Genomic DNA, 56,109 nt, shown 5'->3' on the forward strand with positions numbered 1-56,109 from the left:
GTTTTTGGCATTTGACATTGTGCACGCTGTTGAGTTCTCAAGGATCGGACGCTCCCACCATCCCGCATCACACGGTCAAAATGGGGCAACCTGTCAACCTTACCACTTTCAATCTGAATGTCAACTCGGCCGATTCGCGATCCTCAGTGCATCATGACGATGCGACCGAACACGCGAGCCGAGCAACAAAACCAGCTCGAAGAGTGAGGGGTTACCATCCTAAGCCGAATGGGCACGCTTGAACAAGTTCAAGTTACCGATAAGTTTAGGAGTTGGTCCCGCTTGAGGCCGGGGAGCAGTTCCGCTCTCCCGCACCTTTGGGGTGACAAGTAAGTACTTTACGGACGTCTCGGTGGCGTCGCAAATCGCGCCTGCATCTCGGGCGTGTCGCTCGTTCGGCAGCGCGCGTGCCCTCCCTCGGAGACGCAGAACACCCCGCGAGCCGGACCGTCGCGCGGGGCGGACGGTCGGATCAGCGGGGTGTTCGCAGATGGTGCAGAGGCGCGAAGTGGCCTAGAGACCCGAGTATGCGTGGAGTCCCTTGAAGAAGACGTTGACGATGCCGAAGTTGAAGAGAACGGCGGCGAAGCCGATGATCGCGAGCCACGCAGAACGCGAGCCGCGCCATCCGCGGGTCGCTCGGGCGTGGATGTAGCCGGCGTAGATCACCCAGATGATGAACGTCCAGACTTCCTTGGTGTCCCAGCCCCAGTACCGACCCCAGGCCTTCTCGGCCCAGATCGCTCCGGCGATCAGCGTGAACGTCCAGGCGATGAAGCCGACGATGTTCACCCGGTATGCGAGGTTCTCCAGAGCTGTCGACGTGGGAAGAGTCGCCAGGAACTTGAACTGCTGCGGTTGGGACTCTGCAACCTGCCGCTCGCGCCTGACCTGCAACAGCTGCAGGCCGGACAGGGCGAAGCCGAGAGCGAAGAACGCCGTGCCGAGCACGGCGACGATGATGTGGATGACCAGCCAGTACGACTGGAGCGCCGGCTGCAACGGCACGACGGGAACGTAGTACCGCAGCAGCGCGATCCCCTGCAGGACGAGCACCAGACCCATCACGAAGGTGCCGAGATACTTGATGTCCCACTTGAGGTTGACCGCGAGGAAGACCCCGACGATGACGAGGGTCCCCGTCATCGAGAACTCCCACATGTTGGCCCACGGCACCCTGTCGGCCGCGATGCCGCGGAGGACGGTCGCCACGAGGTGGAAAGCGAATCCGATGATGGTGAGCACGAATGCCCAGCGGATCGACGCAGACGAGTCGGAGCCGTAGAGCAGGTCGTCCTCGACCCTGTCGCTGATCCTCGCCGAGATCCTGCCGAGGGTGGAGGTTCCTCCTCGTCCGCCTGATCCGCCCGATCCCTCAGCCGTGATCGTCGCGGTCGTCGACCTGGCTGGAGCAGCGGCCTGCGTTCGACGTGCGACCGCACTCGGGACGGTGGACGCCTCGACGGCCGTCGCCCGCGCGCCTCTTCGCGACAAATCGAGGGCGAACGCGATGAACGCCGCCGCATACATTCCCATGGCCGCGTAGATGAACACGGTCGATAGCTGAGCGAGGGTTTCGGTCACGATGCAAGCCTAAGTGTTTCGGGGGCGGGTGAGGGCGTCGGCGTGATCGTCGGCGATGGACTGCACGGCGGCGGCGAGGTTCGGGTCCTCGCCTCGTGCGAGGCCGGCGTACTCGAGGGTGAGCGAGCCGTCCTCGTTCTCGATGGCTTTCACCCAGAGCCTACGCCGCGGCACGAAGAGCGCCACAAGCAGGCCGGCGAAGATCAGCACCGCGAAGGTCAGGACCCAGCCCTGTGCCGGGTCGTGGTGCACGTCGAGAGATGCATAGCGCTTCACACCGTCGAGGCTGACGGTGCCGAGGCCGTTCGGGAGCTCCACCGTCTCGCCAGGACGGAGCTGCAGCGCCTTGGTCTTGGTCGGCGGCCCGGCGAGCTGCTTGAGCGTGTCGGTGTTGAGGCTGTAGACCGACTGCGGAACGCCGCTGTCGACCCCGAGGTCACCGACATAGACGTTGAGGCTGAGCAGCGGGTCGTTCAAGCCGGGGAAGGTAGAGGTGAGTGCGCCCTTCGCCGTCGAGCTGTCTCCGACGGTCGGGTAGAAGAAGCCGATCATCCCGACCTGCTGCTTCAGGCCGTCCGGGACCTTCACGAAGCCGAGCGACGTGAGCCGCGCATCCTGAGGGAGGAACGGGATGGTGTCGGTGAAGGCGACCTTGCCGTCGGGGTCGCGCACGGTGATGGTCGGCGCATAGCCGTTGCCGAGGAGATAGACGTTCGTGCCCCCGATGGCGAGAGGTTCGTTGACCTTGATCGTGGTCGAGCTGGAGGTGTCGCCTGGGCCAGTGGTCGTGACGTGGGCCGTGTAGTCGAGCGGCTGGCCGATGGCGTTGTCGTTCTTGGTCTCGTACGCGACGTCGAGCTTGTCGACCTTGATCGAGAACGGCTGCAGCGTGGAGTCGCTGAAGAACCGGCCTGGGTTGAACGAGTTGTACGACGGCAGGCTGTTCACGAAGCTCTGACCCTCGACGACGACCTTCTGGCCGGTGAAGCCGAACCCGCCGCCGAGGCCGATCGCGAGGAGCACGCCGACGAGCGCCGTGTGGAAGACGAGGTTGCCTGTCTCGCGGAGGTAGCCGCGCTCGGCCGAGACCGACGTGGAGCGTGCATCCTGATAGACGGCGACGCGATAGCCGGACTTCTTGAGGAGGTCGCGCGCAGCGGCGATCGGCTCAGGACCGTTCTCGCGCAGGTCGGCCGGAAGCGTTCGCGCCTGGAAGCCCGCCATCCTGGTGAGACGCACCGGCGTCTTCGGCGGCTTGGCCCGCAGTGCGTCGAAGTGGTGCTTGGTGCGCGGGATGATGCAGCCGATGAGGGATGCGAAGAGCAGGAGGTAGATCGCGGAGAACCACACCGACGTATAGACGTCGAACGCCTGGATCTTGTCGAGGAACGGCGCGATGTCCGGGTGGTCGGTGAAGTACTTGGTGACGCCGTTCGGGTCGGAGCTCCGCTGCGGGACGAGCGAACCAGGTACGGCGGCGATGGCGAGCAGCAGCAGGAGGAACAGCGCTGTGCGCATGCTCGTGAGCTGTCGCCAGAACCACCGCAGCCAGCCGACGAAACCGAGCTTGGGCTGCTCGATCTCAGGCTGGTGCCGCGGAGGCGCCGAATCGATGTGGTCAGAGGGCCGGCTCAAAACCTTGTATCACCGCCAGGAATTGGGACATGAGCTGGCTCCAGATGCCGGAGGCCATGAGGATGCCGATGATGACGAGCAGAACGCCGCCGATGATGTTGATGACACGGATGTGCCGCTTGAGGAAGGCGACGGACCCGGCGACCCAGTCGAAGCCGAGGGCGACGAGAAGGAACGGGATGCCGAGGCCGATGCAGTAGAAGAGGCCGAGCAGGGCGCCGCGCCACGGCGACCCGCTGCCCACGCTGAGAGCGCTGATCGCGGCGAGGGTCGGGCCGATGCACGGCGTCCAGCCGAGGCCGAAGACGATGCCGAGCAGCGGCGCGCCGATGAGGCCGGTCGCAGGACGCCAGGTGGGCTTGATGGTGCGCTGCAGGAACGAGAACTGGCCGATGAAGACGAGGCCCATCGCGATGACGAGGACGCCCAGGATGCGGATGACGACCTCCTGCCACCGGACGAGCCACAGTCCCAGAGCGCCGAACGCCGCTCCGTACGCGATGAACACGATGGCGAAGCCGAGGATGAAGAGGGAGACGCCGGTGAGCAGGCGCGAGCGGTCGCGCTTGGCGCCCAGGTCGGTGAATCCGCCGACGTATGCGAGGTAGCCCGGCACGAGCGGCAGCACGCACGGCGACGCGAACGAGACGAGACCGGCGAGGACGGCGACCGGCAGCGCGAAAAGCAGCTGGCCGCTGAAGACGATCTCTCCGACTCCGCCCACGTCAGTGTGTCTCGGCGACGGCGTCGGAGATGAGCGAGTTCAGCGTGCTGGCGTCGGGAAGGGCACCGAGGATGCGCGCGGCGACCCTGCCCTTCTTGTCGATGACGAGCGTGGTCGGCGTCGCCTTCGGCGGAACGGTCTTGCTGAAGGCGAGCAGCACGGAGCCGGTGTCGCGATCGAGGACGGACGGGTATGTGACGCCCTTGTCCTTCTCGAAGCTCGCTGCGGTGCTCTCGGTGTCGTAGAGGTTCACCCCGAGGAAGTCGACGCCCTTGCCCTTGTACTTCTGGTACAGCGACTCGAGGAACGGAGCCTCGACCCGGCACGGCGGGCATCCCGCGTACCAGAAGTTGACGACGAGCACGTCTCCCGCGTAGTCCTTCGAGGAGACAGGGGTGCCGTCTGCGAGCGTGCCGCTGAAGTCGACCGCCGCCCCGCGGTTGTCCGCCGCGAACTCGCTGACGGTGCCGTCGCCAGCGATGTAGTTCTGGCCTGTACCGGCGCGGTACTGCTCGGCGAGGCCGTCGGAGGACGTGCATCCGCTGAGGACCAGAGCGGCGGACGCCGCGACGGCCGCGAGCGGGAGGAGGAAGCGGGAACGGCGGTTCACACGGCCCCCACATCGGTCGCGGTGGAATTCAGCTCGGCCGCCGGTTCGACGTAGCCGACCTCGATGATGCGCACGACGGGCGCTCCGTTCTCGGGGTGAGCAGATTCGGGGTGCGCCTGCTCGGGGTGCGCAGAATCAGGGTGCGCCCGCTCGGGATGTGCCTGCTCGGGAGGCGCCTGCTCGGCTCGGGGAGACGCGGCGGGCTGTTCCTCCGGCTCCACGATGGTCCGCTCGAACGTTGTGATGCTCGACAGGGCGCAGCGCCGCTTGCGCGGGTCGTGCCAGAAGCGCTCGCCGGCGACGGACAGATGCATGACCCAGATCGGAAGCTGATGACTGACCAGGACCACATCGCCGGACTCGACGGAGTCGAACGCGTCGTCGATGGCCGCGAGCATCCGCTTCTCGATGCGCGAATACGCTTCGCCCCAGCTCGGCCGGGCCGGGTTGATGAGGAACGGCCAGTTGACGGGCTTCTTCAGCGCCCTGGACATGACGGTGCCCTCGAAGTGGTTGGTCGGCTCGATGATGCGGTCTTCGATCCGTGCATCCAGGTCGAATGCCGATGCGATCGGCGCCGCCGATTCGCGCGTGCGCTGGAGAGGGGACGCCAGAAGCGCGGAGATCGGGCGTTCGCGCCCGATCAGTTCGTCCGCTGCCGCAGCGGCCATTCTGTGACCGAGTTTGGAGAGGCCGAAACCCGGCAGCCTGCCGTACAGGATGCCGTCGGGGTTGAACACCTCTCCGTGACGGACGAGGTGAACCTGGCTTGCTACCACGCGACCAGTCTACGGAGGCGTTTCCCTTGAATTCACTGAGCGCTGGCACGGGAGGCTCCTGGACGGGCCGCCCGGCCTGTAGTGGCGGACGGTAGGCTTGTGGCTCGTGACCGCACGAGTATTGATCAAGGACCTGGCCGCTTCCCCCGACGGCCCCGTGAGCGTAGCCGGCTGGGTGGAGACGGTACGCGACCAGAAGAAGGTGCAGTTCGTCGTCCTCCGCGACGAGAGCGGCGCCGTTCAGCTCGTGAATCCGCGCAACGTCGACGCAGACGGCGCGGTGATCGCCGACGAGCCGGCCACCACCATCTCCGGACTCTCCCAGGGCACCTTCGTGCGCGCCACCGGCGAGCTCAAGCACGACGAGCGGGTGAAGCTCGGCGGCATCGAGATCAAGCTGTCGACCCTCGAGGTTGAGACGGCGGCGGTCCCCGAGACGCCGATCGCGGCGGACAGCGGCATCGACAAGCGCATGGACTGGCGCTTCCTCGACCTGCGCGAGCCGAAGAACAACCTGATCTTCCGCATCCAGACCACCTTCGAGCACGCGCTGCGTCAGTACTGGATCGACAACGACTTCGTCGAGATCCACACCCCGAAGCTGATGGCCAGCCCGAGCGAATCGCGCGCCGAGCTCTTCGAGGTCGAGTACTTCGACACCACGGCATACCTGTCGCAGAGCCCCCAGTTCTTCAAGCAGATGGCGCAGTCGGCCGGATTCGGCAAGGTCTTCGAGATCGGCCCTGCGTTCCGCGCAGACCCCAGCTTCACCAGCCGTCACGCCACCGAGTTCACCAGCGTGGACGCGGAGGTGAGCTGGATCGACAGCCACGAAGACGTGATGCAGCTGCACGAGAACCTCATCGTCGCCGGCTTCACCGCCGTGAAGGAGAAGCACGGCGAGCAGATCAAGGAGCTGTTCGACGTGGAGGTGACGGTTCCCACCACGCCGTTCCCGCGCATCCCGTTGGCCGAGGCGAAGCGGATCGTTGCCGAGCGCGGCTACGAGGTGCCGCGTCACGACGACGACATGGACCCGGAGGGCGAGCGCCAGATCTCGGCGTACGTGAAGGAGACGTACGGGCACGAGTTCGTGTTCCTGACGGACTACGCGTCGAGCATCCGGCCGTTCTACCACATGCGCCACGAGGGCGACGCGTCGCTCACCAACAGCTACGACCTCATCTTCAACGGTGTGGAGATCTCGACGGGCGCACAGCGCGAGCACCGCATCGAGGTGCTCGAGGAGCAGGCGCGCGACAAGGGCCTCGACCCGGAGGAGCTCGGCTTCTACCTCGACTTCTTCCGCTACGGCGTGCCGCCGCACGGCGGGTTCGGGATGGGCCTCGCTCGCGTGCTGATGCTCATGCTGCACCTGTCGAACCTGCGCGAGACGACCTACCTCTTCCGCGGCCCGACGCGCCTCCTGCCGTAGCGCCTGGCGCGGGCATGGCCATCCAGTGGTCGCCCGCGACCAGGATGTGCCCGAGGAAGCGCAGACCGATGGTGGCCGCCGCCTGATCGAGGCGCCGAGTGAGCATGAGGTCGGCGACGCTCGGCTCGAGCGTGCCGCCAGGGTGGTTGTGGGCGACGGCGAACGACCGGCCGCCTCTCGTGAGGACGGCCTGCAGGACATCTGCGGGCTGGACGGAGACGTCGTCGACTCCTCCATCGCGGACGAGCACGAGTTCGAGCGGGCGCGAGGCGCGATCCGCGACAACGACGACGAAGCGTTCGCCGTCTCTGTGCAGCAGTTCGGGGCGGACGAGGCGAGCAACGGCCTCGTGGTCGACCAGCCTGGTCCACGACGACGACGCTCCGGCGCGCCGCCAGATCTCGGTGATGGCCACGAGCCTGCCCGCCGTGGCCGGCCCGACCCCTGGCAGGTTCTCGAGCCGCGCGAAGTCCATCGTCGCGAGGCCGGGGAAACCTCCCGTGCGCCGGAGGATCGAACGGGAGAGCGCGAGCACGCTCCGGCCGGACTGGCCGGAGCCGAGCACCAGGGCGAGCACTTCGTCGTCGGTGAGGGACCCGACGCCGATGCGCCGCATTCGCTCGCGCGGTCTGTCGTGGTGGGGAACATTCGCTAGTGACTCCTCGTCTTCCTCGTCGGACATGAGCCAAAGGTAGAAGCGCGCAGGGACCCCCACCGGTCCCCTCCCGAATCTGTGGATAACCGAAGGATGTGGACAACAGCGAGACGTCGACCCGGCGCGCCGGTGTGACAATGGGAGGGAATCCGGCCACAAGCCGGACAGCGCCGCGGCCATGCCGCGGCAGAGAAGCCACACGAAGGCAACGAAGGAGTCGCCATGACCAGTCCGCAGGACGTCGTCATCCTGTCCGCCGCCCGCACTCCGCAGGGCAAGATCCTGGGGGCTCTCGCCACCCAGTCCGCGGTGCAATTGGGCGCCGTCGCGCTGCGCAAGGCGCTGGACGAGTCCGGCGTCGGCGCGGATGCGGTGGACGCGGTGATCTTCGGACAGGTGCTGCAGGCGGGGGCCGGCCAGAACCCGGCGCGACAGACGGCCATCGCTGCCGGCATCGGCTGGAACGTGCCAGCGGTGACGATCAACAAGGTGTGCCTCTCCGGGCTGGCGGCGGTGATCGACGCGGCACGGCTGATCCGCGCGGGCGAGGCGACAGTGGTGGTCGCGGGCGGCCAGGAGTCGATGACGAACGCGCCGCACGTGCTCCCCGGTTCGCGGAAAGGCTGGACGTACGGGTCGATCGCAGCGCTCGACTCTGCCGCGCACGACGGGCTGACGGATGCGTTCGACGGGATCTCGATGGGCGCATCCACCGAGGGATACACCTCGAAGCTCGGACTCACGCGCGAGGCGCAGGACGCGTTCGCCGCGTCATCGCACCAGCGTGCCGGTGCGGCAGCCGCCTCCGGAGTGTTCGACGACGAGATCGCGCCGGTGAGCATCCCGCAGCGGAAGGGCGATCCTGTCGTCGTGAGCGCGGACGAAGGGGTGCGACCGAACTCGACGGCGGAGACGCTGGCCGGGCTGCGCCCGAGCTTCGCGGAGGGAGGCACGCTCACGGCGGGCAACTCGTCGCCCCTGAGCGACGGCGCCGCGGCGCTGGTGCTGACCAGCCGCGAGAACGCGGAACGGCTCGGGCTGGAGTGGCTGGCGGTGGTCGGTGCGTCCGGTCAGGTGGCCGGGCCGGACAACTCGCTGCACTCTCAGCCGTCGAACGCCATCGCTGCCGCCCTCGGCCGCGCAGAGTGGTCGGTCGACGAGCTGGACTTCGTGGAGATCAACGAGGCGTTCGCCGCTGTCGCGCTGCAGTCGATGGCCGACCTGGGGCTGGATGCGGTGCGGGTGAACATCCACGGTGGCGCGATCGCGCTCGGACACCCGATCGGCGCATCCGGAGCCCGGCTGGCCGGGACGGCCGCGCACGAGTTGGCGCGGCGCGGGAGCGGCAAGGCGGCGGTGGCCCTGTGCGGAGGCGGCGGGCAGGGCGAAGCGCTGCTGCTGTGGCGCTAGCGCGGCCGTGCCCGACGAACGTCAGTCGTTGGGGAGGTGACGCTCCTCCGCCCCGTTGTAGAGGGAGAGCGGACGGATGAGGGAGTTGGACGCGTACTGCTCGAAGACGTGCGCAGTCCAGCCGGTGACGCGGGCCGCCGCGAAGAGCGGGGTGAACGTCGCGGTGTCGAAGCCCATCAGGTTGTATGCGGGGCCCGACGGGTAGTCGAGGTTCGGCTTGATGTTCTTGCGCTCGTTCATCGCAGTCTCGAGGGCGTTGTAGAGGTCGAGCATGTCCTTGCGGTCGTAGTGCTCCGCCAGCTTCTCCAGCGCGGCCTTCATGGTGGGCACGCGGGAGTCGCCGTTCTTGTACACGCGGTGCCCGAAGCCCATGATCTTGCGCTTGGCGGAGAGGGCGTCGTCCAGCCACTCCTCCGCGCGGTCGGCCACCTCGATCTCGTCGAAGGCGTGCATCACGGCCTCGTTCGCGCCACCGTGCAGCGGGCCCTTGAGCGCGCCGATCGCACCTGTGACGGCTGAGTACACGTCCGACAGTGTGGATGCGATCACCCGCGCCGTGAACGTCGAGGCGTTGAACGAGTGCTCGGCGTACAGCACCAGCGAGACGCGGAACGCATCCACCACCACGTCGTCCGGGAGCTCGCCGAACGTCATCCAGAGGAAGTTGCTGGAATAGTCGAGGTCATCGCGCGGCTCGACGGGCTCCAGGCCGCGGCGGCGGCGCTGGTCGTAGGCGACGATGGTCGGCAGCTGGGCCAGCAGGTACACGGCGCGCCCGAGGTTCAGGTCGGGGTCGAGGATGCCGTCCGTCTGCCCGAGCGTGTCGTCGAGGCTGCCGAGGTGGCTGACCGCCGTGCGCACCACATCCATCGGGTGCGCGGCCACCGGGATGTCGTCGATGGCGCGCTTGGTGCGCTCGTCGAGCGCTCTCATCGAGCGCTCAAGGGTCGCGAACGTGGCGAGCTCGTCGTCGGCGGGCAGTTCGCCGTGCCAGAGAAGGAAGGCGACCTCCTCGAACGAGCAGTTCGCGGCGAGCTCCTGCACCGGATATCCCCGGTAGAGCAGCGAATTCGTCTCGGGGTTGACGCTCGAAATTGCGGTGGTGTCGACCACCACACCGGCGAGGCCCTTGTGGATCTCGGGGTCGGTCATTGCTGCTCCTTCGCTGCTGCCGGTCGCGCGCTCTTAGCGCTTGACCTCGAAATTGAACACGGACGTGTCGAACGCGTTGTAGCCCTCGTAGTCAATCAGTTCGTAGAGGTCGGCGCGATGCTGCATTTCGCCGAGCTTGGGTTCGAGGCTGCCGGTGTCGAGCAGCTGGTCGAGGCCGCGCTCGGCGGCGCCCATCGCCAGGCGCAGCAGCGAGACCGGCCAGATGACGATGTTCACGCCGACGTCGCGGAGCTGGTCGACCGTGAACAGGTCGCTCTTTCCGAACTCGGTCATGTTCGCGAGCATCGGGACGTCGATCGCGTTGCGGACGGCCTCGAACTCACCGAGGTCGCGCATCGCCTCGGGGAAGATCGCATCGGCGCCCGCATCCACCAGGGCCTTCGCGCGGTCGATCGCCGCATCCAGGCCCTCGACCGCGCGGATGTCGGTGCGCGCCATGATGAGCAGGTTCGGGTCGCGGCGGGCGTCCGCTGCGGCCCGGATGCGCTTGAGCGCGGTGTTCTCGTCGACGACCTGCTTGCCGTCGAGGTGCCCGCAGCGCTTCGGGTTGACCTGATCCTCGATGTGGAGCCCCGCGACACCGGCGTCCTCCAGGGTCTGCACGGTGCGGGCGACGTTCATCGGTTCGCCGAAACCGGTGTCTGCGTCGACCAGCGCCGGCAGATCGGTCATGCGCGCGATCTGGGCCGAGCGGCCGGCGACCTCGGTCAGCGTGGTGAGGCCGATGTCGGGAAGGCCGAGATCGGCGCTGAGCACGGCGCCGGAGATGTAGACGCCCTCGAAGCCCTTGCGCTCGATCAGCCTGGCGCTCAGCGGGTTGAACGCGCCGGGCATCCTGACAAGCTCACCGGATGCGAGGCGGGCACGGAAGGCGGCGCGCTTCTCGTGCGCCGGGACGGAGGAGTACAGCATCAGAAGAGTCCCTTCGGGGTCGGAACGCTCGCGAGCAGGCCCGGCTTGGCGGTGATGGTGAGGCCGCCGAGCTCGGCGGCCGTCAGCGACGGAAGCCGCTCTGCGACATCGAGGAAACGGTCGATCTCGGCCGGTTCGAGGACGTCGGCGGCGAGCATCCGGAATTTGGCGACGTAGTCGGCGCGTGCGAACGGCCGCGCGCCGAGTGGATGCGCGTCGGCGACGGCGATCTCGTCGGTGATGACGCTGCCGTCCGCCATGCGGATCTCCACGCGACCGCCGAACGCCTTCTCCGCCGGGTCGATGGAGTGGTACCTGCGGGTCCACTCCGGGTCTTCGGTCGTGGTCACCTTGCCCCACAGCTCGACAGTCTCCGGACGCTGGGCGCGCGACGGACGGTAGGAGTCGACGTGGTGCCAGCCGCCGTCCTGCAGCGCGACCGTGAAGATGTACGGGATGGAGTGGTCGAGGGTCTCGCGCGAGGCCGTCGGGTCGTACTTCTGCGGGTCGTTCGCGCCGGAGCCGATCACGAAGTGCGTGTGGTGCGACGTGTGGATGACGATGCTGTCCACCCGCGAAGGGTCGGCCGCCTCCGGGTGCTCACGGTGCAGCTTGCGGGCGAGGTCGATCCACGCCTGCGCCTGATACTCGGCCGAGTGCTCCTTGGTGTACGAGTCCAGGATGGCGCGCTTGGCCTCCCCCTGCTCGGGCAGCGGGACGTCGTATCGTGCATCCTTACCGTCGAGCAGCCAGGCGATCACGCCGTCCTCGCCCTCGTAGATCGGGGTGGGGCTGGTCTCTCCGCGCATCGCCCTGTCGATCGCCTCGACGGCCATCTTGCCGGCGAACGCGGGAGCGTGCGCCTTCCAGCTGGAGATCTCGCCCTTGCGCGACTGGCGGGTGGCCGTGGTGGTGTGCAGCGCCTGGCCGACGGCCTGGAAGATCACCTCCGGCGAGAGGCCGAGGAGAGTGCCGATGCCCGCGGCGGCGGACGGGCCGAGGTGCGCGACGTGGTCGATCTTGTGCGCGTGCAGGCTGATCGCCTTGGCGAGGTCGATCTGGATCTCGTAGCCTGTGGCGATGCCCCGGACCAGCTCGCGGCCAGAGAGTCCGAACGCGCGGGCTGCGTGCTGGGCGACCGCGGTGATCGGTGGGATGTTGTCGCCCGGGTGCGAGTACTCGGCGGCGAGGAAGGTGTCGTGGTAGTCGAGCTCGCGCACGGCGACGCCGTTCGCCCACGCCGCCCACTCCGGGCTGACGCGGAGGGAGGCAGGCTCGCCGAAAACGGTCGCCCCGTCCTGCGTGTGGCCGCCGGTCAGCTCCTCCAGCTCCCGGACGGGCAGTGGATGCGCCAGTGCCTGCGACCGCGCGGACACCACCGGACGGCGGGTGAGCGACGCGGCGGCTACGGCTGCATTGTCGATCACGCGGTTGATCACCATCTCGGTGACCTCCGCTGAGACGTCGACGGGGTCGGCCGCGACCTCCGCGATCTTCCAGGCGAGCTGATCCTGACGGGCGAGATTCTCTTCGCTTCTGTGCACACGAACGTTGTGGAGCTTCACGTATCGAACCTACCTCCCCGGAGCGGGGGACGCGGCGCTACGCTGTGCGCATGGTTCCTGGACCCTCGCTGCTCGCGTTCTCGATCGCATCCATTGCCCTGATCGTCATTCCGGGGCCGAGCGTGCTGTTCGTCATCGGGCGGTCGCTGTCGCTCGGGCGCGCCGGCGGGCTGCTGAGCGTGCTCGGCAACGCGCTCGGGATGCTGCCGCTGGTGATCGCCGTGGCGCTCGGGGTCGGAGCGGTGGTGGCGCAATCGGTGGTGGTGTTCACGATCATCAAGTTCGCCGGCGCCGCTTACCTGGTCTACCTCGGCATCCAGGCGATCAGGCACCGCAGGCACACGGCCGTGACGCACGAGGCGACACCGCCGGCACGGTCCCGGATGCGCATCCTGTCGGAAGGGTTCGTGGTGGGGCTGACCAACCCGAAGACGCTGGTGTTCTTCGTGGCGGTGCTCCCCCAGTTCGTCGACTACGGCGTGGGGAGCATCCCGCTGCAGATGTTCGAACTCGGTGCGGTGTTCCTGGTTCTCGCGCTCGCGTGCGACAGCGTGTGGGCGCTGATCGCTGGGACCGCGCGCGCCTGGTTCGGGCGGTCGCCGAAGCGCGTCGAGCGGCTGGGCGCCGCCGGCGGCGTGATGATGATCGGGCTGGGCGGGGTGCTGGCACTGACGGGGAGCAAGCGCTGAGGCTCGCGTCCGGCGCCGGATCGTGCGAAACGCGCGGTCGCGACGCGGCTGACCGCGCGCTTCGCACGACTCGTGCGCGCTAGATGTCGCCTGCGGTCGCGACGGGGGTGACGACGGCGCGGGCGAGCGAGTGGAAGTGCGCGTTGAAGCCGAGGACGGCGGGGGTCGACTCCGGGTCGAGGTCGAGGTGGTCGACGTCCAGGGCGTGCACGATCACGTTGTAGTGATGGGTGCCGGTTCCGGGAGGCGGCCCAGCGCCGGTGAAGCTCTTCGAGCCCAGCTCGTTCGAGAGCATCGCAGCGCCCTGCGGCAGGTTCGCGCCGCCCTCCGCTCCCGCGTTCGCCTCGAGCGACGTGACGTCAGCGGGGATGTTGTACACGGCCCAGTGCCAGAAGCCGGAGCCGGTCGGCGCATCCGGATCGTGGATGGTGACGGCGAAACTCTTGGTCTCCGCGGGGAAGCCGGACCAGGACAGCTGCGGGGAGATGTCCCCTCCCCCTCCGCCGGCGCCCCACTGGGCCGCGGCCAACGGGGTGTCCTGGGCGACGTCGTCGCTGGTGACGGTGAACTGAGGAACAGCGCCGAAGCGCTCCAGAGGATCTACGACGGTCATGCGGACAACGCTACGCCCGTCAGCCCGCGTGCGACTTGACCGGCACGGGAATCGGGGTGCGGCGGAAGCGCTGCGGGAGGCCGGTGACGCCCCAGACGGTCACGCGCCACATGGCTTCGCGGACGATGCCGCCGCTCATCTTGGATGCGCCGTGCTCGCGCTCCACGAACGTGATCGGCACCTCGGCGATGCTCAGGCCTGCGCGGTACGCCCTGCGCAGCATGTCGATTTGGAAGCAGTAGCCCTGGCTCTCCACGTCGGCGAAATGGATGCTGCGGAGAGCATCCGCGGTGAACGCGCGATAGCCGCCGGTGACGTCCTTGGCAGGAACACCGAGAGCGATGCGCGAGTACGCGCTGCCGCCGCGGGACAGGAAACGACGGCGGGCCGGCCAGTTCACGACACCGCCGCCAGGAACCCACCGGGAGCCGAGGACCACGTCGGCGCCGCGTGCCGGGGCGGAGGCGTTGGGGCTGCCTGTCGTGTCGCGCAGGGCTTCCAGCAGGCGGTGCAGCTGCTCCGGCTGGTGCGAGCCGTCCGCATCCATCTCGACGATGCGGTCGTACCCGGCGTCCAGCGCCCACCGCATCCCGTCGCGGTATGCGGCCCCGAGGCCCTCCTTGCCCGCCCTGTGCATCACGTGGATGCGCGGATCGGATGCGGCGAGCGCGTCGGCGAGCGCCCCCGTGCCGTCCGGGGAGTTGTCGTCGACGACGAGCACATCCACCTCGGGGGTGGCCGCGCGGACGCGTCCGACGATCGACTCGACGTTCTCTCGCTCGTCGTAGGTCGGGATGATGACCAGGGTGCTCACCCCACAAGCATCGCCGATGTTGGTGAATGAAAGGAAACCGATCGGCCGGGAGAACTGAGAGAGCGCACAGGCGGCGCGGCCTAGCATGGTGCGGTGCCCGTGCCGAAAGTCCTCCTCTACTACGTGTTCACGCCCCTCGCCGACCCCGACGCCGTGCGGCTGTGGCAGCGCGACCTCTGCGAGTCGCTCGGGCTGCGCGGGCGCATCCTGCTGTCGGGCGACGGGATGAACGGCACGCTCGGCGGGGAACTCGATGCGTTGAAGAAGTACCTGAGGAAGACCAAGGACTACCCGGCATTCAAGAACCTCGACGTGAAGTGGAGCGAGGGCACCGGCTTCGACGAGGACGGGCTGAGCCTCGACTTCCCTCGGCTGTCTGTGAAGGTGCGCGACGAGATCGTGAGCTTCGGAGCCCCTTCCGAGCTGGTGGTGGACGGATCGGGGGTGGTCGGCGGCGGAGAGCGTCTCGACCCTGCGTCGCTGCACGCGCTGATCGAGGCCAGGGACGACGTGGTGTTCTTCGACGGACGCAATCGATTCGAGGCGGAGATCGGGCGCTTCAAAGACGCCGTGGTGCCGGATGTGTCGACCACGCGCGACTTCGTGGCGGAACTCGACAGCGGGAAGTACGACCACCTCAAAGACAAGCCGGTCGTGACCTATTGCACGGGCGGCGTGCGCTGCGAGGTGCTTTCCGGGCTGATGCGGTCCCGCGGGTTCGGCGAGGTGTACCAGCTCGACGGCGGCGTGGTGCGGTACGGGGAGACGTTCGGGGACGACGGGCTGTGGGAAGGGTCGCTCTACGTGTTCGATCAGCGGCAGTCGGTGCAGTTCAGCGACCACACGGCGGTGATCGGGCACTGCGTGGTGTGCGGCGACGCGACGGAGCGGATGCGGAACTGCGCGGATGCGTCGTGCAGGGAGCAACTCGTGGTGTGCGAGGCGGAGCGTGCGGTGTACTGCGCGGTGCACGGCGAGGGTGCGGCTTGGGCGGTGTGACGGCGAGGGGTGCGACGGCGGGTTGATGCGGGTTCTGCCCTGGCCGATCCCTCCACTTCGCTCCTAGCGGACGAGTTCTCCACAGCCTTCCGGGAACCATTGCCGCCCCGCGCGCGTTGCGGCCATCATGAACAGCATGGATCCGGTGGCAACAATCGTCTGGATCGTGTCGTTCGTTCTCGTCACGGTCACGGTCACGGGTCTGTCGCGCCGTGTCGGCTGGTCGGCGCCGGTGGTGCTGGTGGTCGTCGGGGCTGTGGTGTCGTTCATCCCCGGCATTCCGCACATCGAACTGGAACCGGAGCTCGTGCTGTACGGGCTGCTGCCGCCGCTGCTGTTCGCCGCGTCCATCCAGACGTCCTTCGTGGATGTGCGTGCCAGGCGAGACGGCATCCTGCTGCTCTCGGTGGGGCTGGTGGTGTTCACGGTGATCGTGGTCGGGTTCGCCACCTGGTGGGTCGTGCCATCGCTCACGCTCGCGGCGGCATTCGCGTTCGGGGCGGTGGTGGCGCCGACGGACACGGTGGCGGTGACGGCGATCGCCGGGCGGCTGCACCTCCCCAGACGTCTCGTCACTGTGCTCGAGGGCGAGAGCCTGCTCAACGACGCCACCGCACTCGTGGCGCTGAACGCGACCATCGCCGCGATCGTGAGCGTCGTGAATCCGTGGGCCATCGCGGGCGACTTCGTGCTCGCGGTGGTGGTGGGCGTCGCGGTCGGGCTCGGGGTGGGCTGGGTGCTGGCCATCATCCGCAAGCAGCTCCGCGCGCCGGTGCTGGACACGTCGCTCGGGCTCATCACCCCGTACCTCGCGTTCATCCCCGCGCAGTTCCTGCACGGGTCCGGCATCCTGGCTGTCGTGGTGTCCGGGCTGTACCTCGGCTACCGGTCGCCGACCATCCAGACGGCCGAGGCGCGGATCGCGGAGTCGATCAACTGGCGCACGATCCAGTTCCTGCTGGAGAACGCGGTGTTCCTGTTCATCGGGCTGGAACTGTCCGGCATCCTCGCTGGAGCGTTCAAGTCCGGGATCACCGTGGGGCAGACGGTGGTCATCAGCGTGGTCGTGCTGCTCGCGATCTCGCTCGCGCGGTTCGTCTGGATGGTGCTCACGACGGCGCTGTACCGCTACGGGCCCCAGCGTCTCAGGGAACGCGGCTGGAACTGGCCGACCGGGATCGCGGTGTCGTTCGCGGGCATCCGCGGGGTGGTGACGCTCGCGGCCGTGTTCCTGCTTCCTGACGCGACACCGCACAAGGAGTTCCTGCAGTTCCTGGCGTTCGTGGTCGTGGTCGGCACGCTGCTGGAGGGGCTCGCGCTGCCCTGGGTGATCCGCCGGCTGAAGCTCCCGCCTCCCGACTTCGCGCAGGAGGCGAGCGAAATGCAGCGACTCCTCGCCGAAGCCCAGACGGCCGGGCTGGAACACCTCGACTCACAGGTGACGGGCGACGAAGACGAGCGGGTGGTGCAGCGCCTGCGGGTCAACGCGGTCTTCCTCGCCGACGCGCTCGAGAACCCGTCGCCGAAGGAGGACGAGGACGTTCCCGTCGAGTACCAGAAGCTGCGCCGCTCGATGATCAGGGCCGAGCGGCAGGCGGTGTTGGAGGCGCGGGCGGAAGGGCGGTATCAGGAGCTGGCGGTGCGTTCGGTGCTGGCGTTCCTGGATGCGGAGGAGTCTGCGCTGAAGTCGTCCGGACCGAAGAAGGGGCTTATGTAGGAGGGGCTGAGGTCGGTGGCGCTGATGTAGGAGGGGGCGACGACCGGCCTGGGGCTTCCGTGGCGTCCGCGGCGACACTCTCGTCGTCAGTGGGGGCGCCGCCGGCGGCGGTGGCGGGACCGGTTGCGCCGGTGGCAGCGGTTGCCGACGCGACCGCCACGCGATCGCTCGGCCGGGTGCGCCGGCGCGGGCGGCGGGCCCAGAGTCGGGAGCGCTGGGAGGACAGGGCGAGGACGACCAGGATGTCGAGAGGGAGACCGAGCAGATTGTTGTGGAGGGTGACCTGGGGGCCGCCGTTGAAGAAGTCGATGGCGGCCACGATGACGAGGAGGGAGCTGTAGGACATCGACGCGATGCGGGCCCAGTTGCTGCCACGGAAGACCAGGACCGCAAGGAGCAGGTAGAACAGCAGGCCGATGGCGAACAGGATCATCACCACCGCAAGAGCCACCTGCACGATCGACTTCTCGGCAGGGGTGAGGGCGATGGTGGGGTCATCCACCTGCGCCTGGACGAAAGCCCGCCAGTCGATCACGGTCAGCGCGACGAACACGGCGCCCGCCACAGTGCGCAGCAGCATGAGCAGGAAGCCGAGCGAGGTCGGCACGGGCCGCAGCTGAGCCCTGGCCGCGCGGCGCGCATCCGCCTGGTCGGCGACGGCGATCGCAGCCGCATCCACGGCCACCGGGCGAACGTCGATCACCGGCAGGTTTCCGTCTGTCTCGATGCTGTCGCCTCCGCCGTTGCGGGAGTGGTAGCCGGTGGAGAAGTCCTCGATGACGTCGACGTCCACGCCGATCCGCGCATCCATCAGGGTCGAGACGATGTGGTCGCGTTCGATGTCGGTGTTCGCGTCGATCTTGTGCGTGATCTGCAGTGTGAACAGGGAGAAGCCGACGGAACGGTCGAACGTGCCGGCGGCCATCCAGTCGGCGTCGTGTCCTCCGGGGAGCAGCCACCCCTCCGGGCAGCGCCAGAACCGCACGTGGTGGCGTTTCGACGGGTTGCCGCGGACCTCCTGTTGGTACGCGACGTCCTGCTGGTGGCCGAACAGGAACAGCGGGCTCACGGGGGCCTCGTCGTAGCTGCGGCGCAACAGCGTGGATGCGATGATCCCCCAGCTCGTGCGCAGGGTCACCTCGTCGGCTCTAGTCCAGCCTGCCTCTGTCATCGCCCTGTCGAGCTGCGCCTCGGTGCCGAGCACGGCCAGGTTGATCGGGTCGCCGAGCAGGCCGTCGCTGGTGCGCGCCCTGCCGATGAAGTAGTCGGGCACGTAGATCGACGTGAGGATGCGGTGCAGGCGCGGAAGCACCAGATACGCGACCACCACCCAGAACAGCACGAAGAACGCGATGAGGAACCAGCCCCAGGAGAAGCTCTCGGTCAAGACGATCCACGCCAGCCAGACCGCGGCGGCACCGCCGAACACGAAGAACAGGTTGTCGACGACGACATTGACCGATCGGCGACGGGCCGTCGTCGACCTGGTCTTGGTCACCGTCGTCTCGGCCATGCGCTCATCCTAGAACCGCCGCGCGAGGGCGTCAGGGGTAGACGCGACCGGAGTTGGGGCGTGGGTGGATGGTCGAGGTGGACGCTCCCGGGCGGGCGGCGGAAGCGGGCGGGGCGGCAGAGGCGGGAACGAACGATTGGGCGGGGTCGATTGCCGCGGGGGTCGGTCGTATGGTGACAGGGTGACTGGAATCGAGGAACGCGGCACCGAACTGCGGCGGCTGCACGAAGAACCAGAGCTGTTGCAGGTCGTCAACGTGTGGGATGCGGTGAGCGCGCGCACGATCGCCGCGCTTCCCGAGACACGCGCCCTTGCGACGGCGAGCCACTCGATCGCGGCGTCGCACGGGTACGAGGACGGCGAGCGGATCCCGCTCGAGCTGATGATCGCGGCCATCGGTCGCATCGTCGAGGCGACCGACCTGCCCGTCAGCGCCGACCTGGAAAGCGGGTACGGCGACCCGGGCAGCACGATTCGGCGGGCGATCGGGGTCGGGGCGGTCGGGGCGAACCTCGAAGACGCGCACCGGCCGTTCGACCAGGCGGTCGCCGCCGTGCGCGCGGCGGTCGCGGGGGCGGAAGCCGAGGGCGTGCCGTTCGCGCTGAATGCGCGCACGGACGTGTTCCTCGGAGACGACCCGCGACCCATCGCAGAGAAGGCGCGGGAGGCGATCGAACGAGGACGGGCGTTCCTCGACGAAGGAGCCACCTGCGTCTTCGTGCCCGGGCTGCTGGACGAGACGGTGATCGAGCAGCTCGTCGGCGGGCTCGGGCCGCGGAAGCTGAGCGTGATCGGGGTGCCGGGGTCTGTCGCCCCTGGCCGGCTGCAGGAGCTGGAGGTGGCGCACGTTTCGTACGGTCCGTGGACGCAGCGCCTCGCACTGACGGCGCTGCAGGATGCGGCGAGCGCGCTGTACGCGGGCGGGGTGCTTCCCGACGGGGTACGGGTGCTGAACTAGCGCGCGAGGGCGAGCCGGGCAGGGCATCCGCGTGGCGGCGTATGGTGAAGCGCATGACTGACTTCCGGGCCATCGTGATCGAGCAGGAGACCGAGTCGGGGCGGATCGTCGCGCACACCGCGGAGGTTCGGCGGGTGACGGACGCCTTTCTGATGGCGGGGGACGTGACGGTCGCCGTCGAGTACTCCGACCTCAACTTCAAGGATGCGCTCGCCATCGGCGGGCGGCCGGGGGTTGCGAGAACCACTCCGCTGATTCCGGGCATCGACCTGGTCGGGGTGGTCGAGGAGTCGGAGGACGAACGGTGGCGGCCGGGAGACCGGGTGGTGCTGAACGGCGACGGCATCGGCGAGTCGCATCACGGCGGGCTGGCGGAGCGTGCGCGGGTGCGCGGAGATGCGCTGGTGCGGGTGCCCGACGTGCTGAGCAGCGAGCAGGCCGCCGCCATCGGGACGGCCGGATTCACCGCGATGCTGTCGGTGCTCGCGCTGGAACGGAACGGGCTCGACCCGCAGGCGGTCGCCGATGCAGGGTCGAGCGTGCTCGTGACAGGGGCGGCGGGCGGGGTCGGGTCTGTGGCCGTCGCGCTGCTGGCGAAACTGGGCTACCCGGTTACCGCATCCACCGGGCGGCCGGAGGAACAGGCAGAGTACCTGACCGATCTCGGGGCGAGCGCGATCATCGACAGGGCGGAGCTCAGCGACCCCGGCAAGCCGTTGCAGCGGCAGCGCTGGGCGGGGGTGGTGGATGCGGTCGGCAGCCACACGCTCGCCAACGCGCTCGCGCAGACGACCTACGGCGGCACGGTCACGGCCTGCGGGCTCGCCCAGGGCTCAGACCTGCCCGCCACAGTGATGCCGTTCATCCTGCGCGGCGTGACGCTCGTCGGCATCAACTCCGTCGAGGCGCCGATCGCGCTGCGGGAGACGGCGTGGCGGAGGCTGGCGACCGACCTCGACACCGAGGCGCTGGCGGCGATGACGGCGTTCATCCCGCTGGCAGAGACCATCGGCGCGGCAGACGAGCTGCTAGCAGGGCGGCTGCACGGCCGGACAGTGGTGGATGTGCGCGCCTGACCAGGCCGGAACCAAGCCGCCCGTTATGCTGACCGCATGATCGTCCTCGCGACCGTGGTCGTCACCCTTGCGGCAGCACTGCACATCGCCATCTTCGTGATGGAGAGCGTGGGCTGGACGCGGCCGGCGGTGTGGAAGCGGTTCGGCGTCGCGTCGCAGGAGGCAGCGGACACCACCAGGCCGATGGCGTACAACCAGGGGTTCTACAACCTGTTCCTCGCCATCGGGGCCATCGTCGGGCTGATCCTCTACGGGGTCGGGATGCACGACGCAGGGCTCGCGCTCATCCTGTTCAGCACCGCGAGCATGTTCGCGGCGTCTGTCGTGCTCGTCACCACCGGGCGCGGCTACATCCGGCCGGCGCTCATCCAGGGCGTCCTTCCGCTGCTCGGGTTCATCCTGATGCTGCTGTCCTAGCCGCAGCGGACACGAACAGCAGCCGCAGCCGTCACCGCAGCTCCGGCGCCACGTGCTCCGGCAGGAAGCCGCGGCCGATCACCCGCGCGCTGACCCTGCGCGCGACGGGCATCGCCGCCGCGAGCAGCCCGCGCAACGGGGCGGGAAGCGGGTCCGGCAGCCGCGCGGCCCCGCCCGGGCGTCCGATGAACTCGTGCGCAGACAGCTGCAGCCGCTGCATCCGCGCCACCGGAGGGAGGCGTCGCTCCTGCACGGCGGCGAGCACGCGCAGGTCCACCTGCCCGGAGCGGAGGGGCGCCGCGACGGCGTTCGCGGTCGCGACCGCATCCTGCACCGCGTAGTTCACACCGACCCCGAACGCGGGCGACATCGCGTGGGCGGCATCGCCGATCGCGAGGAACCCCGAGCGGAACCAGCGGTCGAGGCGGTTGATCTGCACGGAGAGCAGCTTGACGTCGTCCCAGGAGGCGATGGCGTCTGCCACGGGCGCGAGCACGGGCGCCACCTCGCCGAGCACCCGGTGGAAGTGCGGCAGCCCGGCCTGCTTCAGGGCGTCGAATCCACCCTTCTCGATGATCATGCCGGTCTGGAAGTACTCGCCCCTGTCGATCGTGATCACCATCGAGCGCTGGTCGATGTACGCGAGCGTGCTCGGCGGCACCACCGCGGGCTTGGGCACGCGGAACCAGAGCACGTCGATCGGTACGCCGAAGCGCCGCGGGCGCAGGCCTGCCGCATCCCGGAGGATCGAATCGCGGCCGTCCGCCGCCACGGTCAGGGAGGCTCGGAGCTCGACGTCTCCGTCAGGGCCGCGTGCGATCACGCCGCGCACCACGCCGCCCTCCTGGATGAGGCCGACCGCCTCTGTCTGCATCCGCAGCTGGAAGCCGGGCAGCGCAGCCGCCTCCTCCGCGAGGAAGTCGAGGAAGTCCCACTGCGGCGCCATGACCAGGAAGTCGTCCGGCGGGGGCAGCATCCCGAAGTCGATGGGATGCAGCCTGGTGCCGTTGATCACCGCATCCAGGGTGTGGATGGTCGTGTGCGGAAGGCCGAGGAATCGATCGCGCAGCCCGAGCTCGCCGAGGACGGTGATCGTGGACGGGTGGATGGTGTCGCCGCGGAAGTCGCGGAAGAAGTCGGCATGCTTCTCCAGCACCACCACGTCGAGCCCGGCCCTCGCGAGGATGAGGCCGAGCATCATGCCGGCTGGACCGCCTCCGGCGATCACACAGGAACTCTGGACGGCTTGCATAGTGCTCAGCGTATGCTCACTCGCATGGCCATCATCGGTTCCATACTGATCGCCGCGGCTGCCATCGTGCACCTGGTGTTCTTCGCGATGGAGAGCGTGCTCTGGTCGTCGCCAGGGGTGTGGCGCCGATTCGGCGTCGCGAACCAGCGGGATGCGGACACTGTGCGGGCGATGGCGTACAACCAGGGGTTCTACAACCTGTTCCTGGCCGGCGGCGCTGCGGTCGGTCTGGTGCTCTACTGGACGACGCTGCGCGAGGTGGGGTTCGGGATCGTGTTCTTCTGCGCGGTGTGCATGGTGCTGGCCGCCGTTGTCCTCGTCACGACAGGGCGCGCCTACGTGCGGGCCGCCCTCGTCCAGGGCGTGCTGCCGCTTGCCGGGCTGATTCTGCTCGTGATCGCGTAGCGAGGCCGCCGCACCGTGTGCGGCTAGAGCGTGGTCTCGCCGGGGGCGGGCGTGCCGGTGGCGTCGACCCGCAGCGCCTCGACGAGCTTCGTGGCGTGCGGGGTGGAGACGATGATGCGCGAGTACTCCTCGCCCTCGAGATCGATCACGACCGCCGCGCGCTGCTTGCCCTTGATGAGCAGGAAGTCCTTGCCGCCGTGGAACTTCCAGGTTCCGACGGAGAGCGTCAGCGGCACGGCCGCACCTGGCGCGCGGATGCCGCGAATCCAGATCCACGGGTCTTCCGTGATCGCCACCGACCGGATGCTCTCCCTCGGGACGACGAGGTCGTCGCGCTTGAGCGCAAGCACCCTCTCCGCCGGCGTGAGGTGGATCTCAAGTCGGTCGGGGTGAACGTGCATATCGGCCATGCTTCTATCCTGCCAGCGGGCACCGGATCGTGCGGGCGGAATCCTCACAAAGAGATAACCCTTCGGTCGGTGGTTTCCACACACCATCACCCCTCGTCCACGGGCCATGTATTCTGCTCATCGTGGCAACGCAGCGGCGGACACCGGGTTCGCAGACTTCACTTCGTGAAGCCAACCGGGCGCGGATCGTCGACGCCATCAAGAAGCACGGCGGGCTGACGCAGGTCGAGCTGGCCGGCGCGACCGGGCTCTCCCCCGCGACCGTTTCGAACATCGTCAAGGAACTGTCGACCTCCGGCGTCCTGCATACCGCCCAGAGCATCCGCAGCGGCCGCCGCGCCCAGCACGTCACTCTGGCGCACGCGCTCGGCCTGGTGGTCGGCGTGCACTTCTCCACCAGACACATGCGGATCGCACTCGCGGACGTGGCGCACACGGTCGTCGCGGAGAACCACATGCCGCTCGCCAAGGACCACCGCGCCGACAACGAGCTCGACAAGGTCTCCCTCCTGCTCACCGACATGCTCGAATCCGTGGATGCGGGCCGCGACGAGGTGCTCGCCGTCGGCATCGCGCTCCCCGCGCCCCTCGACAGGGCGAGCGGGACGATCGCGCGCAGCGGCATCATGCGTGGCTGGGACGGCGTTCAGGTGGCCGAAGTGATGGAGCGCAGGCTCAAGCGCCCCGTCTTCATCGACAACGCCGCCAATCTCACCGCGCTCGCGGAGTCCAGGCTGGGCGCCGGCCGAGGCAAGCGCAACACGATCACGCTCGATCTCGGCGACGGGATCGGCGCCGGCCTCATTCTGAACGGGCAGGTGTACCGCGGGTTCAACGGCGTCGCGGGCGAGTTCGGGCACACGACGATCCGCGAGAACGGACCGCTCTGCCGGTGCGGCAACCGCGGCTGCCTGGAGGCCATCGCGGGCGGACCGGCGATCCTCGACGAGCTGCGCGACCACCTGGGCAGCCTCAAACTGGGCGATGTGGTCATCCAGGCGATGGCAGGGGATGCACGATGCATCCGGGCCATCGCCGACGCGGGCAAGCACATCGGCATCGCGACCGCCAACCTGTGCAACCTGGTCGATCCGGAACGGGTGATCGTCGGCGGCGAGCTGGCCAGAGCAGGCGAACTGCTGCTCGGCCCGATGCGGCACGCGGTGGAGCGGTCGATCATCGTGAACGAGGATCTGATGCCGGACATCGTGCAGGGTCAGCTCGGCACCCGCGCCGCCACGCTCGGGGCCGTGGCATATGCCGTCGACTGCGTGAACATCACCCCGACGGACGCCGCCGTCTGAACGCGCCCTCAGACACGCTCGCCCCCTCCCCCGAATGCGTGTCTATTCGTTATCGAATCCATTGGCTTCAACTCTTGACGACAAGTCACCCACCTGCAACACTCAACCCAGCCGCCAACGATGGCGGTCTCGAATCGGAGGTTTTTCAATGAAGATCGCCACCACGAGAGCGGTCATCGCGACGGCCGCGATCCTGCTCACAGCCGGAACACTCACGGCGTGTTCCAACGGGTCTGGCAGCTCCTCCAGCTCAACCGCGGGAGCCAGCACAGCCCAGATCGGCCTCCTCCTCCCCGACTCCGTCACCGCGAGGTACGAAGCGGCGGACAAGCCATTCTTCGAAGCGAAGATCAAGGACCTCTGCTCCGGCTGCAAGGTGCTCTACGCGAACGCCGACGGCGACGCGAGCAAGCAGCAGCAGCAGGCGGAGTCGATGCTGACCCAGGGCGTCAAGGTCCTCGTCCTCGACCCGTTCGACGGTGAGGCAGCAGCATCCATCGTCGGAGAGGCCAAGGCGAAGAACGTGCCCGTCATCTCCTACGACCGCCTGATCAACAGCCCGGACAGCAGCTACTACATCTCGTTCGACAACGAGAAGGTCGGGCAGCTGCAGGCCACCGCGCTGGTCGACAAGCTCAAGAAGGACGGCGTCGCATCGGGCGCAGGCATCCTGATGGTCAACGGCTCGCCTACCGACAACAACGCGACCCTCTTCAAGAAGGGCGCGCACAGCGTCATCGACTCCAGCGGCTACAAGGTGCTCGCCGAATACGACACACCAGGATGGGACCCTGCACAGGCCCAGAACTGGGTGTCAGGTCAGATCACGCAGTTCGGCAGCCAGATCAAGGGCGTCTACGCCGCCAATGACGGAACGGGCGGTGGCGCCATCGCCGCCCTCAAGGCCGCCAACGTGAGTCCGATCCCGCCGGTCACCGGTCAGGATGCAGAGCTCGCGGGCATCCAGCGCATCCTCGCCGGCGACCAGTACATGACGGTCTACAAGGCGATCCAGCCCGAGGCGGAGAAGGCGGCCCAGCTGGCCATCGACCTCGTCAACGGCAAGAAGCCGAAGGGTGACACCACGGTCAACACGGCGGGTGGCGCAGCCATCCAGTCGTTCCTGCTGACCCCGGTCGCCGTCACGACGGACAACATCGAGAGCACGGTCGTCAAGGACGAGTTCTACGGTTCCGACTCCGCCGCGAAGATCTGCACCGCCGACTACAAGGCAGCGTGCGACAAGTACGGCATCAAGTAACCTCCTGGGCCTGGCCGGGGGATGCGCACCTCGCATCCCCCGGCCAGGCCGATTCCGCTCTACCCTTTTCACAGACGAATACACGCAGTACAAGCACCGCCTTCCAGCTCAAAGGAGAACGCCGTGACGATGGAATCCGCCGTCGCTGAACCCGAACGGTCGACGCGCCAACCCGTCCTCTCCCTCCGTGGGATCTCGAAAGGCTTCGGCGCCGTCCAAGCCCTCACCGACATCGACCTCGATGTCTACCCAGGTGAGGTCGTCGCGATCGTCGGCGACAACGGCGCAGGCAAGTCGACGCTCGTCAAGATCCTCGCCGGCGTGCATCCACAGGATGCGGGAACCGTGACGTTCGACGGCGACAGGGTCAGCATCCCGTCGCCGTCGGCGTCGCGGGAGCTCGGCATCGCGACCGTGTTCCAGGACCTCGCGCTCTGCGACAACCTGGATGTGGTCTCCAACCTCTTCCTCGGCCGCGAGATCACCCACGGCACGCTCGACGAGGAAGAGATGGAGAAGCGCTCGTGGAGCCTGCTCCGGCAGCTCTCCGCGCGCATCCCGTCGGTGCGGATCGCCGTTGCATCCCTCTCCGGCGGCCAGCGGCAGACCGTCGCCATCGCGCGCTCCCTGATCGGCGAGCCGCGCGTGGTCATCCTCGACGAGCCGACGGCCGCCCTCGGCGTCGCCCAGACCGCCGAGGTGCTCAACCTGATCGAGCGGCTGCGCGAGCGCGGGCTCGGCGTGGTGCTGATCAGCCACAACATGGCGGACGTGCAGGCGGTGGCCGACCGCGTCGCCGTGCTGCGCCTCGGCCGCAACAACGGCACCTTCCGCGTGCCGGACGTCAGCTACGAGGAGATCATCTCGGCCATCACGGGCGCGACGGACAACGTCGTCGCGCGCCGCGCCGAGCGCCTCAACGAAGAAGTAGAGCAGCTCACCGAACGGAGTGCGGACGCATGACCAAGACAGAGACGCCCGCGGAGGTCGCTGCCGACCTGCAGGACGAACGCCTCATCCGCAACGAGGGACTGGGCGGCGCTGTCAAGTCGTTCGGGCTGCGCGTGCGCGGCGGCGACCTCGGCTCGCTCCCTGTGGTGGTCGGCCTCATCGTGATCTGGGCAGTGTTCCAGATCCTGAACCCGAACTTCCTCTCCGCGAACAACCTGGTGAACCTCACGCTGCAGTGCGCGGCGGTGGGCACCATCTCCATCGGCATCGTGCTGGTGCTGCTGCTCGGCCAGATCGACCTGTCCGTCGGATCGGTCAGCGGTCTGGCTGCCGCGATCATGGGCGTCGGGCTGACGCAGCTGCACTGGCCGCTCATCGTGGCCGTGATCGGCGCGATCCTCGCCGGCGTCCTGGTCGGATTCCTCTACGGCATCCTCTTCACCCGGTTCGGGGTGCCGTCGTTCGTCATCACGCTCGCCGGCCTGCTCGGCTTCCTCGGGCTTCAGCTCTGGGTGCTCGGGCCGAACAGTTCCATCAACATCCCGTTCGACTCCTGGATCGTGCAGTTCGCGCAACAGACCTTCCTTCCGCCGTGGGCCGCGTACGCCCTGGTCGTGATCGCCGCGGTCGGGATGTTCCTCTCCGACTGGCGTCGTTCAGAGCGCCGCCGCAAGGCCGGGCTCTCGCAGGGGTCCATGACGGTCATGCTCGTGAAGGCCGTGCTCCTGCTGCTGGCCCTCGGGATCAGCGTCTGGTACCTGTCCACCGACCGAGGAACGGGCGCGATGTTCCTGTTCTTCGTGATCCTGGTCGTCGTGATGAACTTCTTCCTCACCCGCACCCGCTGGGGCCGCTCGGTCTTCGCGGTCGGCGGCTCGGTCGAGGCGGCTCGCCGCGCCGGTATCAAGGTCAACAGGGTCTACATCTCGGTGTTCATCCTGTGCTCCACGTTCGCCGCGGTCGGCGGGCTGCTCGCCGCTGCCAGGCTGGCGTCGGTGAGCGCGGGCAGCGGAGGGACGGACACCAACCTGAACGCGATCGCCGCGGCGGTCATCGGCGGGACCAGCCTCTTCGGCGGGCGCGGAAGCGCGTGGTCAGCCCTGCTCGGCATCCTGGTCATCCAGTCGATCTCCAGCGGCCTCACGCTCCTGAACCTGGACTCGTCGATCCGCTTCATGATCACCGGCGCGGTGCTGTTGCTCGCGGTCATCATCGACTCGCTGTCGCGGCGCTCTCGCGCCTCGCACGGCCAGGCCTAGCGGGGCACGAGTCGTGCGAAACGTGTGGTCGCAGCGCTCGCGACCGCACGTTTCGCACGAGGGCTGACCGCGCGGCGCGGTGTGTGAGATGGTGGAGCTTGTGACCCGCACGACCACCTTCCACGCCAGACTGCTGCGACGGAATGCCCCGCCGCAGACGGTCACGGTGCGTGCGGCCTCCGACGCCCCGCCGCGCACGCTGCGGCGACCGGCCGGTGGCGGAGGCCAGCTCACCTTCGACGTGTTCGCGCTGGTGGATGCGGACGGCTGGCCGGACGAGGCGACGTACTCGTTCGTCGAGTCCGTGCAGAGAGCGGCGGCGGACGCCGACGTGTGACAGCGGCCGCGGGAGGACGTCGCCGCCGTGCGACACCGGTCCCGCAGCGAGGATGCGGAGGAGAAGCGGATGAGCACCACGAGTTCTGCGGACGGGACCACCATCGGATATGAAGCTGTCGGCAGCGGGCCGACGCTTCTCCTGGTGGACGGAGCGACCGCATCCCGCGCTGGAGGATCGGCGAGCAGGCTGGCGGACGCGCTGTCGGGCGACGTCACCGCTGTCGCGTACGACAGACGCGGGCGCGGCGAGAGCACGGACACTCTGCCGTTCGCCGTCGAGCGCGAGATCGAGGACATCGACGCGCTGATCGCGGCCGTCGGCGCTCCGGCATACGCGTTCGGGATGTCGTCCGGCGCGATGCTGCTGCTCCGCGCCGCTGCGGCGCTCGGCCCGGAACGGATCGCGGGCATCGTGCTCTACGAGCCGCCGCTCATGCCGGAGGGTGCGCGGGACGGCGCACGGCAGTACACGGCCGACCTGGCCGCTGCGCTCGCGGAGGGGCGACGCGGAGACGCCGTCGCACTGTTCCTTGCGCGGGTCGGAATGCCGCCGGCGGCCATCGACGGGATGCGCGGCTCACCCGCCTGGGCAGGGCTCGAGGCGATCGCGCCGACGCTCGCCTACGACGACGCGGCGATGGGTGACAGCGCTGTGCCATCCGAGGTGGTGGCCGAGGTGCGCATCCCGGTTCTGACGCTGGCGGGCGGGGCGAGCCCCGGCTTCATGCAGTACGGCGCCAGAGAGCTGGCGGCAGCCATCCCCGGGGCGATCTTCGAGGTGGCGGAGGGCCAGACGCACGATGTTGCTCCGGACGTGGCCGCCGCCCACATCACCCGGTTCCTCCACAGCGTGTGAGCCCCGAGGTGCCGGGCTAGTCCGGCTAGGCCGGCTAGCCCGGCTAGGCGGGGCGTGCGGCAGCGGCCGCCGCGGCAGCAGCCGGGAGCGCCGACAGGATGCGGTCGACCGCCGCGTCGTCGTGGGCCGCGGTCACGAACCACGCCTCGAAGACGCTCGGCGGCAACGAGACGCCGGCGTCGAGCATGGCGTGGAAGAAGTCGCGATAGCGGTACGCCTCCTGGCGCTGCACCTCAGCGTAGGTGCGCGGGGCCTCGGCGAAGTCGCCGAAGACGAAGCTGAACAGATTGCCTGCGCGCTGCACCCGGTGCGCGACGCCGGCGGAGCCGAGCGCATCCGACACCGCGGACGACACCGTCTCTGCGACACGGTCGAGCCTGTCGTAGACCGCGTCGTCGGCCAGCGACAGCGTGGCGAGCCCCGCGGCCACCGCCACCGGGTTCCCGGACAGCGTTCCCGCCTGATACACCGGGCCGGTCGGCGCGAGGAAGTCCATCAGCTCCGCGCGTCCGCCAAGAGCCGCGAGGGGCATCCCGCCGCCGATGACCTTGCCGAACGTCACGAGGTCGGGCGTGTAGCCGCGGTCGAGGCCCCAGAAGCCCGCCTCGCTCACGCGGAAGCCGGTCAGCACCTCGTCCAGGATGAGCAGAGCGCCGAACTCGTGGGCCAGGTCGGTCAGGGCGGCGTTGAAGCCGGGGTCCGGGGCGACGACGCCCATGTTCGCGGCGGCCGCTTCGGTGATGACGGCGGCGATGTCCGGGCCGTGCGTCTCGAAGACGGCGCGGACCGCATCCAGATCGTTGTACGGGAGCACGAGCGTCTGCGCGGCGGTCGCCTCCGTGACACCGGCGGAGCCTGGCAGGGCGAGCGTCGCGAGGCCGGAGCCCGCCTCGGCGAGCAGGCTGTCCGAGTGGCCGTGGTAGTGCCCGGCGAACTTGATCAGCAGCGGGCGGCCGGTGAAGCCGCGGGCGAGGCGGATGGCGGTCATGGTCGCCTCTGTGCCCGTCGAGACGAGTCGCAGCTTCTCGACGAACGGCACGCGGGCCAGCACGGCCTCGGCCAGCTCGGTCTCCGCTGGCGTCGACGCTCCGAACGAGAGCCCGCGCGCTGCGGCGGCCTGCACCGCTGCGACGACCTGTGGATGCGCGTGCCCCAGAATCGCAGGACCCCAGGACGCCACGAGGTCCACGTACTCCCTGCCCTGCGCATCCGTGATGTACGGACCGCTGGCGGACACCATGAACCGGGGCGTGCCTCCCACGGAGCGGAAGGCGCGGACCGGGGAGTTGACGCCGCCGGGGATCACGCGCTGGGCGCGCTCGAACTGGGCGAGGTTCACGTCGCCGATCGCCGCGCCGTCCGCCAGCGCCTGTGCGTCGCTCATCGCAGCCACCTCGCGACCTCGGTCGCCCAGTAGGTCATGACGGCGTCTGCTCCCGCCCTGCGTGCGCCGATCAGCGTCTCCTCGACGATGCGACGGCGGTCGACCCAGCCGTTCGCCGCTGCTGCCTCGACCATCGCGTACTCGCCGGACACCTGGTACGCCCAGACCGGCACGTCGCTGATCGCGGCGACGTCGCTCAGCACATCCAGGTAGCTGAGGGCGGGTTTGACCATGAGGATGTCCGCGCCCTCCTCCAGGTCGAGGCGCGCCTCGCGCAGCCCCTCGCGGCGGTTGGCCGGGTCCTGCTGGTACGCGCGGCGGTCGCCGGAGAGCTGGGAGTCGACGGCCTCGCGGAACGGGCCGTAGAAGGCGGAGGCGTACTTGGCCGCGTACGCGAGGATGACGGTCTCGGTGTGGCCTGCGGTGTCGAGCGCGTCGCGCACGGCGGCGACCTGGCCGTCCATCATCCCGCTCAGACCAAGGAGGTGCGAGCCCGCTTCCGCCTGGGCGACGGCCATGTCTCGGTAGCGGAGGAGGGTGGCGTCGTTGTCGACGTGACCGTGCGCATCCAGGACGCCGCAGTGGCCGTGGTCGGTGAACTCGTCGAGGCACAGGTCGGTCTGCACGACGAGCGCGTCGCCGACCTCGGCGGCCAGTGCGGTGGTGGCCACGTTGAGGATCCCGTCAGGGTCGGTCGCGGCGGAGCCTGTCGCGTCCCTGGTCTCCGGAACGCCGAAGAGCATGACGCCGCCGACACCGGCCTCAGCGGCCTCGGTCGCAGCGCGCTTCAGCGAGTCGATGCTGTGCTGGACGACGCCAGGCATCGACTGGATGGGCAGCGCCTCACTGAGGCCTTCCCGCACGAACATCGGGAGGATGAGCTCACCGGGGTGCAACCGAGTCTCGGCGGTCAGACGGCGCAGGGCAGGAGACTGCCGGAGGCGTCGTGGTCGGACAACAGGATGCGTCACGTCACTCACCCCACAAGCCTACGCGCCCGCGACTGAGCCCCTTCCCAGCTTCCGATCGCCCGAAATCATCGAGCCCGGAGTTGTTCAGTGGCGGAGTCGGCGTGTCGCCTGAAGAAGTCCGGACTCGATTATTCGGGGTCGGAGGCGGAGGCGGCGACGAGGGAGTCGATGAGGGAGGCGGCGGTGCGCTCGGCGGCGATCACGTCGACGCGGAGGCCGAACTCGCGTGCGTCGCGGGCGGTCTGCGGGCCGATCGCGGCCACCAGCGTCGACTCCGGGATGGGGCCGAGCTGCTTCTGGACCTGCTCTGCCACAGAGCCGGACGTGACGAGGATGGCCTGCACGAGGCCGTCCGCAACATCCCGCACCACGTTCTCCGGCACGGCGACGCCGATGGTCCGGTATGCGACGACCGACTCGACATCGTGGCCGATGCGCTTCAGGCCCTCGGTGAGGAGCGGCTTCGCGATCTCGGAGCGCAGCGTCAGCACGCGGAGCGGAACGACCCCTGCGGTCGCTGCCTCCCACTCGGCGAGCAGGCCGCGGGCGGAGTTGTCCTCGGACGGCACCAGGTCGACCTTGTAGCCGGCGGCGACCAGAGCGGCCGCGGTGGTCTCACCGACGGCGGCGACCCTGGTGGTCGGCGGGACGACGACCCGCTGCGCGCTCAGCACATCCACGGTGGTCGCGCTCGTCACGGTCATCCAGTCGAACTCACCGGCGGCCAGGCGGGTGAGCGCGGCCTCGAGGGCGGGCGCATCCGCTGTCGGCGCGAAGTTGATCATCGCGGCGACGATCGGAGATGCGCCCTTCGACCGCAGGTCGGCAGCGACGGAGTCGCCCCACGGCCCGCCACGCGGCACGAGGACGCGCCAGCCGGCGAGCGGTTTCGCAGAAGCGGAAGGGGTGGTCATCGCGTGCTCCCGAGCGGTGCAAGGTCGGCGGCCCCCGCGCCGAGCAGTTCGTCCACCACCCGTTGGCCGACGTCGCGTGCCGCCTCGTCGAGGTGTCGCGCGCTCATCGATTCCGGGGTGGCGGCATGGGATGCGGTCAGCTGCTCCGACCCGTCCGGGCGGTAGACCGTGGCGGTGAGGAAGAGCAGTCCGTCGTCCACGATAGCGGTCGCGCCGATCGGAGCCGCGCATCCGGCTTCGAGCCCAGCGAGCACGTGCCGCTCCGCGGTGACGCAGGCGTGGGTGGTGACGTGGTCGACGGCGGAGAGGGCGGTGGCGATCGGCCCTCTGCCCTTCTCGTCCGCCGAGCGGACCTCGATCGCGAGAGCGCCCTGGCCGGGCGCGGTCGGGACGTTCGACAGCGGGAAGAAATCGGTGACGGCGTCGGAGCGGCCGAGCCTGGCCAGACCGGCGGCGGCGAGCACCACGGCGTCGAGGTCGCCATCCGCTACGCGGCCGAGCCTGGTGTCGACGTTGCCGCGGATGTCCACGACGTCGAGGTCGGGACGCCGCGCCTTGAGCTGCGCGACGCGACGCGGGGAGCCTGTTCCGACGCGCGCGCCGTCCGGCAGCTCATCGAGGGTGAGCCCGTCGCGCGCGCAGAGCGTGTCGCGCGCATCCGCCCGCTTCGGCACAGCGCCGATGACGAGGCCCTGCACCGGTGCGGTGGGCAGGTCTTTGAGCGAGTGGACGATGAGGTCGCACTCGTCGGCGAGCAGAGCATCCCGGAGAGCGCTGGCGAAGACGCCGGTGCCGCCGAGCTCGGAGAGCGAGTCCCTGGAGGTGTCTCCGTGGGTTGTCACGGTGATCAGCTCGACATCGCGACCCGTCGCCTTGGCGATGGCGTTGGCGACGACGGTGGTCTGCGCGACAGCGAGAGCGCTCCCGCGGGTGCCGACGCGCAGCACCCCGTCGCGACGCTCGACGGCTCCGGATGCGCGACTCACGGTGCCGGTCACGGCGCGAGTCCTGCGGCGGCCGGTTTGAAACCGAGTCTGGCGTTCTCGCAGCATCCCGGACGGCACACGTCGTACCAGGGGCCGAGCGACGTCATCGCAGGGCGCTGGTCGACCGGGACGCCGTCGCGGCGTTCGAGCACGAGGTCGACGAGCCCCTTCACGTACGCGTGATGCGTGCCGGGCGTCGGGACGCGGACGGCGACGAGGCCGTTCTCCTCGCTGGACTCCATGGCCTCGTTGTCGAGGTCCCAGAGCACTTCCATGTGGTCGCTGACGAAGCCGAGCGGCACGATGATGACCGCGCGGACGCCCTTGGCGGGCAGCTCGGCGATGGCGTCGTTGATGTCGGGCTCCAGCCAGGGCATCGACGGAGGGCCGGAGCGGGACTGGTAGACGAGCTGCCACTTCACCACGCCGTCCGTCGCCGCCTGTGCGACGACCTCGGCCACGGCCAGGTGCTGCGCGGCGTACGCGCCGCCCTCTCCGAACCCGCGCTCCGCCGGCCCGGACTTGGCGGCGTCGACAGAGGGGATGGAGTGGGTCGAGAACAGGATCTCCACCTCGGTGGCCGGGTCGATGCCAGGGACCTTCTGCTCGATCTCGGCCAGGCCGTTGCGCACGCCCTCGATGAACGGCTCGACGAAGCCGGGGTGGTCGAAGAACTGGCGCACCTTGTCGATCTGGATGACGCCGTCGAGGCCGGTCTCCTCCAGCGCGATCGCGAAGTCCTCGCGGTACTGGCGGCAGCTCGAATACGACGAGTACGCGCTCGTCGCGATGGCGATGATCTTCGTGAGTCCGCGCTCGTTCGCCTCGTTCAGGGCGTCCTTGAGATACGGATCCCAGTTGCGGTTGCCCCACAGCACGGGCAGGTCGATGCCACGGGATGCGAGTTCCGCCTCCAGCGCCGCCTTCAGTTCGCGGTTCTGGTCGTTGATCGGGCTCACGCCGCCGAAGTGGCGGTAGTGGTGCGCGACCTCCTCGAGGCGCTCCTCCGGGATGCCGCGGCCGCGGGTGACGTTGCGGAGGAACGGGATGACATCGTCCTGGCCCTCTGGACCGCCGAACCCGGCGAGAAGGATCGCGTCGTATGCGACGGGCTCCGTGACGTGCTCAGGGCCGGATGCAGCTGCCGGGGTGGCGCCGAGGACGCGCGCCGTGGTGTCGACGTCGGTCACTGCAGGACCTCCACGAGCTCGGCGGGCTGCACCCGGCGACCGGTGAAGAAGGGGACTTCCTCACGGACGTGCAGGCGCGCATCCGTCTGGCGCAGGTCGCGCATCAGGTCGACGAGGTCGGTCAGCTCGTCGGACTCGAGCGGAAGGATCCACTCGTAGTCGCCGAGCGCGAACGACGCGACCGTGTTGGCGAGGACGGAGCGGAACGCTGCTCCCTTGCGGCCGTGCTCCGAGAGCATCCTGCCGCGCTCCTCATCCGGGAGCAGATACCACTCGTAGCTGCGGACGAACGGGTAGACGGTGAGCCACTCCTTCGCCTCCTTGCCGCGCAGGAAGCCGGGGACGTGCGACTTGTTGAACTCGGCGTCGCGGTGGACGCCCATGGCGTTCCAGGTGGGGAGCAGCGCCTTGAGAAGCTGGGTGCGGCGGAGCTGGCGCAGCGCCCACTGCAGGGTGTGCGCCTCCGGTCCGTGGATCCAGATCATGACGTCGGCGTCGGCGCGGAGGCCGGAGACGTCGTAGAGACCGCGGGTGGTCACGTTCTGCAGCTCGAGGTCGGCGATGACGCCCTCGAGTTCCTTGACCGCCCGTGGCACGTCGGTGCCGTCGAGGTCGTCGGGGCGGGACGGGTCGCGACGCAGGACAGCCCAGAGGGTGAAGCCGCTGGGCGAGTCGGCGTCGGATGGTGCCGGTGTTTCGTGGGGGGCGCTCGAATCTGCCGGTGCGGCAGCCGGGTTAGTCATACCTCACAGTCTCCCTCTCAAACCTGTGAGAGCCAAAACCGCGTCGGCAGCTCACTTCGAGACGGAGCGGACGATCAGCCAGACCACTCCGGCGACCGCAGCGGCGGCCGCCACGGCGATGCCGATCAGCGCGAGCGGGTTGTCCGTGCGGAGGCGCTCGACGCGTTCCGCGGTGCGCTTGGGGACGTTGAGCTTGTACTCGATGGCGTCGAGCGTCGCTGCGAGCTCGTTGCGGGCCCGCTGCACGTCGCTGGTGTCAGTTGTCATACTTGCCCATCCCCTTGAACGCCTCTGTGTCCTCCTTGATGCTGTCGATCGTCTGGCTCGGGGCGACGCCGTTCATCTTCTTGAACGATGCGACGCCGAGCAGCGCGAGCACACCGGCAAGGAGGAGCAGGGCCACGAACACGATCAGCGCCGCCAGCCAGCCAGGGAGCACGACGGCCAGCCCGAGGACCGCCGCGGCGACCAGGGTGCCGAGCGCGAAGAAGACGAAGCCGGCTGCCACAGCGAACAGGCCTATGCCGACACCGGCATATTTGGCCTTCTCCGCGAACTCCGCCTTCAGATGGGCGAATTCGGCCTTCAGCAGCTCGATGAGCAGCCGCGGCAGGTCGGCGATCAGCGCGAACAGCGATCGCGAGCGTGCGCGTTCGTCGTCAGTCATACCCGCCACCGTACTCCTGCTTCGCTCAAACCCGACCTGCGTCCGGTGCGGAGCCGTCCGCTGCTTTCAGCGCTGCATCCGCGGCGGGAGCTGGGACGGGCGCCTTGGACTCCTGGCGACGCTGATTGGCGGTCGCGATGAGCTTCTTGGCCCCGTCGATCACGGCGCCAGGCACCTCGCCTGCCTTGGCGGCGACGAAGTCCTCGACAGCGTTCACCTGCTTCTGGATGCCGTCGGACTCCCACACTTTGGCTGCAGCGGCCTTGATCTGCTCGTAGCGCTTCCTGCCGGCCCTCGTGCCGAGGACGTACCCCACACCAGCTCCGGCGATGAAGAGAAGCTTTCCGCGCATTGCGCACCCCGTTCGTCAAAGGTTCTCGGTCAGTGCCTTCCAGCGTAGACCCCTGGCCCGCTCGGCCGAGCTGCGCGCATCCGGGATCACGGATGCGAGACCGGTGCCGGTCAGCCAGGAGCCGGTGACCTCCAGACCCTCGACCTCCGCTGCGGCATCGCGAACCCGGGCGATTCGCTCGCCCTCGCCGAGGGCGGCGTACGGAAGGGCGTTGGTCCAGCGCGTGCGGGCGAACGCGTCGACCTCGGATTCCGTCAGCGGAATGTCCAGGAGGGTGGCGGCGTCCGCCACGGCGATGGCGCGCAGCGCGTCGTCGTCGAGGTCGGCGGTCTCCGACGTCTTTCCCGCTCTGCCGTACGAGAGGCGGACGACGTGCCTCCCCGGCCCTGCTGCCTCCGCCAGCCAGGCCCACTTCGCGGTCGAGTGCGTCATGGCCTTCGCGCGGACGTCCGAGCTCTCCGCGTCGGAGACGAGGACGCCCGTGCCGCGCGGCGCCGCTGCGAGACGTTCGTCGGTGAGGATGAGGGTGACCAGCTCGACGCTCGACGCGGGCGGCCAGTCGAGAGCGGCGAGCGGCGCCAGGTCTGGCGACGCGGTGGCCATGAGGCCGAGAGATGCGGAAGCAGGGGCGGCGAGGATGACCACGTCGGCCGGGAGTTCTTCTCCGCTTGCGAGGCGGACGGTCCAGCGGGCGGGGAGATCGGCCGTCGGGTCGGGGGCGGAGGCGGTGACCGCATCCACTGTGGCCGCGACCGCGTCGGTGGCGCCGATCGCCTGGGTCGCCTCGGCCTCCTCGGCGGGCTCCTGTGGCGTCCAGGGCTCCACCGCGACGACCTGCGCCCCGGTGCGGAGCACGCCGCCGTGTTCCGCGATGGCGTCCGCAAGCGCAGCCGGCAGTCGCCACATCCCGCCCGCGATGCCGCCGACCGCACTGCCGGCCTTCGCGTTGGCGCGCAACTCGCCCACCGCTCCGGAGAGCGAGCCGTGCCTGGTGAGGGCGGTGTTGAGTCCGGGGGCGACGACATCCACGTCCAGGTCGTCCGGCTGGGCAGAGTACACGCCGGTCGCGACGGGAGCGACGAGCCGGTCGAGCACCTTCTGGCCCATGCGCTTGCGCACGAGGACGCCGAGGCGCTTCTCCTTGCCGATGGTCAGCACCGGCATGAGCCTGTCCAGGTAGGCGCGGAGCGCGCCACCCCAGCCGATCGCCGCCACGACGTCGGTGGCGAGCGGCGAGCTCGGGATGCCGAGCAGCCCGGCCTTCGGCAGCGGCACCGTGCGCGAGCCGTAGCGCACCCACGCACCCGCCGGGTTCGGCCGGACGACGTCTTCGGTGAGTCCGAGCTCGTCGATCAGCGCGGCGACGTGCCCCCCGCGCGTCGCGAAGCTCTCCGCGCCGGCGTCGACCGTGATGCCGCCGACGTCGAGCGACGCGACAGAGCCGCCGAACGCGTCGGAGGCTTCGAGCAGCGTCACGGCGAAGCCGGGCCTGGCGCAATCGCGAGCGGCGACGAGTCCGGCCATGCCGCCGCCGATCACCACGACGCGCGTCGGGGGCGCCTCGACGGCGCGACGGATCTCGTCGGCGCTGCTGTCTGTGCCAGGCAGGTCGCTCATCGGCTGTGGACGAACTCGACCAGGCGGGTGAGCACGGCGGGGTCGGTCTCCGGCGGCACGCCGTGGCCGAGGTTGAGGACATGCGCAGGCGCATCGACGCCGCGCTCCAGCACGTCGACGACGTGCGCCTCCAGCACCTCCCACGGTGCGTCGAGCACGGCGGGGTCGATGTTGCCCTGGATCGGCACCACGTGTCCCAGCCTGCGGCTCGCCTCGTCCAGCGGGATGCGGTAGTCGACGCCGACCACGTCGGCCCCGACCTCGTGCATCGCCTTCAGCAGCTCGCCCGTGCCGACGCCGAAGTGCACGACCGGGACGTTGCGGATCTGCGTCTCGCCGCCGTCCGCATCCACAGTCGACGCCTCGTACGTGAGGTCGCGCACGTGCGACAGCGCCCTGGTGGAAGCGGGAGCGACGTGCTCCGTGTAATCGTGCAGCGAGAGCGAACCCGCCCACGAGTCGAAGAGCTGGGCGGCGCTCGCGCCGGCGAGCACCTGGGCGCGGAGGAACGCGCCGGTGACGTCCGCCGTCCACGCCATGAGCTTCGCCCACGCAGCAGGGTCGGCGTGCATCAGCGTGCGGGCGCGGATGTGGTCCTTGGACGGGCCGCCCTCCACCAGGTAGGCCGCGAGGGTGAACGGGGCTCCTGCGAAGCCGATCAACGGGGTGTCGCCCAGCTCGGCGATGGTGAGGCGCACGGCCTCGACGATGGGCGAGAACACCTCGGCGTCGAGCGAGGCAGGGTCGATCGCGGTGAGCCTGTCGACATCGGCGGAGGTACGGACCGGGCTGCCGAGCACCGGGCCCTTGCCAGGCACGATGTCCACATCCACGCCGGCGAGGCGCAGCGGGATGACGATGTCGCTGAAGAAGATGCCGGCGTCGACGCCGTGACGGCGCACGGGCTGCAGGGTGATCTCGCTGGCGAGCGCAGGGTCGAGGCAGGCGTCGAGCATCCGGGTGCCGACCCGCAGCTCGCGGTATTCGGGAAGAGAGCGACCCGCCTGGCGCATGAACCAGACGGGCGTCACCTCCTGCCGCTCGCCCTGATATGCGCGGACGAGGCGACTGGATGCGGTGCGCCCTGCGGCGAGCGGATGGGACGGGTCGAGGGTGTTCACCCCTTGATTCTGCCAAAGTGCAGGGAATCCAACCTGAGCGCCCGTCCTGAGCGGTCGCCGATTCGAGGTTCGGCCGCGGCGAGCGTAGGCTCTCTGGCGTGCTTCTGTGCTTCTCGTCGAGTCACCGCACTGCGGACTTCGACCTTCTGGAACGGCTCGAGCGAAACGCTCCGGCCGTCACCGCCGCACTCGCGGAGCACAGCGAAGTCATCAGCGGGTCCGTCGTCCTGGCCACCTGCAACCGGTTCGAGGCGTACCTCGACATCGACGAGCCGCTTCCCGCCGCCCGTGCCGTGTCAGCAGAGACCGTCATCGAGGCGGTGAGCGCCGCATCCGGGATCGACGCGGACGAGCTGCGCGCGTCCAGCACCGTGATCTGCGACCACGGCGTCGCCGAGCACCTGTTCGCGGTGTCGAGCGGGCTCGAATCCGTCGTCGTCGGCGAGGGTGAGATCGCCGGTCAGGTCCGCCGCTCGCTCGAGGCCGCGCGCGCATCCGGGACGGTCACCAGCGAGCTCGAACGACTGTTCCAGGGCGCGTCCCGCACCTCTCGCGGGGTGAAGAACCGCACCGGCATCACCACGGCAGGGCGCTCGATGGTGCGCCTGGCCCTCGACCTAGCGGAGAGCCGCGTGACCGACTGGGCCGCGACCAGCGTGCTCCTCGTCGGCACCGGCGCGTACGCGGGAGCCAGCCTCGCCGCCCTGCGCGACCGCGGCGTGACGAACGTCCGCGTGTTCTCGCCGTCCGGCCGCGCGGCCAAGTTCGCCGTCTCGCACGCGATCGAGCCTGTCGAGCCCGGCTACCTGATGGATGCGCTGGCCTCCAGCGACCTCGTCGTCACCTGCAGCATCGCCACCGACCCCATCCTCACCAAGCCGCAGCTCGCGCAGGCGCTGCTGCGCCCCGAGGCGGTCGAGCGCCGCCTCATCATCGACCTCGGCCTCCCCCGCAACGTCGACCCCGCCGTCGCCGAACTGCACGGAGCGGAGCTGCTCGACCTCGAGACCATCAGCAGGCACGCGCCCCTCGAAGAGCTCAACGCAGCAGAGGATGCGCGGAGCATCGTCGGTGAGGCAGCAGCCGAGTTCGCGGCGCAGTCGGCCGAGCAGGCCGTCACCCCCGCACTCGTCGCGCTGCGCGGCCACATCTTCGACATCCTGGACGCGGAGATCGAGCGCGCCCGCGGCCGCGGAGACTCCAGCGAGCAGACGGAGGCGGCGCTGCGCCACCTCGCCGGCGTGCTGCTGCACACCCCGTCCGTGCGCGCCCGCGAGCTGGCCCGCACCGGGGAGGCTCAGTCGTTCGTCGACGCGGCGAACGCCCTCTACGGACTCGACATCGGGCCCGTCGCCGAGCGGCGCCTGCGCGCCGTCGGCGACGAGAGCGCCGCATCCTGACCCATCACCGAACAGGAGGACACGTGAGCGACGAGGCTGACGACCCCCACGGCGCGACAGGGCTGCCGTACGCCGCAGAGGAATTGCGCACAGAGCGGCTGCTGCTTCGCCCCCTCAACACCGGCGACCTCGACGATGTGCACGAGTATCAGAAGCGCAAAGACGTGGTGCGCTACCTCTACTGGGAGGTGCACGACCACGAGGAGTCGGCCAAGCACCTCAAAAAGCGGCTCGCGATGAACCATCTGGCCGAGGACGGCGACGGGCTCGTCTATGCGGTCGAACTGCCGGACCCGGAGGGCGGCCACGGCCGCGTGGTCGGCGACATGAGCATCTTCCTCAAGAGCAGGGAGCACGGGCAGGTCGAGATCGGCTGGGTGTTCCACCCCGCCGTGCACGGCCGCGGATACGCGACGGAGGCCGCGGAGCGCGTCCTCGAGATCTGCTTCGGCACGCTGGGTGCGCACCGCGTCTTCGCGCAGCTCGACCCGCGCAACGAGGCGTCCGCGCGGCTCTGCGAACGACTCGGGATGCGGCAGGAGGCCCTGCTCAGAGAGAACGAGATCTTCAAGGGCGAGTGGGGCGACACGGCCATCTACGGCCTGCTCGACTCGGAGTACCGGGCGCGCTGAGCGCATCCGGCCGCGCATCCATCGGTGCATCCTGGGCTTGGTCGGTAGGATTGTGGGGCGGGCAGCGTCCCGGAACACCCCACAACTCGCAGGACACAGGGAGCACCATTGGCTGAACAGTCACGACTCGATTCGGTAATCACGCTGGCGCAGCACCGCGGCTTCGTGTTCCCCTCCGGCGACATCTACGGCGGAACCCGCTCCGCGTGGGACTACGGGCCCCTCGGCGTCGAGCTCAAGGAGAACATCAAGCGCGAGTGGTGGAACACCTTCGTGCGCGGCCGCGGCGACATGGTCGGCCTCGACTCCGCTGTCATCCTGCCGACCGCCGTGTGGGAGGCCTCCGGCCACGTCAAGGTGTTCAGCGATCCGCTCACCGAGTCGCTCATCACCCACAAGCGCTACCGCGCCGACCACCTGTTCGAGGCGTACGAGGCCGAGCACGGCCACCCGCCCGTGAACGGACTCGCCGACATCGCCGACCCCGACCACCCGGACAAGATCGGTCAGTGGACCGAGATCCGCCAGTTCTCCGGCCTGATGAAGACCTACCTCGGCGTCGTCGACGACGAGTCCGGTGTGCACTACCTCCGCCCGGAGACGGCGCAGGGCATCTTCACCGACTTCGCCGCCGTGCTGCAGACCGCGCGCAAGAAGCCGCCGTTCGGCATCGGCCAGATCGGCAAGGCGTTCCGCAACGAGATCACGCCGGGAAACTTCATCTTCCGCACCCGCGAGTTCGAGCAGATGGAGATCGAGTTCTTCGTCGAGCCCGGCACGGACGAGGAGTGGCAGCAGACCTGGATGGACCTCTGCTGGAACTGGTTCATCGATCTCGGCATGACGCCGGAGAACATCCGCTGGTTCGAGCACCCCAAGGACAAGCTGGCGCACTACTCGAAGCGCACGGTCGACATCGAGTACAAGTTCAACTTCACCGGAAGCGAGTGGGGCGAGCTGATGGGCGTCGCCAACCGCACCGACTACGACCTCAAGACGCACATCGAGAACTCGGGCAAAGACCTGAGCTACTTCGACCAGAACAAGAACGAGCGCTACGTTCCGTTCGTGATCGAACCGTCGTTCGGTCTCACCCGCGCTCTCATGGCGTTCCTGGTCGACGCGTACGACGAGGAGGAGGTGCCGAACGCCAAGGGCAAGACCGACAAGCGCACGGTCCTGCGCCTCGACCCGCGCCTCGCGCCCGTCAAGGTCGCCGTGCTCCCGCTCTCGCGCAACGAGGCCCTGTCGCCGCTTGCCCGCTCGCTCGCCGACCACCTGCGCAAGCGCCGCAACGTGGACTTCGACGACTCCGGTGCGATCGGCCGCCGCTACCGCCGCCAGGACGAGATCGGCACGCCGCTCTGCGTCACGGTCGACTTCGACTCGCTCGAGGACAACGCCGTGACGGTTCGCGACCGCGACACGATGCAGCAGGAGCGCATCCCGATCGACCAGCTCGACGAGTACCTGGCGAAGCGCCTCAAAGAGATCTAGAGCGCGCAGTATTAACGCTTGCGCTGTGGGGACGGCCGTTGCTATGGTCGTCCCCACAACAGCACATGCGAGCGTCTTCCAACGTTAGGATGCCGGCCTTCCCGGTCGGCGATGCAGTGTTCAACTCCTGCCACTCGCTCCACCCTCTTCCCCGCCGCGGCTCACGCCACGGCGGGTTTTTCGTGCAGGGTCGCGCGCGTCAGCCGAGGTGCGGAAGCTGCCATCCGAACACGACGGCCAGGATGCGCAGCACGAAGCACACAGCGAACCCCGCGGTCATCGCGGCGAGCGCCGGCACCCTCGCCCGCCCGAGCAGCCCGAACACGAGGGCGCCGGCCGCCGCCGCTGTCGCGTAGACGCTCGACGTCAGCACGAACGGCACCCGGTTGAGCAGCACATCCCTGACCACGCCGCCGCCGACACCGGTGATCGTGCCGAGCATCACCACCACCCACAGGTTGGAGCCGTTCCGCAGCGCCTTGTCGGCGCCGGTCACGGCGAAGAGCGCGAGCGCCGCCGCATCCAGTGTCGTGAGGACGGCAGCCGGGATGTCGACGGACCCCGCCGCGAGCACGAACGCCAGCACCGATCCGGCGAGCGCCACGATGATGCGCACCGGCGAGCGGAGGGCGGCAGGTGGCGCATCCCCCAGCAGCAGGTCGCGGATGACCCCACCGACGAGCGCCGTGGAGAAGCCGACCACGAGCACGCCGAGGAGGTCGAGTCCGGCCGCCGCCCCCGCTGTCGCCCCCTCGATCGCGAAGAGACCGGTCGCGGCGATGTCCACGGCGTCGAACAGCACGGAGCCTGTCCTGCGGCGGGATGCGGTGGCTGCGGCCTGCATGGCTCTGGTCTAGCAGATGCCCGAATCAATACCTGCATTTCCGGCTCGGCCGCTAGGGTGGTGCCACGCGCCTGAGGAGACGCACAGGGAGCACGGGGAGACGCGATGGACCTCCTGTGGGGGATACGCATCATCGACGGGCCGGTCTACTGGACCTTCCTGGTGGCCAGTGCGGCCTTCTTCCTCTACCTGCTCATCCGCAGGCCGACGACGCGGTGGATTCTGACCGCCCTGATCGGGATGCTCGGGGGCGCGGTCGTCGCCGTCGGCCTGTTCCTCGTGGTCAACGCGCTCGACGTGTTCGGCACGCCGCTGCCCCGGCAGGTGGCGTTCTGGCTGATGGGGACGTTCGCCGCCCTCGGGCTGGCCCTCGTGAATCTGTGGGCGTCGCACTGGTGGAGGAAGGTGCTCGCCCTGATCGGCATCGTGATCTTCGCCATCACCGGCACGCTCGGCGTCAACGCGTACTACGGGCTGGATCCGACGCTTGGGTCGCTGTTCGGCATCAGCACGGCCAAGAAGATCGACATCGACCACCCCGTCAACACGGCGTCTCCCGACCCGACACGTCCGCTCTACGAGACCTGGAAGCCGCCGGCCGACATGCCGAAGACCGGCAAGCAGGGCACCCAGGTGATCCCGTCCAGCGGGTTCGACGCCCGCCCGGCCGGCATCTACCTGCCGCCGGCGGCCCTGGTGAACAACCCGCCGCGGCTGCCCGTCGTGATCTTCATGATGGGATACCCGGGCAACCCGGACCCCGAGTACATCGGCGGCGTGCTCGATCAGTTCGCCGCCCAGCACCAGGGGCTGGCGCCGATCGTGGTCGTCGCCGACCAGATCGGCACGAAGGGCGACCCGGCCTGCGCAGACTCCAGCACGTTCGGCGCGGCGGAGACGTACATCACCAAAGACGTCCCCGCGTGGATCAGGACGCACCTCAACGTGCTTCAGTCCCCCGCATCCTGGACCATCGGCGGCTACTCCAACGGCGGGGCGTGCGCGTTCAAGTACGCGGCAGAGCATCCCGACCAGTACGGGAACCTGCTCGTCGTCTCCGGGGACGAGTATCCAGGCGTCGAGATCCAGAAGCAGACGATCGCGCAGGTGTTCGGCGGCAGCACCGCGGCGTTCGACGCGGCGAAGCCCACCTCGATCCTCGCGGCCAACCCTGGACGGTACTCGTCGATGACGGCGGTGTTCACGGTCGGCGGCAACGACCCGACCTTCGTGCCAGGCGTCGAGCGCAACGCCAAGGCGGCCGAAGCCGCCGGCATGAAGACCACGTACTACGTCGTCCCCGGCGCAGGCCACGTGGTGGATGCGCTCAACGGCGGCCTGACGAAAGACTTCCAGATCCTCTACCCTGTCCTCGGGTTGAGCAGACCGTGACGGAGGAGACGATGAGCACCACCGACACACAGCGGCAGACGGCTCCGGATGCGCCGACCCCTGCCGAGCGCAAGCCGCCTGCGCCGTTCTGGGTGGCGGTCGGCCGGTACGCACGCGTCGCACCGGCGAGCATCGCCCTCGTGGTCATCGTGCTCGTCACCTCGATTCTCACCAGCACGATGTGGATGCCGGCGACGATCGGCGGCGACTCGCTGGTGTGGGCCGCCGGCGTCACCTCCACGATCCAGGCCGGCTTCTGGTGGACGCCCTTCACGGCTCTGTTCGTGCCGGAGGATCCAGCGCAGCTCATCGTCGTGGTCATCCTCGCTCTCACCCTGTTCGCGGCCTCCGAACGCCTGATCGGGACGCTGCGCGCGGTGATCGCGTTCCTGGTGACCGGGGTGGTCGGGATCACGATCGGTGTCCTCGGGCAGTGGGCGGCCGCATCCATCGGGGAGATCTGGGCAACGAGCACCGAGTTCGACTTCACGCTCGACCCCACCATCGGGATCATCGGGGCGCTGATCACGGCGAGCGCGTTCGCCTCGGCCCTGTGGCGGCGGCGCATCCGGCTGCTGACCTTCGCTGTCGTGATGATGTTCGTGCTCTACAACGGCGACCAGAACAACGTCTACCGCCTGATCGCGGCGCTGCTCGGGCTGGCGCTCGGCACGATCCTCCGGCCCGGCTCGATGAAGCGCATCCGGCGCAGCTCACACGCGGAGACCAGGAACCTGGTCGCCGCGCTCATCGCCATCACGGCGTTCGGCCCCCTGGTCGCCCTGCTGCCGCCCGGCGGGCTCGGCCCGTTCTCGTTCATCAGCGCGCTGTTCGAGCACCAGCAGGTGGCGACGCAGACCGTGCTCGACCAGTGCGACAAGAACTTCACCGCCAACTGCCGCCTCGACCTCGCCCTCGTCTCGGTCGACGGCGTCGGTCCTCTGCTGCTCAGCTTCCTGCCGCTGGTGCTGTTGATCGTGACCGCGATCGGGCTGCGACGGGGGCGCAGGTTCGCCCTCATCCTGGGCATCGTGGTCAACGTCGCGATGATCGTTCTGCCGTTCACGGCGCTCCCGGGCGGCAACCTGACGATCGACGCCAACGACATCAAAGACCTCGCGCCCGCGATCGAGCTGCTGTTCTGGGTGCTCGCCGCGTTCGTCGTGCCCGTGGCCTCGATCGTCCTACTGCTGATCACCAGGCGGCAGTTCCAGATCCGGGCGCCGCGCGCCGCCATCGTCCGCTTCGCGATCATCATCGTGAGCGCGTTCGTGATCCTGGCCGTCGCCTACCTGATCGCCGGCCTGGCGTCGCTCACGGAGTTCGTGCCGGACGCCACCATCGGGGACGTGTTCGCGTCGACCCTGCGCCGGTTCGTGCCCTCCGGGTTCGAGTCGATCACCGGGACCGTGATCGTGCCCACAGTGCCGTTCGTCAGCATCCTGTACCAGTGGGTCGGTCCGGTGTTCTGGGCCGTGTTCGTGCTCGCTACGCTGCAGCTGTACCGGGCGACGGCAACCGGCCGCACGGTCGGCGACGAGCTGCACTTCCGCGAGCTGCTGAAGCGCGGCGGAGGCGGGACGCTCGGCTTCATGGGCACCTGGCCAGGCAACGTCTACTGGTTCAGCGAGGACAGGGACGCCGCCGTCGCATACCGGGTCATCAACGGCATCGCGATCACCCTCTCCGACCCGGTCTGCTCGCCGGAACGCGCGGAGCGGACGATCGCCGAGTTCGTCTCGTTCTGCGACGCCAACAGCTGGGTGCCGGTGTTCTACAGCGTGCACGGCGAGTACCTGCCGGTGTTCGACGCCCTCGGCTGGCAGTACATGTCCGTCGGCGAGGAGACGCTGATGCACCCACAGACCTTCGACATGGCCGGCAAGCCGTGGCAGAAGGTGCGGCAGGCGCACAACCGCGGGATCAAGGAGAACATCTCCACGCTCTGGACCACCTGGGACGATCTGCCGCCGATCCTCGCCACCCAGATCACGGCGATGAGCGAGCAGTGGGTATCTGAGAAGGAGCTGCCGGAGATGGGCTTCACCCTCGGCGCCCTCGCCGAGCTGAAGGACCCGGATGTGGCGCTCTACCTGGCGCTCGACCCCGACGGGGGGCTGCAGGCGATCACGAGCTGGCTGCCCAGCTACCGCGACGGGAAGGTGGTGGGCTACACGATCGACTTCATGCGCAGAGGCGACGCATCCATCCCGGGCATCATGGAGTTCATCATCGCGTCCGCCGCCCTCCGGATGCAGGGCGAAGGGGTCGAGGTGCTGAGCCTGTCCGGGGCTCCGCTCGCCACGAAGCCGGTCTCGGACGGCGCACCCCCCGCCGACCCGACCACGATGGACCGCCTGCTCGGGTTCCTCGGCCGCACCCTGGAGCCCGCGTACGGCTTCGCCTCCCTGTTCAAGTTCAAGAGCAAGTTCAACCCGACGTACGAGACGATCTACATGGCGTACCCCGACCCTGTCGCGCTGCCTGCGATCGGGAGCGCGATCGGCAAGGCATATCTGCCGGATGCGCACGCGCGCGAATACCTCGCACTCGCCAGGACGCTGATGAAGTGAGGCTGGCGTAGGTTGGTGCCATGCAGGCCGACACCACCCGCACCGCCATGATCATCGGAGGCACTGGGCAGATCGGCGCCGCCGCCGCCCGCCGCCTCGCCGCCGACGGCTGGTCGGTTCTCGTCGCCCACCGCGGCACGCACTCGGGGGATGCGGCGCTCGCCGACCTCGACGTCACCACCATCCGCCTCGACCGCGACGACACGGATGCGCTCCTCGCCAAGGCGCGCGGCCACGATCTCGTGCTCGATACCGTCGCGTACGAGCCGAAGCACGCCGACCAGCTCGCCCGCCTCGCCGGCGACGTCGGCTCCCTCGTCGTCATCTCGACCGGCTCGGTGTACACCGGCCGCAACGGCGGCTACCTCGACATCGTGACGGGGCCGGACGACTTCCCCGACTACCCGATCCCGCTCCGCGAGGACGATCCCACCGTCGACAACCGCAAACGCACATACTCCCCGCTCAAGGCGGCGATGGAGCGACGCCTGCTCGCCACGGCCGACCTGCCGGTGAGCATCCTGCGGCCAGGCGCGATCCACGGCCCGTTCAGCCCGGCGCTGCGCGAATGGTTCTTCATCAAGCGGGCGCTGGACCGCCGCGAGGTCGTCGTGCTCTCCGACGACGGGGCCAACCGGTTCAGCACATCGTCAACGGTGAACATCGCCGAGCTCGTCGCCCTGTGCGCAGAGCAGCCAGGCCCGCGCGTTCTGAACGCGGTCGACGACGACAACCTGAGCGTGGCGGAGATCGCAGCGACGGTGTTCGACGCGCTCGACAGGGAGGTGGAGATCGTCACCTTCCCGGGCCCGCCCGTTGACGGCCTGGGCTCGACGCCGTGGACGGTCGCGCATCCACTGGTCCTCAGCATGGCGCGCGCGACCGTGGACCTCGGTTATCGGGCGCCGGTGACGTACGCCGACTCCGTTCGGGCGGCGATCGACTGGGCGGTGCGCGAGGCGCACGCCGCCGAACGCCGCGACGAAGGCTGGGAGAGGGTGTTCCCGACGCTCGCCGAGCGGGCGACGGCGGACGGGTGGTTCGACTATGCGGCGGAGGATGCGTATGTGGCGGGGCGGTAGCCGCTAGAACACGTACTCCAGCAGGTCGGCGCCGACCGTGCGCATCCCGTCGATGACGGAGAGGCGGGCGGCGAGGCTCGCGTCGTCGAAGTACATCGAGACCGCGTATGTGACACCGGCACGTGGGCCGCGGAGCACGCCGACCTCGCTTCGGACGCCGCGGTCGACGCCGGTCTTGTTGACCAGCAGGATGCCGTGCTCGGCGTTGCGGTGCGCGTGCGGGTCGAGGCCGAACGCGCTGGAGACCAGGGAGAAGTCGCTGTTCAGGGACAGCCAGGAGATCACGCGCTGGCTTGTCTGAGCGTCGACGATCTCGCCGCGGGCGAGAGCGGAGAACAGCCAGGTGAGCTCGTTGGCGCTGCCGACGGAGAGCTGCGGGGCGTCGTCGGGGCCGCGGTGGTCGCGCACCAGGTCGAGCAGCGCTGTGCGGGTGAGGCCGAGGGCCTCCGTGCGGGCGCTGACGGCCTCCAGGCCGACGCGGCGGAGCAGGACGTTGGTGGCCAGGTTGTCGCTGGTCGCGCCGACCAGCGCGGCGAGGTCGGCCACGGGGAGCGCGGGGACGGCGAGGTGCTGCCAGATGCCGGAGCTGCCGACCGCATCCTGAGGGGAACGGTCGAGGAGCGCGAGCGGGCTCAGTTCGCCGGACTGCAAGCGGGCGGCGACCTCCACCAGGAGGAGGACCTTGCCGATGCTGGCCGTCGGCATCACCACGTGGTCGTCGACGGAGAACAGCACAGCACCCGTGGTCAGGTCGGTCGCACGCGCAGACACCTGCACGCCGCCGAGCGCGAGCTGGCCGAGGACGGCGAAACCGCGACTGAAATCCTCCGGGGCGCTTGCTCCCCGATGGCGTCCACGACGAGACGAAGCGTGCCTGCTGCGGCGTTCGGAATCCTGGGTCTGGATCGTCACGGGGATGGGTGGTCCTTCGTCCGAGTCGGGTGTTTCGGGTGCGGTCCTCCGGGGCCGCGCGCGTGCCGACGGGTGGGTCGCCCCGGGCACAACACGCTCGATGTTACCCCGCGGAGAGGAGCGTCGCGCACCCTCTCCGCGGGGACCGTGCCTTGGCTACCAGATGGTGACGCGCTGCTCGGGCGCGAGCCACAGGGCGTCGCCCTCCGACACGCCGAACGTGTCGTAGAAGCCGTCGATGTTGCGGACGATCTGGTTGCAGCGGAACTCGTTCGGCGAGTGCGGGTCGATCGCCAGCAGGCGGATGACCTCCTCGTCGCGGCCCTTCTGCTGCCAGGCCTGCGCCCAGGACAGGAAGAACCGCTCAGCGCCGGTGAGGCCGTCGATCACGGGAGGCTCCTCGCCGTTCAGCGACAGCAGGTACGCCTTCCAGGCGATGCCGAGACCGCCGAGGTCGCCGATGTTCTCGCCGATGGTGAGAGCGCCGTTGACGTGGTGGTCGGGAACCTGCGCGGGAGCCAGAGCGTTGTACTGCTCGATCAGGCTGCTGGTGCGCTCCTCGAACGCCGCGCGGTCGGCGGCGGTCCACCAGTCCTGCAGGCGGCCGTCCCCGTCGAACTTGGATCCCTGGTCGTCGAAGCCGTGGCCGATCTCGTGCCCGATGACCGCGCCGATCGCGCCGTAGTTGGCCGCCGCATCCCGTGTCTCGTCGAAGAACGGGAACTGCAGGATGGCCGCGGGGAACACGATCTCGTTGAAGCCGGGGTTGTAGTACGCGTTGATGGTCTGCGGCGTCATGAACCACTCGTCGCGGTCCAGCGGCTTGCCGATCTTGCCCAGCTCGCGGTTGAACTCGAACAGGCTCGTGGCGCGCACGTTGGCGAGCAGGTCGGTCGGGTCGACCGCCAGCGCGGAGTAGTCGCGCCACTTGACCGGGTAGCCGATCTTCGGGGTGAACTTCTCCAGCTTGTCGAGGGCGCGGTCGCGGGTGTCCTCGCCCATCCACTCGAGGGTCTGGATGCTCTGCCGGTACGCCTCGATGAGGTTGCCGACCAGCGCATCCATCGCCTGCTTGGCCGTGGGAGGGAAGTGCTTCTCGACGTAGATGCGGCCGACGGCCTCGCCCATCGCGCCCTCCACCAGGGAGACGCCGCGCTTCCACCTGGCGCGCATCTGCGGCGTGCCGGTGAGCGTGCGACCGTAGAAGTCGAAGTTGGCCTCGACGAAGTCACCGGACAGGTACGGGGCCGCACCGTGGATGATCTGCCAGGCCAGCCAGTCCTTCCAAGCCTCGAGGCGATCCTCGGTGAGGAGACCGGCGAGACCGGAGGTGAACGACGGCTGCCGCAGCACGACCTCGGCGAGGGCGCCGTCCGGTGCGCCGAGCGCCTTCTGCCAGATGCCGAGGTCCGCGCCGTCTTTAGCGTCGCCGGCGAACAGCGCCTCCGCGTCCGCCCAGTCGAACAGGTTGTAGGTCTTCTCGGAGTCGCGAGACTTCACGTTGTCCCAGTGCTGCGCGGCGATCTGCGTCTCCAGGTCGAAGACGCGCTGGGCGCGCTCCGGTGCGTCCTGGAACCCGGCGAGCTCGAACATCCGCTGGATGTGCGCGACGAACGCCTCGCGGATCGGGGCGAAGGTCTCCTCGCGGAAGTACGATTCGTCAGGCAGCGAGATGCCCGACTGTTCCACGAAGACGAGGTAGCGCTCCGGGTTGCCTGGGTCGTTGTCGACGAAGAGCTGGTAGAACCCGGCGAGGCCGTGGCGCTCCAGTTTGCCGATGGTCTCCAGCAGGCTCGGGATGCTGTCGGCGGCGCTCGCGAACGCGAGCTGGCTCTCGATCGGCGTGACGCCGAGGGCCTCGATGCGGTCCTCGTCCATGAAGCTCGCGAACAGGTCGCCGAACTTGCGTTCCTCTGTGCCCTCCTGCGCATTCTGGGCTGCCTCGATGATCTCGCGGACGGCCGCTTCGGCCTCCTCCGCCAAAATCATGAAGGAGCCCCAGCGCGCCTTGTCGCCAGGGATCTCGGTGCGGTCGATCCACTTGCCGTTCACGTGCCGGAACAGGTCGTCCTGCGGCCGGACGGCGGGATCGAGTTCGGAGGTTTCGATGCCGGAAGTCAGGGTCATTCCGCCAGCCTACGGGGTTCGCGGTGCGGTGCCGAGAGCCCTGAGTCTGACGAACGTGGTGAGGAACAGGGCGGCGAGCACCAGCTCGACCAGCACGGAGACGGTGCCGGATGCGCTGCCGTAGCCGACCATCGACAGCACGGTGTTGACGAGCGCCATGAGCAGGTAGCCTGCACCGAGCACGCCGCTGAGCAGCGGGCGCGACGTCATCCGCCACCACGGCCGCGCAGCGGCGACCGGCTCGCCCGGTCCGCGGAAGAGCCGGCTGGCGAGATACCACCCGGCGAGCTGCAGGATCGACAGCGCGATGGAGCCCGGCTCCCAGCGCAGCGCGTTGAGCAGCAGCGCCAGCCCGGCGTTGACGGCGAGCAGCACGACGACGACGAGCGTCTTCTGTACTGGTGTGGTGAAACGCATGGTGCTTTCAGCATCCCACCCTGGCGGGTCTCGCCGCCCTGCGACGCGCGTGGCCCCCGGCGAGATACCAGTATCTGTCGCCGACGCGCCGGGCGGCGGCGCAGTCACTGGTGTCTCGTGGCTCAGCCGAGGATGCGGATGGGGAAGGCGACGAGGGCGTCGGACGGGATGGGCGCGAACAGGTCGCGGTGCCAGAGGCCGTCGTTGTGGCGGACGAGGATGTCGCCGCGGCCGTCGTGCTCCGGGTACGGGGCGAGGATGCGGCTGCCGGCCGGCAGCGTGTCGAGCTCGGACGGGGTCCAGGCTTCGGCGATGGGGTCGAGGGAATCGAAACGGATTCCGAGAGTTGCTGTGTTCATCATTGCGGTACTTCTTTCAAAGCGTGTGGTTGATCCGCCGTCACGCGTCGACGTGTGACGTTCGCGACCGGTGCTCGGGATGAGCGGCCTCGCGATGGGCGGTGGCGGACAGGTGGTCCGCGGTGGGAACGGGCTGGTTCGGCCCGGTTTCGCGGCGACGATGAGAGGGGCGTCAAGCCGAACGAAACGGTGTGTTCCGCATCCAGTGTAGCGGATGCGGCTGGGAGTCGGTCAGGAGCGGGCCGCGCGGATCTGTTCCCACTCGTCCAGCAGCTCTGGCAGGCGCTTCTCGAGGAAGCGGTAGAAGCCAGCCATGTCGCGCAGGCGCTCTGTCGCCAGCGAGTCAGGGTCGTCGACGGCGGCGATGCCGGCGTCGGCCTGGGCGGCGAGCACGGCGTAGATCGGGGACTGCCTCGTCATGGAGGCGTACCAGTCGCTCGGCAGTTCGTAGCGGTCGCGCCGGCTCGCCGACTGGGAGACGCGGCGGACGATGCCGATGGTCTGCAGGTAGCGGACTGCTCCGGAGATGCCGGCCGGGCTCGCGGAGAGGCGGTCGGCGAGCTCGGCGGCGGTCATCCCCTGCTGCTCGGTGACGGTGAGGGCCATCAGGACCCTGGCGGGCATCTTCGGGAAGCCGGCGGAGGTGAGGACGGCGGCGGCGTGCTCGAGCACATCGTTCAGTGCCCGCTCGTCTTTCGCCACCGGCCTATCCTTTCATTTCCGCGAGCTCGATGGCCCGCATCGGCAGAACATCCGCGTCACCCGATCGCGAAGTCCCTGCGGCGGATGAGCAGCGTCGCCGCCGCCGTCGCGATGACGGCGATGCCGAGCATCCAGTAGCCGCCCGTCCAGTCCGGGGTGCCGACGACCACGGGCGAGTGCGCGAACGGCGACAGGTCGTGCACCCAGGTCGGCAGCCCGATCAGGCCGCCGAAGATGCCGACGAACGCGCCGAGGCCGAGCAGCGTCCAGCCGAGCGGGATGGTCCAGCCCGGCAGCACGACGAACACCAGCGCGAGCACCCCCAGATAGACGAGAGCGACAGGCAACTGGGCGGCAGCAGCGGCGAACGAGTCGCCGATGCGCGCGGCGTCCTCCCCCGCTCCCACCGCGGCGAGGCCGGATGCGAGAGCGGCGGCGACGAGCACCAGCACGATCGCGATCACCCCGACAAGGAGGAACTGCAGCAGCCAGCGCACCCGCGAGAGCGGCGTGGACATCAGCACCTCTGCAGCGCCCCCGGCTTCCTCCTGCCGCAACCGGATGACCGCCTGCGTCGCGCACGCGGCGGCGAGCACGCCGACGATGGAGAAGATCGCCGAGATGAAGATCTGCGTCAACGGCCCAGAGCCGCCGGCGCCGATCTCCCCGAGCGCCTTCCGGATGCTGCCCAGGCTCGGGTCGTTGGCGATCGACGAGCTGACCACGCTGCCGAGGGCTCCGGCGAGCAGGCCGGTGAACAGACCGCCGACCGTCCAGCCGAGGATGGTCGGCCACTGCAGCCGCCAGGCCAGGCCGAGCGGTCCGGCGAGCATCGCCCGCGCATCCCGTCGTCCTGGGCGCTCGGCGATCAGCCCCGCGCCGCTGTCGCGGACGGACTGCAGCGCGAACACCACGGCCATGAGCACGACGGCGAGCCCGAGCTGCAGCAGCAGCGGCCGCCAGTCGTTGGCGCCGTACGGGTCGAACTGCTCGCCCCAGCCGATCGGGCTCAGCCAGGTGGGCCACGCGCTCACCATGTGGGCGCCGTCGCCGGTGACTGTGCCTGTGGCGTCTCCGATGCCGCGCAGCAGGTAGGCGAGCACCACGATGGCCGAGGCGAAGCCGTTCGCCCCGCGCGAGGTCATCATCAGCTGCGACAGCAGCAGGCCGACGGCGAGGAACGAGATGCCTGCGCCGCCGACGGCCGCACCGGCCGCGAACGATCCAGCCACCGGCAGCCCTGCCGCGATGAAGCCGAGGCCGGTCGCGACGGCGAGCACCACGTTCGCCAGCGCCCCGTGGATGAGCGTGGCGACGGTCGGCAGGATGCGCGCGGCCGGGGTCGACGCGACCAGCTCCGCCCGGCCGGTCTCCTCCTCCGCGCGGGAGTGCCGCACAGCGAGGAAGGTCGACATGAGCCCGGCCAGCAGGGCGAGGAAGGTGAAGATCTCGAAGAAGGTCACGGCGGCGAGGCCGGTGCCCTGCGGGAGGCCGCGCAGCATCAGGATGGCCGGGTTGGCGATGGCGAGCTGCATCAGTTCGACGCGACCCTTCGCATCCCCGTAGGTGTTGCTGATGCTGGCGGCGGAGAACGCGGCGAGCATGGCGATGCCGACGATCCAGATGAGCAGCTGCCAGCGGTCGCGTCGGATGCGCTGGCGCAGCAGCACCGCGAGGGTGCGGCCTCTGCCCTGGTCGCGGCGCGCCGCGGTGTGCTGGTGCGTCGCAGGTCCGGCCGAGCGGCCGGTGGACTGCGTTGCGGTGGTCATCGTTCGTTCGCCCCCGTGAGCTCGTCGCCGTAGTGGCGCAGGAACAGCTCCTCCAGCGACGGAGGTGCGACGGTGAGGCCCTGCGTGTCCAGCTCGGCGAGCGCGGAGAGCACGCCGGACAGCTTGTCGCTGTCCGCGGTGAACCGCACCCGCCCGTCTGCGGTGTGCAGGTCGTGGGCGTTCGGGATGCGCGCGAGCTGCGCATCCGACACCCCGTCCGCGACGAACGAGACCTCGGTGCGGGTGAGGTGGCGGAGCTCGGTGAGGGTGCCGGACTCGACGGTCCTGCCCGCGCGGATGATGCTCACCCTGTCGCAGAGCTGTTCGACCTCGGAGAGGATGTGGCTCGACAGCAGCACGGTGGCCCCGTCGCGGGCGACGCGGGCGATCTCGCTGTTGAAGGTCGCCTCCATCAGCGGGTCGAGGCCGCTGGTCGGCTCGTCCAGGATGTAGAGGTCGGCCGGGGTGGCGAAGGCGGCGACGAGCGCGACCTTCTGCCTGTTGCCCTTCGAGTACGCGCGGCCCTTCTTGGTGGGGTCGAGCTGGAAGACGTCGACGAGACGCTTCTTGCGTTCGGCGTACACGGCCTTGTCCGCCGTGCCGCCGCGGAGCCTGGCGATGAGGTCGATGGCCTCTCCCCCGGACAGGTTGGGCCAGAGGTTCACGTCGCCCGGCACGTACGCGATGCGCCGGTGGAGTTCGACGGCGTCCTTCCACGGCTCGCGGCCGAACAGGGTGGCCCTGCCGCCGCTCGCCTTGGCGAGGCCGAGCAGGATGCGGATGGTCGTGGACTTCCCCGCGCCGTTCGGCCCGAGGAATCCGTGCACCTCGCCCGCTGTGACGGAGAGGTCGAGACCGTCGAGCGCACGCACCCGACCGAACCGCTTTTCGAGGCCGGTAGCCTCAATGACTGTGTCCATGAAGCGTGACTCTACGCTTGTTTCAGTAATTTCTGAATATTCCTAACGGAATTCTTACGGGGTGTCGCGCGCGGATGCCCTATGGTCGTTGCGTGCCCCTCGCTCTCATCACCGGCGCTGCGCGCGCCGACGGCATCGCGGCCGGGATCGTGCCGCGGCTGCGCGCCGACGGCTGGGAGGTCGCCACCAGCGATCTCGCCGACACCGACTATCCCTGCGATCT

55 protein-coding genes and 1 tRNA gene (1 of these 56 only partly in view) are annotated in these 56,109 nt (G+C 69.1%); 23 read left to right on the forward strand and 33 right to left on the reverse strand.

The window, feature by feature from the left end; translation table 11 throughout:
* Positions 1 to 513: 513 nt before the first annotated feature.
* From ccsB to ASE16_RS14640, 5 genes are read right to left on the reverse strand one after another with little or no spacing between them, the layout of a single operon-like run.
* Positions 514 to 1,584: a c-type cytochrome biogenesis protein CcsB gene (gene ccsB / locus ASE16_RS14620; RefSeq protein ID WP_235500520.1), complete on the reverse strand. Its 1,071-nt coding sequence runs from the start codon at positions 1,582 to 1,584 to the stop codon at positions 514 to 516.
* A gap of 9 nt (positions 1,585 to 1,593) precedes the next feature.
* Positions 1,594 to 3,219, reverse strand: a complete 1,626-nt coding sequence (locus ASE16_RS14625) for a cytochrome c biogenesis protein ResB (RefSeq protein ID WP_055896634.1) — start codon at positions 3,217 to 3,219, stop codon at positions 1,594 to 1,596.
* On the reverse strand, positions 3,203 to 3,943 hold the full coding sequence (locus ASE16_RS14630) for a cytochrome c biogenesis CcdA family protein (RefSeq protein WP_055896637.1): 741 nt from the start codon (positions 3,941 to 3,943) through the stop codon (positions 3,203 to 3,205). Before ASE16_RS14630 ends, ASE16_RS14625 begins: the two co-directional genes overlap by 17 nt.
* Before the next feature lies 1 nt (position 3,944).
* Entirely contained in the window at positions 3,945 to 4,553 is a 609-nt protein-coding gene (locus ASE16_RS14635; RefSeq protein ID WP_055896641.1) for a TlpA family protein disulfide reductase, read from the reverse strand.
* Positions 4,550 to 5,332 carry a histidine phosphatase family protein gene (locus ASE16_RS14640; protein WP_055896643.1) on the reverse strand — a complete coding sequence of 261 codons (783 nt, stop codon included), beginning with the start codon at positions 5,330 to 5,332 and terminating at the stop codon, positions 4,550 to 4,552. The genes ASE16_RS14635 and ASE16_RS14640 overlap by 4 nt, the downstream gene beginning before the upstream one ends.
* A 121-nt stretch (positions 5,333 to 5,453) precedes the next feature.
* Here ASE16_RS14640 and aspS point away from each other — a divergent pair, with 121 nt between their 5' ends.
* The gene (gene aspS, locus ASE16_RS14645; RefSeq protein ID WP_082581495.1) at positions 5,454 to 6,767 is read left to right on the forward strand and encodes an aspartate--tRNA(Asn) ligase; all 1,314 of its coding nucleotides are present in this window, start codon (positions 5,454 to 5,456) and stop codon (positions 6,765 to 6,767) included.
* Here the strand turns inward: aspS and ASE16_RS14650 are convergent.
* The gene (locus tag ASE16_RS14650) at positions 6,697 to 7,449 is read right to left on the reverse strand and encodes a JAB domain-containing protein (protein WP_162255981.1); all 753 of its coding nucleotides are present in this window, start codon (positions 7,447 to 7,449) and stop codon (positions 6,697 to 6,699) included. The two genes, aspS and ASE16_RS14650, sit on opposite strands and share 71 nt — an antisense overlap.
* Before the next feature lie 195 nt (positions 7,450 to 7,644).
* Here ASE16_RS14650 and ASE16_RS14655 point away from each other — a divergent pair, with 195 nt between their 5' ends.
* Positions 7,645 to 8,832 (forward strand): acetyl-CoA C-acetyltransferase, encoded by a 1,188-nt coding sequence (locus tag ASE16_RS14655; RefSeq protein WP_055896650.1) that lies wholly within the window; start codon positions 7,645 to 7,647, stop codon positions 8,830 to 8,832.
* A 21-nt stretch (positions 8,833 to 8,853) separates the two neighbouring features.
* Here ASE16_RS14655 and ASE16_RS14660 read toward each other — a convergent pair whose 3' ends face one another.
* The 3 genes from ASE16_RS14660 to ASE16_RS14670 are packed head-to-tail and all read right to left on the reverse strand — an operon-like array spanning position 8,854 to position 12,482.
* Positions 8,854 to 9,984, reverse strand: coding sequence for a bifunctional 2-methylcitrate synthase/citrate synthase (locus ASE16_RS14660; protein ID WP_055896653.1), 1,131 nt, complete (start codon positions 9,982 to 9,984; stop codon positions 8,854 to 8,856).
* A 33-nt stretch (positions 9,985 to 10,017) separates the two neighbouring features.
* Complete coding sequence (gene prpB, locus ASE16_RS14665) at positions 10,018 to 10,917, reverse strand: methylisocitrate lyase (protein ID WP_055896655.1); 900 nt, start codon at positions 10,915 to 10,917, stop codon at positions 10,018 to 10,020.
* Positions 10,917 to 12,482, reverse strand: coding sequence for an MmgE/PrpD family protein (locus ASE16_RS14670; RefSeq protein WP_055896658.1), 1,566 nt, complete (start codon positions 12,480 to 12,482; stop codon positions 10,917 to 10,919). The genes prpB and ASE16_RS14670 overlap by 1 nt, the downstream gene beginning before the upstream one ends.
* 50 nt (positions 12,483 to 12,532) lie before the next feature.
* Here ASE16_RS14670 and ASE16_RS14675 point away from each other — a divergent pair, with 50 nt between their 5' ends.
* Positions 12,533 to 13,171 carry a LysE family translocator gene (locus ASE16_RS14675; protein WP_055896662.1) on the forward strand — a complete coding sequence of 213 codons (639 nt, stop codon included), beginning with the start codon at positions 12,533 to 12,535 and terminating at the stop codon, positions 13,169 to 13,171.
* Between the two features lie 79 nt (positions 13,172 to 13,250).
* Here the strand turns inward: ASE16_RS14675 and ASE16_RS14680 are convergent, their stop codons facing one another.
* Both ASE16_RS14680 and ASE16_RS14685 read right to left on the reverse strand, forming a co-directional pair.
* Positions 13,251 to 13,784, reverse strand: a complete 534-nt coding sequence (locus tag ASE16_RS14680) for a YbhB/YbcL family Raf kinase inhibitor-like protein (protein ID WP_055896664.1) — start codon at positions 13,782 to 13,784, stop codon at positions 13,251 to 13,253.
* Between the two features lie 19 nt (positions 13,785 to 13,803).
* Positions 13,804 to 14,598: a polyprenol monophosphomannose synthase gene (locus tag ASE16_RS14685; RefSeq protein WP_235500521.1), complete on the reverse strand. Its 795-nt coding sequence runs from the start codon at positions 14,596 to 14,598 to the stop codon at positions 13,804 to 13,806.
* 93 nt (positions 14,599 to 14,691) lie between these two features.
* Here ASE16_RS14685 and ASE16_RS14690 point away from each other — a divergent pair, with 93 nt between their 5' ends.
* Positions 14,692 to 15,597 carry a rhodanese-related sulfurtransferase gene (locus ASE16_RS14690; RefSeq protein ID WP_055896668.1) on the forward strand — a complete coding sequence of 302 codons (906 nt, stop codon included), beginning with the start codon at positions 14,692 to 14,694 and terminating at the stop codon, positions 15,595 to 15,597.
* A gap of 136 nt (positions 15,598 to 15,733) precedes the next feature.
* On the forward strand, positions 15,734 to 17,314 hold the full coding sequence (locus ASE16_RS14695; protein WP_235500522.1) for a Na+/H+ antiporter: 1,581 nt from the start codon (positions 15,734 to 15,736) through the stop codon (positions 17,312 to 17,314).
* Here ASE16_RS14695 and ASE16_RS14700 read toward each other — a convergent pair.
* Positions 17,307 to 18,827, reverse strand: a complete 1,521-nt coding sequence (locus ASE16_RS14700) for an LssY C-terminal domain-containing protein (RefSeq protein WP_082581498.1) — start codon at positions 18,825 to 18,827, stop codon at positions 17,307 to 17,309. The genes ASE16_RS14695 and ASE16_RS14700 overlap by 8 nt on opposite strands.
* 181 nt (positions 18,828 to 19,008) lie before the next feature.
* Between ASE16_RS14700 and ASE16_RS14705 the strand changes: the two genes are divergently transcribed.
* Genes ASE16_RS14705 through ASE16_RS14715 form a run of 3 tightly spaced genes read left to right on the forward strand, consistent with a single transcriptional unit; the run spans position 19,009 to position 21,278 of the window.
* Entirely contained in the window at positions 19,009 to 19,785 is a 777-nt protein-coding gene (locus ASE16_RS14705; RefSeq protein WP_055896673.1) for an isocitrate lyase/PEP mutase family protein, read from the forward strand.
* A gap of 53 nt (positions 19,786 to 19,838) precedes the next feature.
* A complete protein-coding gene (locus ASE16_RS14710) occupies positions 19,839 to 20,861 on the forward strand; it encodes an MDR family oxidoreductase (RefSeq protein WP_055898774.1) in 1,023 nt (340 codons plus the stop codon).
* A gap of 36 nt (positions 20,862 to 20,897) precedes the next feature.
* Entirely contained in the window at positions 20,898 to 21,278 is a 381-nt protein-coding gene (locus ASE16_RS14715; protein ID WP_055896675.1) for a DUF1304 domain-containing protein, read from the forward strand.
* Positions 21,279 to 21,309: 31 nt separating this feature from the next.
* Here ASE16_RS14715 and ASE16_RS14720 read toward each other — a convergent pair whose 3' ends face one another.
* Positions 21,310 to 22,530, reverse strand: a complete 1,221-nt coding sequence (locus ASE16_RS14720) for an FAD-dependent oxidoreductase (protein WP_055896677.1) — start codon at positions 22,528 to 22,530, stop codon at positions 21,310 to 21,312.
* 24 nt (positions 22,531 to 22,554) lie between these two features.
* Here ASE16_RS14720 and ASE16_RS14725 point away from each other — a divergent pair, with 24 nt between their 5' ends.
* The gene (locus tag ASE16_RS14725; protein ID WP_055898777.1) at positions 22,555 to 22,935 is read left to right on the forward strand and encodes a DUF1304 domain-containing protein; all 381 of its coding nucleotides are present in this window, start codon (positions 22,555 to 22,557) and stop codon (positions 22,933 to 22,935) included.
* A gap of 23 nt (positions 22,936 to 22,958) precedes the next feature.
* Here the strand turns inward: ASE16_RS14725 and ASE16_RS14730 are convergent, their stop codons facing one another.
* Positions 22,959 to 23,345 carry a hypothetical protein gene (locus ASE16_RS14730; protein ID WP_055896678.1) on the reverse strand — a complete coding sequence of 129 codons (387 nt, stop codon included), beginning with the start codon at positions 23,343 to 23,345 and terminating at the stop codon, positions 22,959 to 22,961.
* A gap of 122 nt (positions 23,346 to 23,467) precedes the next feature.
* On the opposite strand from ASE16_RS14730, the gene ASE16_RS14735 reads away from it, so the two are divergent.
* From ASE16_RS14735 to ASE16_RS14760, 6 genes are all read left to right on the forward strand, one after another.
* Positions 23,468 to 24,649, forward strand: coding sequence for an ROK family transcriptional regulator (locus ASE16_RS14735; RefSeq protein WP_055896680.1), 1,182 nt, complete (start codon positions 23,468 to 23,470; stop codon positions 24,647 to 24,649).
* Between the two features lie 148 nt (positions 24,650 to 24,797).
* The gene (locus tag ASE16_RS14740; RefSeq protein WP_055896683.1) at positions 24,798 to 25,910 is read left to right on the forward strand and encodes a sugar ABC transporter substrate-binding protein; all 1,113 of its coding nucleotides are present in this window, start codon (positions 24,798 to 24,800) and stop codon (positions 25,908 to 25,910) included.
* A 129-nt stretch (positions 25,911 to 26,039) separates the two neighbouring features.
* A complete protein-coding gene (locus ASE16_RS14745; protein WP_055898780.1) occupies positions 26,040 to 26,873 on the forward strand; it encodes an ATP-binding cassette domain-containing protein in 834 nt (277 codons plus the stop codon).
* Entirely contained in the window at positions 26,870 to 28,120 is a 1,251-nt protein-coding gene (locus ASE16_RS14750; protein ID WP_055896686.1) for a sugar ABC transporter permease, read from the forward strand. The genes ASE16_RS14745 and ASE16_RS14750 overlap by 4 nt, the downstream gene beginning before the upstream one ends.
* A 100-nt stretch (positions 28,121 to 28,220) precedes the next feature.
* Positions 28,221 to 28,457, forward strand: coding sequence for a hypothetical protein (locus ASE16_RS14755; protein ID WP_055898784.1), 237 nt, complete (start codon positions 28,221 to 28,223; stop codon positions 28,455 to 28,457).
* Between the two features lie 69 nt (positions 28,458 to 28,526).
* A complete protein-coding gene (locus ASE16_RS14760) occupies positions 28,527 to 29,315 on the forward strand; it encodes an alpha/beta fold hydrolase (RefSeq protein WP_055896689.1) in 789 nt (262 codons plus the stop codon).
* A gap of 43 nt (positions 29,316 to 29,358) precedes the next feature.
* On the opposite strand, the gene hemL is transcribed toward ASE16_RS14760, so the two are convergent.
* From hemL to hemE, 11 genes are all read right to left on the reverse strand, one after another.
* Positions 29,359 to 30,699: a glutamate-1-semialdehyde 2,1-aminomutase gene (gene hemL / locus ASE16_RS14765; protein WP_055898787.1), complete on the reverse strand. Its 1,341-nt coding sequence runs from the start codon at positions 30,697 to 30,699 to the stop codon at positions 29,359 to 29,361.
* Positions 30,696 to 31,670, reverse strand: a complete 975-nt coding sequence (hemB, locus tag ASE16_RS14770) for a porphobilinogen synthase (RefSeq protein ID WP_082581587.1) — start codon at positions 31,668 to 31,670, stop codon at positions 30,696 to 30,698. The genes hemL and hemB overlap by 4 nt, the downstream gene beginning before the upstream one ends.
* A gap of 128 nt (positions 31,671 to 31,798) precedes the next feature.
* Positions 31,799 to 32,584, reverse strand: coding sequence for a uroporphyrinogen-III synthase (locus ASE16_RS14775; protein ID WP_055896691.1), 786 nt, complete (start codon positions 32,582 to 32,584; stop codon positions 31,799 to 31,801).
* On the reverse strand, positions 32,581 to 33,582 hold the full coding sequence (hemC, locus tag ASE16_RS14780) for a hydroxymethylbilane synthase (RefSeq protein WP_055896697.1): 1,002 nt from the start codon (positions 33,580 to 33,582) through the stop codon (positions 32,581 to 32,583). The genes ASE16_RS14775 and hemC overlap by 4 nt, the downstream gene beginning before the upstream one ends.
* Entirely contained in the window at positions 33,579 to 34,760 is a 1,182-nt protein-coding gene (locus tag ASE16_RS14785) for a ferrochelatase (protein ID WP_055896700.1), read from the reverse strand. Before ASE16_RS14785 ends, hemC begins: the two co-directional genes overlap by 4 nt.
* Complete coding sequence (gene hemQ, locus ASE16_RS14790) at positions 34,757 to 35,503, reverse strand: hydrogen peroxide-dependent heme synthase (protein WP_055896703.1); 747 nt, start codon at positions 35,501 to 35,503, stop codon at positions 34,757 to 34,759. Before hemQ ends, ASE16_RS14785 begins: the two co-directional genes overlap by 4 nt.
* Before the next feature lie 51 nt (positions 35,504 to 35,554).
* Entirely contained in the window at positions 35,555 to 35,770 is a 216-nt protein-coding gene (locus ASE16_RS14795) for a DUF3618 domain-containing protein (protein ID WP_055896706.1), read from the reverse strand.
* Complete coding sequence (locus ASE16_RS14800) at positions 35,760 to 36,170, reverse strand: phage holin family protein (RefSeq protein WP_055896709.1); 411 nt, start codon at positions 36,168 to 36,170, stop codon at positions 35,760 to 35,762. The genes ASE16_RS14795 and ASE16_RS14800 overlap by 11 nt, the downstream gene beginning before the upstream one ends.
* A 25-nt stretch (positions 36,171 to 36,195) precedes the next feature.
* A complete protein-coding gene (locus ASE16_RS14805) occupies positions 36,196 to 36,522 on the reverse strand; it encodes a hypothetical protein (protein ID WP_055896713.1) in 327 nt (108 codons plus the stop codon).
* A gap of 15 nt (positions 36,523 to 36,537) precedes the next feature.
* Positions 36,538 to 38,139 (reverse strand): protoporphyrinogen/coproporphyrinogen oxidase, encoded by a 1,602-nt coding sequence (locus tag ASE16_RS14810; protein WP_055896716.1) that lies wholly within the window; start codon positions 38,137 to 38,139, stop codon positions 36,538 to 36,540.
* Positions 38,136 to 39,260, reverse strand: coding sequence for a uroporphyrinogen decarboxylase (gene hemE, locus ASE16_RS14815; RefSeq protein ID WP_055896720.1), 1,125 nt, complete (start codon positions 39,258 to 39,260; stop codon positions 38,136 to 38,138). The genes ASE16_RS14810 and hemE overlap by 4 nt, the downstream gene beginning before the upstream one ends.
* A 98-nt stretch (positions 39,261 to 39,358) precedes the next feature.
* Between hemE and ASE16_RS14820 the strand changes: the two genes are divergently transcribed.
* The 4 genes from ASE16_RS14820 to ASE16_RS19805 all read left to right on the forward strand — a co-directional run bounded on the left by ASE16_RS14820 (position 39,359) and on the right by ASE16_RS19805 (position 42,931).
* Entirely contained in the window at positions 39,359 to 40,660 is a 1,302-nt protein-coding gene (locus ASE16_RS14820; protein WP_055896723.1) for a glutamyl-tRNA reductase, read from the forward strand.
* Positions 40,661 to 40,683: 23 nt separating this feature from the next.
* On the forward strand, positions 40,684 to 41,292 hold the full coding sequence (locus tag ASE16_RS14825; RefSeq protein WP_055896726.1) for a GNAT family N-acetyltransferase: 609 nt from the start codon (positions 40,684 to 40,686) through the stop codon (positions 41,290 to 41,292).
* A 108-nt stretch (positions 41,293 to 41,400) separates the two neighbouring features.
* Positions 41,401 to 42,789: a glycine--tRNA ligase gene (locus ASE16_RS14830; protein ID WP_055896728.1), complete on the forward strand. Its 1,389-nt coding sequence runs from the start codon at positions 41,401 to 41,403 to the stop codon at positions 42,787 to 42,789.
* A gap of 67 nt (positions 42,790 to 42,856) precedes the next feature.
* Positions 42,857 to 42,931 (forward strand) — tRNA-Gly (locus ASE16_RS19805).
* A 57-nt stretch (positions 42,932 to 42,988) separates the two neighbouring features.
* Here the strand turns inward: ASE16_RS19805 and ASE16_RS14835 are convergent.
* Positions 42,989 to 43,633 (reverse strand): trimeric intracellular cation channel family protein, encoded by a 645-nt coding sequence (locus tag ASE16_RS14835; protein ID WP_055896731.1) that lies wholly within the window; start codon positions 43,631 to 43,633, stop codon positions 42,989 to 42,991.
* A 105-nt stretch (positions 43,634 to 43,738) separates the two neighbouring features.
* On the opposite strand from ASE16_RS14835, the gene ASE16_RS14840 reads away from it, so the two are divergent.
* Genes ASE16_RS14840 through ASE16_RS14850 form a run of 3 tightly spaced genes read left to right on the forward strand, consistent with a single transcriptional unit; the run spans position 43,739 to position 48,680 of the window.
* Entirely contained in the window at positions 43,739 to 45,025 is a 1,287-nt protein-coding gene (locus ASE16_RS14840) for an alpha/beta hydrolase (RefSeq protein ID WP_055896734.1), read from the forward strand.
* Positions 45,026 to 45,036: 11 nt separating this feature from the next.
* Positions 45,037 to 47,598: a DUF2156 domain-containing protein gene (locus ASE16_RS14845; protein WP_055898795.1), complete on the forward strand. Its 2,562-nt coding sequence runs from the start codon at positions 45,037 to 45,039 to the stop codon at positions 47,596 to 47,598.
* 20 nt (positions 47,599 to 47,618) lie between these two features.
* The gene (locus ASE16_RS14850) at positions 47,619 to 48,680 is read left to right on the forward strand and encodes an NAD-dependent epimerase/dehydratase family protein (RefSeq protein WP_055896737.1); all 1,062 of its coding nucleotides are present in this window, start codon (positions 47,619 to 47,621) and stop codon (positions 48,678 to 48,680) included.
* Between the two features lie 3 nt (positions 48,681 to 48,683).
* Here the strand turns inward: ASE16_RS14850 and ASE16_RS14855 are convergent, their stop codons facing one another.
* The 7 genes from ASE16_RS14855 to ASE16_RS14885 form a co-directional block, all read right to left on the reverse strand.
* The gene (locus tag ASE16_RS14855) at positions 48,684 to 49,592 is read right to left on the reverse strand and encodes a serine hydrolase (protein ID WP_055896740.1); all 909 of its coding nucleotides are present in this window, start codon (positions 49,590 to 49,592) and stop codon (positions 48,684 to 48,686) included.
* Between the two features lie 156 nt (positions 49,593 to 49,748).
* Positions 49,749 to 51,719, reverse strand: coding sequence for a M13 family metallopeptidase (locus ASE16_RS14860; RefSeq protein WP_055896743.1), 1,971 nt, complete (start codon positions 51,717 to 51,719; stop codon positions 49,749 to 49,751).
* Positions 51,720 to 51,728: 9 nt separating this feature from the next.
* A complete protein-coding gene (locus ASE16_RS14865) occupies positions 51,729 to 52,136 on the reverse strand; it encodes a hypothetical protein (protein WP_055896746.1) in 408 nt (135 codons plus the stop codon).
* Positions 52,137 to 52,258: 122 nt separating this feature from the next.
* Positions 52,259 to 52,498: a hypothetical protein gene (locus ASE16_RS14870; RefSeq protein WP_055896749.1), complete on the reverse strand. Its 240-nt coding sequence runs from the start codon at positions 52,496 to 52,498 to the stop codon at positions 52,259 to 52,261.
* A 228-nt stretch (positions 52,499 to 52,726) separates the two neighbouring features.
* Entirely contained in the window at positions 52,727 to 53,197 is a 471-nt protein-coding gene (locus tag ASE16_RS14875; RefSeq protein ID WP_055896752.1) for a GbsR/MarR family transcriptional regulator, read from the reverse strand.
* Positions 53,198 to 53,253: 56 nt separating this feature from the next.
* Positions 53,254 to 54,966: an ABC transporter permease gene (locus ASE16_RS14880; RefSeq protein ID WP_055896756.1), complete on the reverse strand. Its 1,713-nt coding sequence runs from the start codon at positions 54,964 to 54,966 to the stop codon at positions 53,254 to 53,256.
* Positions 54,963 to 55,886: an ATP-binding cassette domain-containing protein gene (locus ASE16_RS14885; RefSeq protein WP_055896758.1), complete on the reverse strand. Its 924-nt coding sequence runs from the start codon at positions 55,884 to 55,886 to the stop codon at positions 54,963 to 54,965. Before ASE16_RS14885 ends, ASE16_RS14880 begins: the two co-directional genes overlap by 4 nt.
* A gap of 92 nt (positions 55,887 to 55,978) precedes the next feature.
* On the opposite strand from ASE16_RS14885, the gene ASE16_RS14890 reads away from it, so the two are divergent.
* On the forward strand, positions 55,979 to 56,109 hold the 5' end (the start) of the coding sequence (locus tag ASE16_RS14890) for an SDR family oxidoreductase (RefSeq protein WP_082581499.1). The gene runs 535 nt beyond the window's last position; the window shows 131 of its 666 coding nt (coding positions 1-131); the start codon lies at positions 55,979 to 55,981; its stop codon lies beyond the right edge, outside the window.

The organism is Leifsonia sp. Root227, from assembly GCF_001428745.1.
Classification (GTDB): domain Bacteria; phylum Actinomycetota; class Actinomycetes; order Actinomycetales; family Microbacteriaceae; genus Leifsonia.

Excerpts from the sequence above, each read along its gene's own strand:
- ASE16_RS14795 (WP_055896706.1), bottom strand. The coding sequence starts at position 35,770 with ATGACAACTGACACCAGCGACGTGCAGCGGGCCCGCAACGAGCTCGCA.
- ASE16_RS14730 (WP_055896678.1), bottom strand. The coding sequence starts at position 23,345 with ATGGCCGATATGCACGTTCACCCCGACCGACTTGAGATCCACCTCACG.
- ASE16_RS14805 (WP_055896713.1), bottom strand. The coding sequence starts at position 36,522 with ATGCGCGGAAAGCTTCTCTTCATCGCCGGAGCTGGTGTGGGGTACGTC.
- hemL (WP_055898787.1), bottom strand. The coding sequence starts at position 30,699 with ATGAGCGACGCACAGGCGCTGGCGGACGGCGCGGCGATCGGCGACGTG.
- ASE16_RS14700 (WP_082581498.1), bottom strand. The coding sequence starts at position 18,827 with ATGGCCGAGACGACGGTGACCAAGACCAGGTCGACGACGGCCCGTCGC.
- ASE16_RS14660 (WP_055896653.1), bottom strand. The coding sequence starts at position 9,984 with ATGACCGACCCCGAGATCCACAAGGGCCTCGCCGGTGTGGTGGTCGAC.
- ASE16_RS14800 (WP_055896709.1), bottom strand. The coding sequence starts at position 36,170 with ATGACTGACGACGAACGCGCACGCTCGCGATCGCTGTTCGCGCTGATC.
- ASE16_RS14655 (WP_055896650.1), top strand. The coding sequence starts at position 7,645 with ATGACCAGTCCGCAGGACGTCGTCATCCTGTCCGCCGCCCGCACTCCG.
- ASE16_RS14810 (WP_055896716.1), bottom strand. The coding sequence starts at position 38,139 with ATGAGCGACCTGCCTGGCACAGACAGCAGCGCCGACGAGATCCGTCGC.
- prpB (WP_055896655.1), bottom strand. The coding sequence starts at position 10,917 with ATGCTGTACTCCTCCGTCCCGGCGCACGAGAAGCGCGCCGCCTTCCGT.
- ASE16_RS14695 (WP_235500522.1), top strand. The coding sequence starts at position 15,734 with ATGGATCCGGTGGCAACAATCGTCTGGATCGTGTCGTTCGTTCTCGTC.
- ASE16_RS14850 (WP_055896737.1), top strand. The coding sequence starts at position 47,619 with ATGCAGGCCGACACCACCCGCACCGCCATGATCATCGGAGGCACTGGG.
- ASE16_RS14715 (WP_055896675.1), top strand. The coding sequence starts at position 20,898 with ATGATCGTCCTCGCGACCGTGGTCGTCACCCTTGCGGCAGCACTGCAC.
- ASE16_RS14720 (WP_055896677.1), bottom strand. The coding sequence starts at position 22,530 with ATGCAAGCCGTCCAGAGTTCCTGTGTGATCGCCGGAGGCGGTCCAGCC.
- ASE16_RS14870 (WP_055896749.1), bottom strand. The coding sequence starts at position 52,498 with ATGATGAACACAGCAACTCTCGGAATCCGTTTCGATTCCCTCGACCCC.
- ASE16_RS14880 (WP_055896756.1), bottom strand. The coding sequence starts at position 54,966 with ATGACCACCGCAACGCAGTCCACCGGCCGCTCGGCCGGACCTGCGACG.
- ASE16_RS14775 (WP_055896691.1), bottom strand. The coding sequence starts at position 32,584 with ATGACCACCCCTTCCGCTTCTGCGAAACCGCTCGCCGGCTGGCGCGTC.
- ASE16_RS14840 (WP_055896734.1), top strand. The coding sequence starts at position 43,739 with ATGGACCTCCTGTGGGGGATACGCATCATCGACGGGCCGGTCTACTGG.
- ASE16_RS14865 (WP_055896746.1), bottom strand. The coding sequence starts at position 52,136 with ATGCGTTTCACCACACCAGTACAGAAGACGCTCGTCGTCGTCGTGCTG.
- ASE16_RS14885 (WP_055896758.1), bottom strand. The coding sequence starts at position 55,886 with ATGGACACAGTCATTGAGGCTACCGGCCTCGAAAAGCGGTTCGGTCGG.
- ASE16_RS14860 (WP_055896743.1), bottom strand. The coding sequence starts at position 51,719 with ATGACCCTGACTTCCGGCATCGAAACCTCCGAACTCGATCCCGCCGTC.
- ASE16_RS14675 (WP_055896662.1), top strand. The coding sequence starts at position 12,533 with ATGGTTCCTGGACCCTCGCTGCTCGCGTTCTCGATCGCATCCATTGCC.
- ASE16_RS14650 (WP_162255981.1), bottom strand. The coding sequence starts at position 7,449 with ATGTCCGACGAGGAAGACGAGGAGTCACTAGCGAATGTTCCCCACCAC.
- ASE16_RS14835 (WP_055896731.1), bottom strand. The coding sequence starts at position 43,633 with ATGCAGGCCGCAGCCACCGCATCCCGCCGCAGGACAGGCTCCGTGCTG.
- ASE16_RS14740 (WP_055896683.1), top strand. The coding sequence starts at position 24,798 with ATGAAGATCGCCACCACGAGAGCGGTCATCGCGACGGCCGCGATCCTG.
- ASE16_RS14760 (WP_055896689.1), top strand. The coding sequence starts at position 28,527 with ATGAGCACCACGAGTTCTGCGGACGGGACCACCATCGGATATGAAGCT.
- ASE16_RS14745 (WP_055898780.1), top strand. The coding sequence starts at position 26,040 with ATGGAATCCGCCGTCGCTGAACCCGAACGGTCGACGCGCCAACCCGTC.
- ASE16_RS14845 (WP_055898795.1), top strand. The coding sequence starts at position 45,037 with ATGAGCACCACCGACACACAGCGGCAGACGGCTCCGGATGCGCCGACC.
- hemQ (WP_055896703.1), bottom strand. The coding sequence starts at position 35,503 with ATGACTAACCCGGCTGCCGCACCGGCAGATTCGAGCGCCCCCCACGAA.
- ASE16_RS14725 (WP_055898777.1), top strand. The coding sequence starts at position 22,555 with ATGGCCATCATCGGTTCCATACTGATCGCCGCGGCTGCCATCGTGCAC.
- ASE16_RS14710 (WP_055898774.1), top strand. The coding sequence starts at position 19,839 with ATGACTGACTTCCGGGCCATCGTGATCGAGCAGGAGACCGAGTCGGGG.
- ASE16_RS14750 (WP_055896686.1), top strand. The coding sequence starts at position 26,870 with ATGACCAAGACAGAGACGCCCGCGGAGGTCGCTGCCGACCTGCAGGAC.
- ASE16_RS14680 (WP_055896664.1), bottom strand. The coding sequence starts at position 13,784 with ATGACCGTCGTAGATCCTCTGGAGCGCTTCGGCGCTGTTCCTCAGTTC.